Below are 54,964 nucleotides of genomic sequence, written 5' to 3'. Positions count from 1 at the left end.
TGTCGTGCTTGACGAGAAAGGTGCGTGTTTCCTTCGCGGTTCGGCGCACGAACTCGAATTCCTTCGCCGTCAGCGAGAAGCGTTCCATGTAGGACTCCTTGCTCGCCTTCGGGTTGGGGAAGAAAATGTTGGTCTTCGTTTGCTCGATCAGCGACGACGAGATGGAGGAATTGACGACGTCTTCCGCCGTCTGCGTGCCAAAGCCGACAACGCCGTTCCGGCGACGAATGGTCTTCAGCGTCTCGTTGATGAAGGCGGCGAAAACCTCGTCGTCCAACAGCTTCCAGCCTTCATCGAGGAAGAGCATGATCGGCGAGCCGTCGATGACGTCCTCAAGACGATGGAAGATGTAGAGCAACGCGGCCGAGCGCAGCTTTCGGTCACCCAGGATCCTGGTCATGTCGAACCCGACAACCGGCTTCGAAAAATCGACCAGATCGATCGGATTGTTGAAAAGCCAGCCCTTGTCCCTTGGGTCAAGCCAAGGCTGTATCCGCGCGGCCAGATCATTCATGCCAGGCATGAGCGAGCCCCGCAGCACTTCCGGCAGCAGGTCGAAGGTCCGCTGTTTGCGCGGGATCTTGTAGATCATGTCGACGGCGGCGTTGATGACGCGCATCTCCGCCACGTCCAGCGCACCGCCTTCCGGCGTTAGAATGTAGATGAGCAGATCTTCCAGAAAAGAACGGTTTTCTGCCGTGTCCTCGAGCTGCAGTGGCGCGAATCCGGTCGGCTGAGAAGGTTCCATCACCTCGTAGCGACCGCCGAGCGCCCGAACGAAAATTTCAGCGCCGCGCATATAGTCGAAATAAACACATCGGGGCCGCGGCATGATGCGCATGGCCTGCGCCATCAGGAACGACAGCACCACGGTCTTGCCCGAGCCCGTCGGGCCGAACACCGTGAAGTGCCCGACATCGTGAACGTGGAAATTGAAGTAGTAGGCCGTCTTGCTGGTCGTTTCGAGCAAAGCGATGGGCCGTTTCCAATGCAGCCGCTCACGTTGGCCCGACGGGAAATTGTGTGCTGAAAAAAGGCCGGCGAAATTGAGGGACGAGATCAACGCACGTCGCGCGATGTAGCTGAAATTTCCCGGCAATTGCGCCCAAAAGGCCAGTTCCGTGTTCAATGTCTCGCGAACCGGCACGATCGACATGCGCGAAAGCTCGGCCGTAATGTCGGATAGCGCACGGTTGAGCCCTGTCATGTCCGGTGCCAACGCCATGACGCTCATGTGATGTTGTCCGAAGACGACTTCGCCGCCGGCCAGCTTGTCGGCGCCGTCGTGGACGGACTCCTCGACCGTCGTGCCCGCCTCGTCTGAACCCTCAACCTGGTTCGCGATCGTGTTGATCCTGCGCATCGCCGTTACACGATCTTCGATCGCAAAACTCTGCGTCAGCACAAACTCATGTGGCAGGCGCAAGAGGCCGTCCAATGAGCCCGGAGCGGTGAACGGAGGGTATTCCTTGATCGACACCATGGCGCCGAGCTTACCTTCGTCCGGCCCGCGAAGTTCCAGCGCGGACTTGCCGAAAAACAGCTGTCGTGTCGCCAGCACATCGCCAAGGGACATGCGCGGCAAAGGCATTTCCACGTCGACGCCGCCGGCGAGGATCTTCGCCAAAAATTCCGCCGGCTCGGAAAAGAAGCTGTCGCGGCGGTTCACGACACCGAGAAGACGTCCCCCATAAGCGGTGAAGTCCTTGACGACCCCGTCGAGAACGTCATGCAGTTCGACTATTGCCTCTTCGCGGGTTTCTTCGCCTGCGGTACTGATGCGGAACGCATTGAGCGCCTTGTCCACCCAGCCGACACGGCCGACCATTGGGCGGCGTATGACCGTCAGATACGCCTCGTTGACGAAAAGATTTTTCGCCCCAAGCTCATCCATGTAGCGGGCGTCGAGCTCGGCCACGAAAGGATTGTCAAAGTCGCCTTCGATCTCCGGCGTCACATGGCGGCGGATGATCGTTGTGTAGACCGCAAAGCGAGAGGTCGAGAGATTGCGGAACGTCGTGTTGCGGTTGAACATGCGGCCGTTCAACTCGGCCTGGTCCATCGTCTGGAAGGGCAGGCCACTGAGCTGGATGACGCCGACCAGAAAGCCGCTCTTCGTCACGATCAGATTGTCATCGACATGGCGAAGGTAGGGGATGTGCATCGCCGCGGGCTTTTCGCGGCGGCGCTCACGGCCAAATTTCAGGTCGGCATCGAGGCTCATGGCGAATAGCTCCTCGCGCCCCAAAAAGTAAGGTTCGCCACCGCTCCGCGTTTGGAGACGCGCCGCTCGAAAATATGGAACATGTAGGGGTCGCGCTGGCACAGATATGCGCTGACCAGATGCACCACGCCGAACACGCCAAGGCCGAGCATGAAGCTGCTCGTGGCGATAAAGCCGATCACCGCCAGGATGCCGTTCAGAGCAAAAACCTCATAGCGCACCCCCCATTTCATTGGGGGACGTGTCAGTGGCAGGCTGACCGGCTCGACATAGACTTCCTCGTCATCCATGTCTCAGCTGCCTCCCGCGGTCGCACGAACCGCATCGACCAGCTGGGCAGCGCCGAAGATCAGAGCGATGCCAATGATGATGGAGAAAGCCATCATCCACGCGAGCCGGCCCGTCATGGCGAGGAAGCCGAGAAAACAGACCGCGATGATGGCGAATGAACGCGCTATGTTGCCCTGCAGAACTCCGACGAACCACTCCAGCACATTTTCGACTGGCGCCGCCGACTGGGCATACGCAGTGGCTGGCGCGAGAGCTATTCCGACCGCCGAGGCCAAGGCCAGTTTCAGGGCAAATCTGCCCGCTTTCCTGTATTCCACCCATGGCTCCTTTCAGTTGCCGAAATCCATGACATGACCATCCTGCCAAGCGTCCTCGCTTGCTGGCGAAGCGGCCGCGAGCGTCTCGGTTTTGGTCAGGGCGGACTTCTTCACCACGCCGCCGAACTTCCAGCGGTTCAGTATTTTCACGATGTATTCCGCCGTCTCCGGATTCACCGGAATGCCCTGCGCCTTGTAGACGCTGTTGGGCCCGGCGTTGTAAGCCGCCAGCATCAGCAGCGGATCCCGGAACTCGTCATAGAGTGACTTCAGATAGCGAAGGGCAGCCCGGACATTTGCCTGTGTATCGCAACGGTCGCTCACCCCAAGATCAGCCGCCGTGCCCGGCATCAATTGCATGATCCCCAGGGCCCCGGCCTTAGACGGACCCTGACTGGCGCCGAGATCGCTTTCGGCCCATGCAATCGCCTCGGCCAGATCGGTGTCGAACCCTTCCTCTTGCGCGATTGAATGCACAAGTCGGGAGACGTCAGCCCGATTTCCGGCTTTACACGCCCCCGGCCTATTCGCCTCGGCTGCGGTAACGGCTTCTGCCGGCGTTGCAAAGGCAACGGCTACGCGGTCTGATGCCATGTCCTGGCCGTGCGCTTGCAACGGCATCGTGGCGCCAAAGAGGGTGAGCAGAAGAGCGAATCGGGTGTTCATACTGTCGCCAAAATTTAACACTTTACTATGGCTACACGAAGCCCTAGTAAAGTGTCAACACTGTATGTAATCGCAAGGACGGATTTCGATGAAACAGACGGCCCTTTGCATGGTTTTGCTGCTTCAGGGCACCGCGGCTTATGCTGCCGGCGCCGACGCTCCGAGCGCCTTCGCGCAGCCGTCGGATCACTACCTGCTCCGGTTTGCGAAGCCGGGCGAGAAGGTGTTCGTCTATGAACGCTACGATGCAAAAGGCGCGCTCTTTCAGCGCGATGCGGCGGCCCTCATCTCGCCGGTTAAGGTGCCGTCCGCGACCGAGCGCGTCATCAACGGCGTGACGTATCGACTGCGCGGCCTTGCGGCCTGCCCCAAACCGAAGATTGCGTACAAGACGCAGCAATGGGACTGCACGAAGGCCGCGCAGGACTATGAAGAGGCAATCTACAACGATCGTGCATCTGTCGTGCTTTGCAAAACGCTTGTGCTGCAAAGCAAGAAGGGTGAACCCGACGCCGTGTCGTGTTTCTCTCTCGTGGGTGCGGGAAATGCAAACGACCCGTACAACGTCGCCTACGACGATGACGAAATGGTTTTTTTCGACATGGCGGCGATCGGGCGTAACAAGGACGGCAAGTCGCTGCGCCCCGATCTCGAGCATTCCGCCGACCTCGGTGGACAGTTCCAGGAATGAAGCAGGCGAGCTTCGCAGTGCTGGCCGCATTTGGTTTGTGCGCATCGGCACAGGCCCAGGATGCATCGGAGTCTGCCGTGCCAACGCCGTTCGCGGTATCGAAATCGGCTCAACTGCTGACTGGAGATACCTGGCGTGACGGAGATCACCTTTTCCGCCTCTATGGCGTCCAGTCATGTCTTCGAGGCACATCAGCCGAAGAGCCAAATGGGAACAAAATCGATTGCGGGAACACCTCGCTGGCGCACCTTGCTGCGCTGTTCGATAGCGCGGCGGTTACATGCCAGCCAATCGGCTACGCCCTGGACAAGGCGGTTTTTGTCGTGTGCGGTGCGCAGCTGAATGGCGACACAATCGACGTCGGCACGGCGCTCATAGCGATCGGATACGCGTTTGCCGCAACAACAGCAAACGGCAAAGCCGTCAATGAGAACTACCTGATCGCGGAAATCAACGCTAAGATGAAACGTGCGGGTTTGTGGGGCACAACGTTTGAGCATCCTGTGCAACTGCTGCTGAGCCAAGTATCGAAGAGACAACAATGAAGCATGACGATGAAGCGCACAGATATTACTATCCAGTGGAAGGTCGCACCGACGGCGCCATTGGCGATGCTATCGCTCTCATCGCGATCATCTTGGTGCCGGCAGGCCTCTATGCGGCCTGGAATACCGTGGCCTCATGGATTTCCGCGCTTTTCTCTTAGGACTGCAGTTTCGTGAAAGAATCGAGCAACGCGCGCAAATCGTCGACATCAATCTCGCACCAGCCATGGGCCGTCAGCCGTTGGAAGTAGGCAGCCTTCATTTTCATTTCTGCGATAGTGATTACCGGGGCAATCGCAGCACGCCTTCGCAGTGCGGCCTCCTCCGCCATGACCGCGTCCAGCCTCTGACCCACCAAGATCGCGTCCGTACCCTCGGCCTCCATCGCTCGCTTGCCGAGACGTTCAAGCTCTGCAATGCTCCGACGATGTTCCGCAATCAGTTTCGCGACGCCTTCAGCCGCTACCACCTGTCCGTTGCTACAGACCAATTGAATAGACATCGACCGGCTCCACGTAACTGACTTGGGGAGGCGAGAAAATAGGGATGGGTTCATCCCTCTGCTTCTCGGGCTCCCGAAGCCCTGGCTTCCCCTGCCTTTCGCTCATGCGAGCACACTCCGCCCTGCCATCAGACAAAACGTTTCAGATTCTATGCCGAAATTGCCTATCCCGAATTTGACCTTGGCGCCTTGACTGACCTCTCTCCCGGCCGGCTAAAATCGAGTTGACAAAACCGTTGATTGAGGACGAAGGCACGATAAAATACGAAGCCTAGCGAAATGGAACGAAACTAGAGCCCGTAAGTCATTGTTTTCGAACGGAAAGTTATTTCTCCCTCCGCCGAGAGACGGGAGTGATTTCAAAGAATTATTCAAACGACTGGCGGCGGCGGGTGCGGGTCGGCCGTTAGGCAAAGACGGGTTTCCTGCAGGCCCATGGACGCCCGAGCTTCTTGCAGAGGCGATTTCACAGATTGATTCCAATCAGGTTGGGGTCGATCTGCGAACGGTGCAGCTTTGGTTTCAGGAGAACGAGAAGGGGATTAGCACTACCAACATTCGTTGGCTGGCGAGGATTTTTGGATGCGATGATCCGATCGCAACTAGCGAATGGCAGATGGAGCTTAGTGCGGCGCAATCGCGCTTATCGGCCAAGAGACGAGAATGGAAGAGAGCCGGAAGCAGCGTTGCACAGGAGACTCCAGATACGGCACTGACTGGGACTTTCGATGACAAGACAGACTCGCCGGCAGAGCTGACACGGGATACTGACGCCAAGGGGCCCAGGCGGCGTTTTAGTTTGGCGAGGAAATCGGAGGCGTTTTTTAGTTACGGATCTCCCCTGAATTTACCGGCGTCAGTGTTTGCCGGCATGACCGCCCTCGGCTTTTTGTCGTACATCATTGGTATCCACAACGTCACCTACGAGCGAGCGGACGGGCTCGTTAAGCAGGTTGGATTTCTTTGGGCCGCAAATTGGACACTCGACTTTATGGTGTTCTTACCGCTGTTTTTCTTCTTCGTTATAGAGTTGCTGGTCTTCTGGAAAAGTGAGGGGCGCAGAAAGCTTGCAGTGCAGGGCGATCAGGTGGAAAGCGACGACGCCTGGTTGCACAACGTTGACGCTTCCTCGTACACCTATTGGTCGGTTTTTTTGATTTGCTTGCTGTTCGCGGGTCTTTTTCAATGGATCGGCGTGTCCCTGATCCCGTTGATGAAGGGCGGTGGCAACTATGCTGTGGATTGGGGAAAAATAGCTCTTGTGCGTCCTGAGGTCATATCTGTCCCAGAAACAATCGTTTTTACGGGGATCGCTTACCTATACATGTGCCTGGTGTTTTATCTTTTCTTCGCAGGTCTCATTTTGGTCTATACGGTTGTTCATGATCTTTGGAGAATTGGAGACAGATTGAAGAAGCTCTCGTATGTTGATCATCAGCAAGAGCTCAATGAAGCCGGCCTCACAGTGATGCGTGGGGTTTTTCGGTGTACTGTTTTGGGGGTTCTGGTCGCCATATGGATGAAGGTCCAAAGCTCTTATCTGGCGTCCAGTGGTGAGAATATTGTGGCGTGGTTGGTCGGCGATATGTCTTCGATGTTCCAAGGTCGCGATCATGTGAGCACCGGGTTCCGCTATCGTATGCCGACGCATTACAGCAGCCTTCTTATCGTTATTTCGACCTGTTTTGTATTTCTGTATGGCTCCATCCGATTAGGTGTCGGAGGTCGATTTGATGCGGCTTTGTGGAAGATGTCGGCGGTCGTGGCGTTACTTGTTGTCAGCTATTTGTTGATCGACGCGTTTGCCGGCTTTTCGACCCTGCTGGCCATTTCAGTGCTAGTCGCACTATACGGCCTGTTCGATCCAGGGTTGGGGCGATGGCGAGGGAGTAAGTTAGGAAACAATCAGAGTGTATCATAGTTGGCTTGATGGTTGGGACGAACGCCGGGCCCTTCGCGGTGAGGAAGGGAAGAAACCAACGGATTTCGTCCTTGACGCGGAACGCGCCTTTCCAGGTGCGAAGAAGATGACAAGTATCGAGGAATTCTGTGCCCTTGCGGACCAAGCCGTAATTGATCCAGCCTTTTTCGATGAGCCGAGTGTGAGTGATCAGGGTTTTGAAAGGCTAGATGGGTGGCTCAAATTTCCATCGGACATTTCTACTGATATCGAACAAAACAATGTCGTCTCAGCGAAAATCACAGAAAGCGGGGCGTTCGATCAGGCGATGGTGATTTTTCACCATTGGAATGCAAGCGCCCGGAATCGTCAGATTGCCAACTTTTTCTCGCAGCGTGGCATCACGGTTGTCGAGATTGCTATGCCTTATCACTTAGAACGCAGCCGTCCCGGCTCCGTGCACGCCGATTATATGCTTAGCCCTAATCTCGGTCGAACGATCCAATCTGTAAGGCAGGCAGTGTTGGATGGGCGAAAACTCATACGATGGTTGAAGAGCGAAGGCTATCGAGAGATTTCGGTTCTCGGTATGAGCTTAGGCTCGTGGGTTGCGGGGCTGGTCGCGGCGCACGACTCGGCTGTGTCAAAAGCCTCGCTGTTTCTGACGGCGGGGAGTCTAGCGGATATGGTTTGGACGGGTCGCGCGACACGACTGATACGTGATGGCATTGAGCCTGAGATTGAGCTGACCGATCTCAGAAGGGCCTGGGGTCCGCTTAACTTGGAGAATTACGCACTTTGTTTGGCACGGCCTGATCTCGATCTTCACGTTGTGTTGGCTAAGAGAGACAAAGTGGTGTTGCCAGAACTATCGGAGAGGTTCATGCGGAGGCTGAAGGATGCCGGTGCTAGGCCAAGTATTTTGGAGTTAAACTGTGGTCACTATTCGCTCGCCATGCCGCCTTACATTTTGTGGGCCGGTTTGAGCTTGAAGCGGTTTCTGTCGTGTGCTGACAAGTCGGCCCGGCGAGCATGAGTGTGGCGTTGGCCGGTCAGTTCACCAGAAAATTCTCTGTTAGGCGTGCCTGCGCGTCCGGCTGCAGCCAATAACACGTAGATCAGGTTGGTGGGACCTTATCCCAAAATAGGAACGTCCGTGGATCAAGCTTCAACGCCTTCGCGATCGCGGCAATCGTGTCCACGCTGATGTTGCCGCTCGCGCGCTCCAGTTTCATGAATGTCGCCTCCGCCACGCCGATCAGCTTCGCCATCTCATAGCGGAGCATATTGCGTCGTTGCCGCTCCATGTCGATGATGTGTGCAAGGCGCTTGCGGATAGCCGTTTCGTCCAGCTGATGCGCCCATTCGGGGAGTTTTTTCCCGCCGGAGAGCAGTTCTGCGACAGACACTTGCAGGCCGTTTGCCATGATCTGCAGCGTCGTCAATGTGACATTATTTTTCTGCCGAACGGTCTGGATGTAAGTTCTGTAAGCGAGCCCTTCGCCTTCAGGGGTGCGGAACAGCTCGGCCATGTGCATATGGGATAGGCCACGCTTGGCTCTCTCCCGCTCCAGCACGGTCGCAATGTTGACGCGCAAGGGGTTGTCGACCGCGCCCGCATCGTCTCGTTTCATAAATCGATGTAATCGCACAAACCTGCCTTCTTGATTTGTCCTTTTTCGCGCGAGCGATCCATAGTAAAGTGTCAAAATCGCAACGAGGAAAAGGCTATGACCATGCTGAAACATTTCTTGGTGAGTGCCGCCGCCGTCGCGGGCGCCGCGGCTCTCCCATCCCAATCACAGGCATCGGAATGGGGCTGTCAGGTGCTCCTCTGTCTGTCCGGTGATTGGCAGGGCACTCCTTCTTGCCACCCGCCAATCTACAAGTTGATTGCGGCGATGGAAGCCCCGGGTTTTAACTGGCCGACCTGTCCGCAAGCCAACTCCAGCGCCGCGAAATTTGAGAAGTATGAGGATTGTCCGCTTGGCTGGCAAGCAGTTGGTGCCAACTCCGACCGGCCCGGAATGGGGCAAGAACGGAACATCTGCCGCATCAGCTCCGACAGACTCACGTTACCCGTCGTTCTCATAGTGGACAGGAGAAGCGCCTTGAACACTACAAACCTCCACGCGAGCCGTGCATACTTGGAATAACTGAGAAATATTTACTTTTACTGATGAAAGTCGCATAATCTATCTTATGGAACTTCGATTTCGTTAAACTGAAGCACTACACAAATCTGAACGACCTGCCGTGATGTGGTGCGTGATGGCCCGCGGCCGGGCGCAATCCCGAAGCTGTACGCGAAAATCTCGTGGCGCCAACGATGCTGTCTATGGAATCGCGTCAAATCACCAGTACATACATCGGCTATTTGAGGTTCGCCTCAAGCTTTTCATCCCCAAAAGAATTGCCTCCCAGGTGCGGCTCGATAACCGAAGCTTGGCGATCCTATTCCACATCCGAGATACCTCCTCAGAACATGATCGATAATAGTGTTGCAGGCGCGCAACCGCAATTGCTTAACCGCGATCACCTCCGAGAGCGCTCCGAGGATTGCTCATCCCGACGACGTACGTGGCGAGGATCGACCCGCCTGCGCCAATTCGGACGAGCGTGTATCCGGCGCAATCCTGAACCGATCGTGAGCTGAAGCTGCTGGAGGGAGCCCTTCCAACTCGTCACTGACCCCAGACCGATCCTGGCAGCGCGTTGAGCGGGATTTTCAGATAATGCAGGCCATTTTCCTCGACCTGAGGCAGCTCTCCTCCGCGAATATTGACCTGGAGGGCATGCAACATGAGCCTTGGCATCGGCAATGCCCTGTCTCGCGCCTCTCGAAGCCTGATGAACGCACTCCGAGATTGTTACGGCCTTGCCGCCTATCTGGCCGAAGCGGGACATGACCCTATGCTTTGGTCGCCTTCCGGAGAACGCACCAAGGCGCTGGCCGCCGGTGGATTGCTGAAGGCTACCGGAGCTATCAAGGCAACGACTAAGGTGCGCATCGCCAAGGATTGCGAAGACGCCATTGCCGAGCCGACGTCGTCATAATCGCGTTGCCGGCTTGCGGGCACAAGATGGTGATGGACGCTGCCACTCCTTATCTAAGGGACGGAACGCCGGTTATCATCAGCTCGCACAGTTCCTTTGGGGCACTGTATCTCTCCAAGCGGCTTGCGGAGCAGAAGGTTAGCCTGCCGATCGTCGTCTGGGGTACCACGCTCGTGACCGGGCAACAGCGCGGGCCAGCCGAAATCGATGTTGCAACCGTTCGCCAGAAACTGGATGTCGCGACGCTGCCTTTCAGTGCTCAGGAGCAAGGGTTCGAGCTTTGCACGAGCTTGTTCGGCGATCGTTTCGTCAAGCGTGACGGTTTGCTTGCTATCGCGCTCAGCAACCTCAATCCGCAGAACCATCTCGGGATCGCTCTTCTTAATCTCACACGCATGGAGAAGGGAGAACAGTGGAGCCAGGCCGGAAACGTCACCCCGGCTGTCGGCCGCTTTATCGAGGCTCTGGACGCGGAACGATTGGCGATCGCCGCCCGTTTTGGAATTGCCGTGCGCACAGTTGAAGAGCATTTTTCATCTCGTTTCACGTCCCCATGGCCACCGTTTCGGAAATGAATCAGGAGATGGATCGCCAAGGCCGCGGCGGCTTCGGCCCGTCAACCATCGAAAGCCGCTATATTCTCGAGGACGTTCCGTTCGGGCTGCTGCCGACCGTTTTGTTGGGGAAGATCAGCGGAAATTCAGCGATTCTCCATGAATCTGGAATTGCCATATTCTCGGCGGCTTACGGTCGCGATCTTAAGGGAGATAATGATATTCTTCCCGCGCTGGGCTTCGAGGGAATGGCAAAAGCGGACCTCGAAAATCTTTGCCGTAAGGGATTTTAACAAGTTTCCACAGTGGACTGGGACATAGGCCAAGTGCCCGAAAAACCATCGGGGCTGCTTGCCGGCGAGCACGACATGCAGGTTCCTCGGCGAGCACCGGGAGATGTCTCTAGGAACTCAGCACGAGATCAAATGGTCCTGCCCGGTGGTGTGAGTGGGTCTGTAGCAGGGTCCGTCATCGAAACCCAGTGAGGCATGGTTCCATCAGTTGCCAGATGCCTGAACATTGCATCAACTGCGCAGGCGCTTCGCGCCTCCATCAAGCCACCAGATCAATACCGGCCATGCAGGGGCCGACAGTCCGGAACAACGAGTGCCGCAGCCCGTTCAGGATAAGTGGTTCGTCCACAACCAGCTACGCGAGATAGACATGTTCCAATTTCTAGCGTTGGCAGGGACCATCTTGGGTCTGACGATGTCGCCCGCGCAGGCCGCCAGTGATGCGGATCAGGCTGTCGAACAATTTCACCGTACCTGTCTGGCCGAGGGTCCCAATTTCGAGCGCATGATAGAGACCGCGCACGAACGCAGGTGGACACTTATTGCCGAAGCAGGGTTCGCCGAACTCGCGCCAGTCGCTAATCCAACCTCAGTGGAGGCATGGCTCGTGGCCGAGGCGGAGGAAGGATTGCCGGCAGGAACCATCATCGCCACCACCAAGGCAACAATGAGCGGCAAACCGGTGCAGACGTGTACGCTGGCATTTCCCGATATCGATCAAGAGGCATTTCGGAAGAGTTTCTTCACCCGTACGGATGCCGAGAAGATTGCCGAAGATCGCGATACGGAGGAGTTCTCGCGTCTCTACATCCTCGTTGCCGGCGGACGTAAGCAATTTGTCCGGCTGGTGGTCCTGCCTTCAACGCCACCGCGAAACCCGCGCGTCGTTGCCAGTTCGATCATGGCCGACTGACATGTCATTCCTCCCGCCCCCCGTGCTCCTCTGGAGGGCGAACATTGCGGAACGTCGCGAGCAGCAGGAGATCGTAAATAATTTTCAGCCCACCGGCGATGATCAGGGGCCAGCCGAAGCTGGAGACGGCAAGGAGAGCCCCTGCGAGGACTGGACTGGCAGCCGCTGCGAGGCTGCGCGGGACGGCGGTGACGCTCGCCGCGGCAGCCCGCTCTTCGGGCGTCACCACGGCCATGACGTACGATGTGCGAGTCGGCACGTCCATCTGCGACAGCGCGCTTCTAATCAGCAGAAGAGCGATAGCCGGAGCGACGCTCGGCATGAACGGGATGAGCACCAGACAGAGGCTCGACGGAAGGTGCGTAAACACCATCGTGTTTATGAGTCCGATCTGCTGGGAAATTCGCACAGCGACCAAATAGGACGCAGCCGAAAGGACACCCGTCCAGAAGAAGATTGCGCCGGTCGCGGCGAGCGACAGGCCGAACCGTTGAAAGAGCCAGAGGGCCAACAACGATTGGACGACGAAGCCGCCTGCGAAAGCGTCGAGGCTGAAGAGCGCTGCGAGTGACAGAAGGATGGAGCGAGACCTGCGCAATGGCTGTGCCGACACTTTGCCTGCATCAGGCGCGTCACTCGGCAGCCGCCGATAGAGGAGCACCGCCACCAACCCAAGTGAGGCATAAAATAGAAAAGCTGCCTGGAGGGCCTGCTTCATTTCCAGGCCGATGGCGTCGCGGAGAAAGTCGGGCGCTCCTGCGGCCAGCGCTCCGACGGCGCCGGCGAGAGAGCCGATGAGGCTGTAGCGCGCAAAGAGCGCCGTGCGGTCGCGGTCGGTGACGCTCTGCGCAAGCTGCGCATGTTCGAGCGGTAGAAACACGCTGACGTCCCCTGAAGATGGGTTCAGCGTGCCGACGAACGCGATGAGAAGCAGCGGCCAGAAATCGTGAACCACAGCGAAGACGATCCCCGTGGCTATCATCAGGACGGCCGCTGCGGTCAGCAGCGCGCGACGGGAGAAGCGATGCGCGACGATCCCAACAGCCAGGGTGAGAGCGGCTGAACCCGCGAGCGTCGCCGTCGACAGGGTTCCGATCTCGAAGGCGTCGAAGCCGAGCGTGGCCAAATAGGCGGGAAGCAGGATGCTGACCAGACCGTCACCGAACGCCCGGAGTCCCCTGGATGTCAGCAGGTTCGCGGCCGTCGGCCCGGCACCCGCAGGAAGGAGCCTGAACCGTTGCTTCGAAATAGCTTTGCGCAAGCCATGTGCCAGCCACTGTAACGTCAACGATGCCTCCACCTCCTCACCCCACGGGTCAGGGCGCTGGCTGCACGGGGTTAGATCGCTCCCGTCGCCATCCCGTAGAGCAGCCCGAGGATCGAACAGCCGGCGAGCACCGGGAGCATGCCGACCTTGAAGCGAAACACCGCTAGCAGCGCACCCAATGTCAGGACGAGCGACGGGATGTTGACGGAGCTGAATGCCGGCACATCGACCGTCATGCCGAACCCTTTGACCTCGCGCAGTGTTCCAAACAGAACGTGAAGCGCGAACCACACCGCCAGGTTCAGGATCACGCCCACCACGGCTGCCGTTATGGTCGCCAGCGCGGCGGACAAGGCCTTGTTGCTGCGCAGCGTTTCCACGAACGGCGCACCGACAAATATCCAGAGGAAGCAAGGTGTGAAGGTGACCCAGGTGGTGAGCAGGCCGCCCAACGTTCCAGCGAGCAGCGGATTAAGCGATCCCGGCGCTCGATACGCGCCCATGAAGCCGACGAACTGGGTCACCATGATCAAGGGGCCAGGCGTCGTCTCCGCCATGCCGAGGCCATCCAGCATCTCGCCTGGCTTCAGCCAGCCATAGGTATCGACAGCCTGCTGCGCCACGTAAGCGAGGACGGCGTAGGCGCCTCCGAAGGTCACGACCGCCATCTTCGAGAAAAAGACCGCGATATCGGCGAAGACATTGCCGGACCCGAACAGCACGAAAAGGCCGAGGACAGGTGCCAGCCATAGCACCAGAAACACACCTCCGATCTTCAACGACCAGCTGACCGGCGGGCGAGCATGGGCAGGAATGCCTTCGCCGAGCGCCGATTCCGCGTCGGCGACCTGCTTGCCGCCGACCTTGCCATGGCCGTTGCCCGCCATGAAAGGTGCCAGCCCGGCCCGCCCGCCGACATACCCGATCACTGCAGCCGTCAGGACAATGAGCGGGAACGGGACATGGAAGAGGAAAAGCCCAATGAAGGCGGCGGCAGCGAGCGCTACCATGACGTTGTTCTTGAGCGCCCGCTTGCCGACGCGGATAACCGCCTCGAGCACGATGGCGAGGACGGCGGCCTTCAGGCCGAAGAAAAGCGCCTGCACCGCGCCAACATTGCCGAAGATGGCATAGATCCAGCTCAGCGCCATGATGGCGATCACGCCCGGCAATACGAACAGCGTGCCGGCCACGAGCCCGCCTCGGGTTTTATGCAGGAGCCACCCGATGTAGACGGCGAGCTGCTGGGCCTCCGGTCCTGGCAACAGCATGCAGTAGTTCAGCGCATGCAGGAACCGCGTCTCGCCGATCCAGCGCTTCTCCTCAACGAGGATGCGATGCATTACCGCGATCTGGCCGGCCGGGCCACCAAAACTCAACGCCGCCACACGCGCCCAGACCCGCACTGCTTCGCCGAAGGGGATGCCATGCGAAGGGTCATCGCCGAGCGCATTCGGATGGACGGCACGAACGCTGGTCATTGGTTCCCCTTCACCCGCGTTTCGAACGGAAATATCGATAGAGGTTGTCGAACACCGAAGCGCCCTCGGCGATCCGTTGCTCGTCGCCCGCGTTCGCCATGGCGATACCGGCGATCAGGCTGGCGATGCCCGTGGTTTCCTCGCGACTGAACTTGCCGTCCTTGAGATCGATATCGTGGACGACTTCGGCGATGGCCTGCAGCGCCGGGTCGACTATGCCACTACGATTGAGCAGTACCTCGAAGCTGCAGCGGTCCCCTTCATGGGTGATTTCGCCTTCGAACATGTCGAAGCGCAATTCGCCCTCCTTTGGCACGTGTCCCTTGCCCGCCACGAAGCGGATCGTTGCATCGGCATCGATGAAGCGATGGATCAGCCAGCTGCAGGCGATGCGGTCGACATGCACGTCCCGGCGCGTGACCCAGGTCCGGCCCTTGAGCTCACCCAGCTCGGCCGCCTTCTTCGGTTCCTTGGTCATGGCCTTATCCTCTATAAGCTGAGCCTCGAGCTCGGCGATCAGTCCCTCGGCGGCGAGCCGCCCGCTGGCGCCGAAGAAGTCGATCGCCACGACTTCGGCAAGCCGCTTGCGCATTCGACCGAGTTGCGCGCGGGCGTCCGCGCGCCGATCCTCGGTCTTGTCGGAGTCGATAGCCGCCGTTAGATCGCGCGCTGCCTTGGCGATCTCTGCATAGTCGGTGTCCCGCGCGGCATCGAACAGCGCCCGAACCTGTGCGTCCGTCAGGCCGTCGATCAGACGCGCCTCACACACCATCGCCTCACCGCCACCGTCGATAATTTCCTTCAGGAGCCATTCGAAATCCTCCTGCGTTTCTGCATCGGCGGGCAGCGCATAGACTGTGCTTTTGACCGCAACTGCACCGATACCCTGCAGCCGCCGCCAGATCTTTACCCGGAAATAGGCTGGTTTGGTCGGCAGCTGATGGATCAAGAGCAGCCAGCGCTGCTCGGTCCCAAGTTCCCCTTCGCTCATCACCAGACCGTATCACTGAGGAAAGCAAATGCAACACTTGTATCATGTTTTATTCAGGCGTAGCGTTGGCGGTCTCGCAGACTGTCCCGCTGACGCCCGACAGGAGGTGCCGAAATGACAGGTTCGGGTCGGGCTAGCCAGTCGCTTTTACCTGCTGGTTTGGTTTGCCATTACCCACTACGCGGCGCTGCACTTAAGCACGGAGCAGCGCCTGTTCTCGCGCTTCTTCGCTTGGTTCGGCCTGGCTGGCTGCTTCATACTACTCTTTTTCATACCACTCCTGCACCTTATACTTGGAATGGTGACGCTCGCGGTGGCGTTCGGCACTCGATTCATTGTGCGGCGCCAACCGAAATTTGGTTCGGCTAGTGCTAGATGAAACGAGGAGGTCTAAGATGCTCAATACTCAAGCTATTGAATCCCTTACCGGACTGAAGGGACAGACCACCGGTGACGTGCTCAAGTTGTCGGTCCCGCGCAGTGAAGTGAGAGTGACCCTGGACGGCTTTGAGATCATTCCGTTTATGGGCCTCACATCCTGGGTCGGTTTTAAACAGGGGGCACATCATGCCACGTTGATGGGCGACATCGTCGTGCTCGAAGATGAAATCGAGGACGCGATGGCCGCAGCGATCCAGGCGGACCTGTACGTAACAGCCCTACACAATCATTTCGTCCGCGAGCAGCCGCGCGTGATGTTTATGCATGTCGAGGGTACGGCTGATGAAATTGCGTTGGCGACAGGAGCGCATAGGATTTTTGAAGCGATAAAGATCGTGCGCCAGAAGCATCCTGTCGAGCCCGCCATCAAGAAAGTGAATAGTAGCTTGGACGCGCCGCCGCTTGAGGCGATTGTCGAGCACAAGGGCGAGAGCAAGGACGGCGTGCTCAAGTTTGTCCTGGGGCGCCCATCCGTGCCCGTCGTCTGCACACGCTGTGGCGAGCTCAATATTGATGCGGCAATGGGCTACAACACATGGCTAGCCTTTCAGGGTACGGACGAGCGCGCCGCGGTCTGCGGCGACTTTGCGATGCTGGAAAATGAAGTCCGTTCGGTCATCCGTGAACTGCAAGCTGGAGCGATTGAAGTGATCGCGGTGCACAATCACATGTTCTTTGAAGACCCGCGGATCATCTTCTTGCACTACTGGGGCATCGGCAATGCTCAGGCGTTGGCACAGAGCTTGAGGCGGGCACTCAACACGCAGCAATAGCCGGTCGCAGTCGCCACAGGAGTCATGCGACCGCCGCGCGCTCGCGATATAATGGCAGCGGAAATGTGTCGAAAGCCAAGAACTTCGGCGCAGCGCGCTCGGGTTGGCGGCGCGACGGCGGTGGAAGGTCGGCCTGGGTGGCGGTTCCGTCGAAGTTGCCATATTCGTCGATGCTGGCAGGGCCGAACGGCACATCTCTTCGGGACAGCCGTTGGCATCGATCCAGTCGATGTCACGGCGGACCCCAAACATGGATGTGCGGCGGGGTGGGCCAAGATCGAAAACCTATCTCCGGATCAGCGGCCAAACGCCGAGCAGGATAACCGCCAGCGCTGCGCCGATGTCCAGAACATGTCCCGTCTTGGCCCGCAAGATTTCGGTGCGCGCCATCAGATCTTCACCCGGAAAGGCCGGCTTGCTCGGCAGCTGATGGGCTGATGGATTAGGAGCAGCCAGCGCTGTTCCATTCGGTTCGCCATCACTCATAAATGAACCGTATCACGGGGCAAAACGATGTGTAACACTTGTATCATTCTTCATCCAGGCGTAGCGTTGTTGGTCTCGCAGCAGGTAGGCCGCGCTGAGTGGCGCCAACCAAAAGGGAGACAAGGCCATGAAATGGGTTACCCGCGAACGTCCGGTGATCGATCGTATAGCATGTCCCTGGCTGATCGCCCGCTTCATCGACAAGGAGCCAGAATTCCTGTTCGTGCCGCCGGATCGGGTGATCCCGGTTGCCCAGGAGACGGGCGCTACACCCTATGACGTGCCCGGTGTCGAGTTCACGCATGTGGGTGACGGCTGCAGCTTCGATACCTTCGTCTCGAAATACGGCCTCGAGCGCGATCCGGCGATCGTGACGATCGCCTCGATCGTGCGCGGCGCCGACACCGATCGGCACGATTTGACGCCACAGTCGGCGGGACTGCTCGCGATCTCCATGGGGCTCAGGGATTTGACGCCCGACGACCAGGAAGTGCTGAAGCACGGCTTCGTCATCTACGACGCGCTTTATGCCTGGGCTTCGCGCCGCAAGGCGGAGACGCACAGCTGGCCACCTGCCATGAAGCCTACGGCGGCGGCCTGAAAGATGATTACCCTCGAAAGAAACAGCCCGGGAACTGCTACGGTTGGTCGGCGGCTGATGGCCGCCATCGCCTTTGGCTTCAGCCTGATTGCTGTGAATGCCGCGGACGCGGCGGACACGTTCCGGCACCTCAAGGGCAAGGAGATCAAGGCCAAGTTCGCCGGAATGGATTTCACGGACGACGTTCATTGGGCGGATGCGTTCGGCCGCGACGGACGGATCGTGCGCTACGACATGGGCAAGAAGAACGCCGGCAAGTGGCGCGTCGAGAAGGGGCAGCTCTGCATTTCCGTTGAACGCGAAGAGACCTGCTATCAGGTATGGATCTCAGATACCGCAGTACAGCTTCGTGACCCGGATGGGACGTTCTTCCTGGAGGGCGTGCTGCAGAAGCCCTCTGCACGCGACTAGCGTCTCGGAGTGAAAGTCATTGGGCATATTGGGGCAGATCACAAGGAGAAATCCCATGCGTGCAAAACTCATGACCGGTGCAATGCTGATGACGATGTCGGCGCTTCTCCAACCAGCATCAGCGGCACCCGATTGGCAAATAGTCGGGCAGGCACTCGGCAAATCCGGGGCGGAAACGCCTGGCGGCGTCTATAGAGTTGGCTTGCCACGAACCGACCTGAAGGTATCGCTCGACGGCATCTCCCTGAAGCCAGGCTTTGCGCTCGGAGGCTGGATCGCCTTCGATCCCATGGGGAAACAGGCCATGGTCATGGGCGACATCGTTCTGACGCAGGACGAGGTGAACCCGGTCATGAAGAAGCTTGAAGAAGGTGGGATCGAGATCACTGCGGTGCACAACCACCTGCTGCGCGCGGAGCCGATGACACTCTACATGCACATCTTCGGCCAGGGTGATCCCGTAGCACTCGCCACAGCGCTTCATGCCGGCTTGGCTCTGACGAAGACGCCGATGGCTGCATCCGCCGGTTCGCAGGCGGCGGCCACTTCGAAGATCGAGTTCGACACGGCGGGTGTCGACCAAGCTATTGGCTACAAAGGCAAGGCCAACGGCGCGGTCTACCAGTTCACGATCCCGCGCGCTGAGCCGGTCGAGGAAAACGGAATGGAAGTGCCGGCCGCCCTGGGCTCCGCCATAGCGATCAACTTCCAGTCGACCGGCGGCGGCAAAACGGCGATCACAGGTGACTTTGTGCTGACTGCAAAGGAGGTCAATCCGGTTATCAGGGCGTTGCAAGGCAACGGCATCGAGATCACCGCACTGCATAGCCACATGCTCGATGAGCAGCCGCGGCTCTTCTTCATGCATTTCTGGGCGAACGACGATGTGCAGAAGCTGGCGAAAGGACTGCGCGCAGCCCTCGACAAGGTCGCCGTCAAAAAGAGCTAGATTGGGCGTCCGCGCGCGTCCAACGGCAGAGTTCGGCCGGGCAATGCCCAATCGCACGCCGGGAGGGAATCAGCCGATGTTGATGCGAAGCCGGATGCCTGACAAGGCGCAAATCGCAACACCGCCAGCGAGCGGAGTCGCCCTTCGGGTCGACGCCTTGACAAAGCGCTACGGCCCGCAAACAGCGTTGGCGGACGTTGCCTTCACGGTCGAAGCCGGCGAAGTTCTCGGTCTCATCGGACCGAACGGAGCCGGCAAAACCACGTTGCTCGAAGCAGTTGCCGGCGTTCTTCCCGCCGACTCGGGGACGATTTTCTGGCACGGCGCCCCTCTGCCACCCGCATTGCGCCGGAGATCGATCTTCTACCTCCCCGACGGCCTCCGGCCCTGGCGCGACCAGTATGTCGAACGGTTGCTCGCGTTCTTCGCCGGTGTTTACCGGACATCGGACCTCGACGTCGCGGACACAGTTAGGGCGGTCGGACTTGCACCGGTGCTGAACAAGCGGGTGCTTGCATTGTCCAAAGGGTATGCCCGTCGACTGATGTTGGCGCTTGCCCTGATTACGCCGCATCCACTGCTGCTGATGGACGAGCCCTTCGACGGCTTCGACTTGCGACAGACCCGCGAGATCATGGACGTGCTGCGCAAGGTTGCGGCGCAGGGGCGCAGCCTCGTCCTCGCCATACACCAGCTGCTCGATGCCGACCGCATATGCGACCGTTTCGTCTTGCTCGCAGAAGGCCACGTGCGCGGCGTCGGGACCTTGGGCGACTTGCGGGAGCGTGCGGGGATCCTCTCCGGTGGGTTGGAGGAGGTTTTCCTTGCGCTCACCTGAGGCAGCGGTACCGCTCGACGCTCCCTTCGGCCCCTTGCTGGCCAAGGAGCTGCGGGAAATGGCGAGCGGCCGGCCGCTCTGGACAATGCTGCTGATGCTCTGCCCTCTCATCGGCTTCAGCTTCTTTCAGGCCGTGTCGCTCTACGGCGAAACGAGCGCTACTGCCCTCACCTCGCCTGGGCTCGCGAGCGCACTATCCCCGCTGGACGGCGTACTGGTTCCGACGTTCGGCGGCTTCTACGTCGCCGTTACGCTGCTGTTTCCCTTTGTTGCCATACGCGTGCTCGGCAACGAAAAGGAGTCCGGCGCCTTGCGGCTCCTGATCCAGCTGCCCTATCGACCGCCGACTTTGATTGGCGCCAAGCTGGTCGCCGTCCTCGCAGCTTGGCTCATTGCCAGTATCCCTGCGCTCTCTGCGCTCGCGATTTGGGAGTTCGTGGGCGGACACCTGTTCGTCGCCGAGACCCTGAATCTTGTTCTCGGACATCTCCTCTACGGCCTGCTGGTCGGCGCCATCGCGTTATTCGCAGCTGCGCTTACCGAGAGCGCGGCAACCGCGGCGATTGTCACACTCGGCTTCACACTCGGATCGTGGGTCATCGACTTCGCGGCGGCCAGCCAACCCGACCTCCTTGGCTGGTCGTCGCGGCTGTCGCTCACGCAAACGCTGCACACCTTTGAGCTCGGATTGTTGTCGCTCAGTCTGGTCGTCGGGGTGCTTGCGGCGATTCTTGGATTTGCCGCACTCGCTGCCATCTGGCTCCCCATGGGCGCTACCGTGCGCATCAAGCTTGTCCGTTCGCTCATCTGCCTCGTGGCGACCTGTCTTGTGATGGTCGCGGCTACCCAGATCAGATGGTCGGCCGATGCGACTGAGGACCGGCGGAACTCTTTCGAGCTTGCCGACCAACAGGCCCTGGCGCAACTCAGCGATCAGTTGACCGTCACCGTTCACCTGGCGCCCGAAGACCCCCGGTACGCCGATTTGCGAACAAGCGTCCTATCGAAGCTCGAGCGGGTCATTCCACGGATTGTCATCCGTTTTGCAGGCGACCAGCAGAGTGTTGTCGGCAGCGCAAGCGATGAGTCGTATGGCGAAGTCGAGTACAGCTATGGCGGCCGGTCGGCCGTCAGTCGATCGACCGGCACCGAGGAGGTACTGCCGCTCCTTTATGGGCTCGCAAATGTACCCCTGCCCGTGCCGGCGACCGGGGCCGGCGATTATCCCGGCTATCCGCTCGTCGCGGCTCCGTGGATCGCGCTTCCCTGGTTCGTCGGCGGCCTGCCGCTGCTCGTCTGGGTTGCTTGGTGGCGGAGCCGCCGCGCACCGGCCATCAAATACACTTCAAGCCAGAAGGAGATCAGCCGTGAACATCTTACATAGCCTCAAGACAGTTGCCTCGGCAGGTGTCGGCTTGGTGGCCTTGCTGCTGCCCGCTTCGGCGGGCTCGCCGGACATCGTCAATTTTTCGGACGAGGAAGTTGGCACAGATTCGAAGGCGATGCCCGGCGTGGTAGGCATTTGGCGGATCGAAATGGAAGGCGACAACAAGGTGTTGGCCGTCGACGGGCGCCAATGGAAGGAGGGACAGACTTCCGCTGGTCTCGCAGACAAGGCGCGGGCTCTCTATGGGGAGCGGTACGCCGAGTTCCTCGACCGCGTCCAGGCCTATGCATACTTCCCCTATGCTGTTCTTGAGGGCGTGCCGGATTTCCGCGATGGAGAGATCAGCGTCCGCTTCGAGGGCATTTCCGGCCGTATCGACCAGGGTGCCGGAATATTGTTCAACCTGAAGCCCAATGGCGACTATCTCACCATTCGCGCCAACCCTTTGGAGAACAATCTTGTCTTGTGGAAGTTCGAGAAAGGCAAACGCTCGTCGGTGACCTGGGTAAAGAACACGCCGACCCCAACCCATAAATGGCACGACCTCAAGGTGCGCATCGCCGGCGCCAAAGTTGAAGGCTATGTCGACGGCAAGCTCTACCTTCAGGACACGCTACCTGAGCCCGTGACCGGTCGTATTGGCTTGTGGTCGAAGGCCGACAGTCACGTGTATTTTGATGACTTCACCGTAACTCCGGCCGGTTAAGCGGTACGCTTTCAACCAGCTTTCAAAGCTATCGGCGGTACGGTGCGCCGGAGTCCGGTCTTCCGGGTGCCCGCGTTTGGCCCGGTACGGGTGGTTATTTCCATCGCAGACGAGACTCAAGAGGCGGGCCGGGTTTTTGCGAACCGATGCGTTCGGAACGATCGAAGGCCCGCTTCGTTCTGATCGGATGGACTGGATTAGACTAGGCCTCCTGGCGTTGGCGGGGTTCCTCACCTGGACACTGAACACCCTCTCGGCCGGAGGCGGAGGTCTATTGCTGATCCCCGCCGTGACTTTCATCACAGCGAGCGCGGCGGTTGCGCCGGTCATCACCTTGACCGAGCTCATCGGCAATCCCATCCGCGCCCTGGCGTTTCGGCGCAACATCGATTGGAGCCTGGTCCGTTGGTACCTGCCCGGCGCCATCGCCGGCGCCGCGGCGGGCTCCTGGCTGTTCGCTAACAGTCGGGCGGAATGGCTCCAGATACTCATAGGGATCTATCTGATCAGTGCAGTCTGGGAATTTCGCGGCGGTGCGCGCGAGCGGAGCTACCGAGCCCGCCGCTGGTGGTTCCTCCCGGCCGGCCTGATCGTCTCGCTATTGTCGGCGCTGATGGGCACGGTGGGACCCGTCCTGAATTCGCTCTATCTGAACTACGGTTCGGAGAAGGAGACGTTGGTCGCCACGAAATCGGTGAACTCGTTTGTGACCGATGTCGTCAAGATCGCGGTATTCACCGGACTCGGCGCGCTCGGTGGTCAGGCGGCTATATACGGCTTAGCCGCGGGTTTGGGCGCCGCGCTTGCCAATCTGCTGGCCAAGCCCTGGCTCGAACACCTGAGTGGACAACAGTTCCGCCGCCTAGTGGTCGCGCTCATGGCTGTGAGTGGAGCGCTGATGATCTGGAACCAGCACAGCTTCGTTGTGCAGGCCTGGCGCGCGGCCGCAGGAATGTCTTGACAATGTCGCTGTTGGCTGGAGCGTTGCGCCGTAGCTTGGTTTGCCGGTCGCGCGATACGCAGAAGCTGGCAAAAGGCCTGCGCGCAGCCCTCGAGAAGGTCGCCGTCAAAAAGAGCTAGCGCTTCCCGTCCGCGCGCATCATACAGGGCTCTTCGAACCAGCCGACCTAACCAGCTCAGCTTCGAGAAGCTTCGTGAGATTAGATCACGCTCAGGGTCACGGCGGCAAGAACCAGATAGCGGCCGACCTTGGCGACGGCGACAAGCAGCAGGAAGACCCTGAAAGGCTCGCGCAGGACGCCGAGACCACGGTCAGCTTCGCGAAACGTTCAGGCGCAGAAACGACATCTTTCAGATAACAGGGCGACCCGCGCTATCAGCCAGATGACAGGCTGCAACGCCGCCATGCGGCACCGATCGCAGCATCGGTTCCTCGACCCGGCAGACATCGATCGCCACCGGACAGCGCGTGTTGAACCGGCACCCCGGAGGCGGCGCGCTGGGACTTGGCGGATCGCCGGCGAGAATGATCCGGCGGCGCCCGGCTTCGATGCGAGGATCGGGAGAAGGAACAGCCGACAGCAGCGCCTGGCTGTAGGGATGGGCCGGCTCGCGAAACAGCGGGCGGGTCAGGCCGGCTTCCGAGATGCGGCCGAGATACATCACCGTCACGTTCGAGCAGACCTCGCGCACGATCGCCAGATCATGCGCGACAATGACAATGGTCAGGCCAAGCTGTTTCTGCAGCGACGTGAACAGGTTGACGATCTGCGCCCGGATCGAAACGTCGAGCGCGCTAAGTGGCTCATCGCAGACCAGTACGGACGGCTTCAGCGCGAGCGCGCGCGCAATCGAAACGCGCTGCCGCTGGCCACCGGAGAGCGACCTTGGCAAACGGTCGAGCACCGTCTCAGGCAGCGCAACCAGATCCAGAAGCTCGGCGATGCGGCGCCGGCGCTCGACTGATGAACCGAAGCGATGGATCTGCAGCGGCTCCTCCAGTGTCTGGTAGACGGACTGGCGGCGGCTCATCGACCCCAACGGATCCTGGAAGACGAACTGGACTTCGCGGCTGAACGACTTCCTGTCCGATTTCAGCCATTCGGTGCGATCCCTTCCCCCAATCAGGACAGTGCCTTCGCTCTCCTTCTGCAAACCGACGATGGTGCGCGCCAGCGTGGTCTTGCCGCAGCCGGACTCGCCGACGATGCCGTGGAACGCGCCGCGCGTGACCGTCAGGTTTATGCCATCGACCGCCCGCACCGCGCCGACACCCGAACGGTTGGCGAAATGCACCTTCAATCCCCTGACCTCGATCGCTGCGGCATCAGACATGGACGGCGATCCCCTCTCGTTTCAGCACGACCGGGCAAGCCACGCGGTGCGGGCTTGTCGACGCGGATATCGTCTGCAACGGCGGCCGGTGCTGCCGGCAACCGGCTTCGACCAATTCGCAGCGCTCGGCAAACCGGCAACCCGGTTCCAGCCGGATCTGATTTGGCGGCAGGCCCGGTATCTCGCGGGTCGCCGCGCGTTCGTCGGCGCGAAAATCCGGCACCGATGCGAGCAGCCCGCGCGTATAGGGATGGACCGGCCGGGTCAGCACATCCATCGCCGTCCCCTCCTCCGCCACCTGGCCGGCGTAAAGCACGATGACGCGGTCGGCGACGGAAGCGACCACGCCGATATCGTGCGTGATCAGCACGACCGCGATGCCATCCTCGCGCTGGATCTGACGGATGAGCTCCAGGATTTGCGCCTGGACCGTGGCGTCCAGCGCCGTGGTCGGCTCGTCTGCGATCAGCACGCGCGGCCGGGCCGCCAGCGCCAGCGCGATCATCGCGCGTTGCAGCATGCCGCCCGACATTTCGTGCGGATAGCGGTTGTAGCGATCCTCAGGGTCCGGAATGCCGGAGCGTGCCAGAAGCGAGACCGCTTCCTTGCGCGCGGCCTCATGCGACAGGCCGGCGAAGCGGCGCGCCTGGCGGGCCAGCTGCGGGCCGATTTTCAGCATCGGGTTCAACGCGCTCATCGGGTCCTGGAAAATCACGCCGAAATAGCGCCCGCGCAGGTCCGACAATTGCCGGGAACCGATGCTGAGCAGTTCGCTTCCGTCGGCTCGCGCCGACCCCTTCATGTCCACAGTCACGCCCTCGGGCAGCAGGCCGAGCGGACCGAGCGTCATGACGGTCTTTCCCGAACCGCTTTCGCCCACGACCGCGACCGTTTCTCCGGGACGGACGTTGAACGACACCCCGTCCACCGCCCGCACCGAAACGGTGGTGGCGTAAAGATCGATGACCAAATTTTCGATCGAATAGATCGGCTGAGCGTCGCTCATGCTGAAGTCGTTGCCGTTTCGACGGCGTTACGCTCGGCTTCTTCGAGAGCGCGCGCGTTACGGCGCCTGCGCAATGTCGCGCCGCGAACCGGCCGCGGCACCTTTTGCAATGCGAAGGCTTCGCCCAGAAGGTTGAAACTGACTACGACCAGCGTCAGCGCCAGACCGGGCAGCACGACGAGGCGCGGCACCTCCTCGATATAGCTCATGCCGTCGACCAGCATCTGACCCCATTCCGGCGTCGGCGGCGCAACGCCAAGGCCAAGAAAGCTGAGCGTGGCGATGGCCAGCACAAGCGCGCCAGCGTCGGCGCTTGCATAGACCACGACGAGAGCAAGCACATGCGGCAGGATATGGCGGACAAAGATCCACAGATGGCCGGCGCCCATCACGCGGGCCGCCTCGATATAGGGCTGCTGCAGCTCGGCGGTGACGACGGCGCGGCTCATGCGGGCATAGTTTGCCCACCATGCCAAGGTGAGCGCCGTGATCATCGACCAGTAGCCGGTGCCCAGAATGCCGATCAGCGCCAGCGCGATCACCAGGCTGGGAAGTGCCAGCGCAATGTCGATGATGCTGATCAGGACGAGTTCGACACGGCCGCCGACATAGCCGGCGAAGGAGCCGATCGTGACCCCGATCACCAGCGCGGCGACGAGCACGATGACCATCGCCACCAGGGAGATGCGTGCGCCGCCAACGATGCGGCTCAAGACGTCACGGCCGAGATAGTCGGTGCCCAGCCAATGGCTCCAGCTCACGCCCTCCAATGTCGCCGAATAGTCCTGCGCACTTGGATCGTAAGGCATGATCGCAGGAGCGAAGATGCCGATCAGCACAAAGCCGATTACGGGGAGCAGCACCAGCCACGGCCAGTCCTTGATGTCCCTCATTGCGGAAATGTTCATCGCCTCATGCTCCCCGCGCCCGGCGCATTCGCGGATCCGCGACGATGCAAATCATGTCGACGATGAAATTGATCATGACGAAGAAGACGACAAACAGCAGCAGCACCGACTGCATGCCGATGAAGTCGCGGAAGCGTATCGCCTCGATGAAAAAGGCACCGACGCCGCGCAATGCAAATACCGTCTCGACGACGATCGATCCGATGATCATCAGCGTGAATTGCGCGCCGAATGTCGTCAGGAACGGAATGGCGATGTTGGGCAGCGCCTCGCGCAGCAGCACCTGCGTTCTGGTGTAGCCCTTGGCGAAGCCCGTTGTCGCAAACGGCCGCGACATCGCTTCCTGGAGGTTGACCCGAACGACGCGGCTGAGAACGGAGGCCGGGAACAGTGCGATCGTCACCCACGGCAGAAGCCACGAGGTGAGGCCGCTGGTCCCGAAGGTGGGTACCCAGCCCAGCATCACCGAAAACACGATGACCAGCAGCGCCGCCACGAAGAAGTTCGGGGTCGACGCGCCGATCAGCGAAAATGCATGGAGGAACCTGTCCATCACGCCACCATTGCTGACGGCGCCGGCAATGCCGAGCGCGATCGAGAGAATGAAGGCGAGAATGCCGCCGCCGGCAAGCAGAGCCGCCGTCATCGGGATGCGGGCGGCAAACTCCGACGAGATCGGCTTTCCCGTTCGCAGCGAGATGCCGAAATCGCCGGCCAGCGCGCTGGAAAGCCAGCGTCCATAGCGGATCGGCAACGGGTCGTAGAGACCGAGCTCGTTGCCGATCTTGGCGATCATTTGCGCGTCAGCGCCAGGACCTGCCGCACGCTCGGCAATGAGCGCCGCAACATTGCCCGGAGCCGCCGCAACCAGGGCGAATGTCAGCGCGGATGCCGCCAGGATCAAAAGGCAGGCAAGCAGCACCCGTCGCAGGATCGTGCGTTTCATCGTCAGGCCTCACTCGGGCTCGAAGTCTTCAGGCCTTCAGCGTGATCGCCTTGAACGGCAAGTCGTAGTCAGTCGCCGGAAGCGAGAAGTTCTCTGCGCGCGGATTGTGAGCCCACAGCCGCTGGCTGACGACAAGCGGACAGATGGCGGTGTTGTCGTAGAGCCAGTCGTAGAGAGCCTGCATCTTCAGGTCGCGTTCGGCGCCGCTCGCCTCGAGCGCAGCCTTGACTACGCCGTCGAGCGCGTCCGAGACATAGATCTTGCCGTCAGGCCCGCTGTCCGCCGTCGAGACGAAGGCATTGCCAAGGGTCCCGTGAGGGTCATAGGGAGCGCCATAGGTGGTGAAGAAAGCGAGATCATAGTCGAAGGCCGGACGCCGTTCATGCATGGTGGCATTGTCCACCGAGGAGACCTGGACCTGGAAACCGACCTCGGACAACTGGCCCTGGATCATTTCGGCGATTCGCCGCGATCCCGGCAGGGACTCTTCGGAAACCAGAAAGTCGATGGTCAGAGGAGAGCCAGCCTTGGTCCAGGCGCCGCCGCTCTCTGCCCAGCCCCCGTCGGCAAGTATCTTCTTGGCCGCCGCCACGTCACGCACCGGCACGTCATGCCGCTTGCCCGACGACGGCACGTTCGCCGGGAACAGATCGGCGGCCGGGTCGGCAAAGCCCTCGAACAGGACCTTGGCGATCGCCGCCCGGTCGACCGATGCATAGACGGCATCGCGAACGGCCTTGTCGGCGATGATCTTCGACTTCGGCGAATAGCCGAGCAGCATCGTCGCGGTGCCCGGCTCGGCAACAACCTTCATGCCGTCGCTTTCCAGCGCACGGGCGCGGCGCGGCGACAGCGTCGCCACCCAGTCGCCACCGATGACATCGAGGTCGCCTGAGCGGAGGCCGTTGGCACGAGCGAGTTCATCGGGAACCACCTTCAATTCCATGCGGCTGAAAAGCGGCTTCTCGCCCCAGTATTTGTCGTTGCGAACGAGGCTGGTGCCGCTCGAATCGTATTTTTCGACGATCCATGGACCGGTTCCGATCGGCGCCGTCTGCTTGCCATCCTTGTCGACTGCCTTGGGCGACAGGAAACGAACTGGGCGGACGATGGTGAGTTCGAGGAGTGCGGCCGGCACCGGTCGCTTCAGCTTGACCGTCAGCTTGTTCGGCCCATCGGTGACGATGCTGTCGTACGCATCGGAGACGCCAATCCAGGAGAAGTCGCTCACCCCCATCCATCGCTTGAGGTTCCATTCGGCTGCAGTGGAATCGAACGGCGTGCCGTCGCTGAAGGTCACGCCTTCACGCAGATCGAAAGCGATCGAAAGCTGATCGTCGGCAATGGTCCATTTGGTGGCAAGTCCCGGCTCAAGCGCGCCGTTCTGGCCGTAGTGGATCAGCGCATCGAAGACGATGGTGTAGGTGCTCAGCGTTGAAACATTCTGCAGCAGGTCGAGATCGCCGGTCTCCGCGGCGATGGCAATCTTCAGCGTGTCGTTGGTTTCGGAAAAGGCGGTGCGTGGCAGCGCAGCGGCGAAGGCAAGGCCGGCGGTGGAAACAAGGAAATTGCGGCGGTCGAGAGTGATCATTTCAGTTCCCCATTTTTGATTGATTGGTAGCGATTGTACACATGCATTCCCATTTGTATAGACATATTCGGCGCCAATCCAAGTTGGCGCGCAGCGCTGCGCTTGGCAAAGGAAAGCGCCATCCTGCGTAATGTCGCGGTGCCGGCGCGGGTCTCGACAAGCGCTAAGTCCAGCTCAGCGTCATCGCCGTCAGCGCGAGGTAGCGGCCGACCTTCGCGATCGTGACGATCGCAAGGAAGCTCCAGAATGGTTCCCGCAGCGCCCCCGCCACGACCGTCAGCGGATCGCCGACGAGAGGCAGCCAGCTCAACAGCAGCGACCATCGTCCATAGCGCTGATACCATCGCGTCGCGCGCGTCAACGCGGAGGGCTTTACCGGGAACCATTTGCGGTTGCGAAAGCGATCGATCCCCCGGCCGAGCCACCAGTTGCCGATCGAGCCGAGCACATTGCCTGCGCCTGCGAAAGCGATGAGCAGAGCCGGAGCATGGCTTCCTGTCAGGAGCAGTCCCGCAAGGGCTGCTTCCGATTGCATCGGCAGAATGGTCGCCGCGCCAAACGCGGTCAGGAAAAGACCGCCATAGATGGCGAGCTCGCCAGGCATTTCGAGCTCTCAGCTTGCCTTGGGCCATTTCGGGTGCCGATCGTCGACGACGTAGCCATGCGAATGCTCATAGCCCGCTTCCGACCATACTGCGTCGCCGATGTGCCGGTCGTCCTCAGGCAGATCGACATGCGTATGTACAAGCACGTCGGGATCGTGTTTCGGCCAGAGCCAGATCGCGGCACGCAGGGCTGCGGCGCCAATGATGCCGAGCAGAATGAAGGTGAAGGGCAATCCCATCGCCGCACCGACGCGGCCGGCAATGGGATAGGTGATCAGCCAGCAGGCATGCGAAAGCGCGAATTGGGCAGCAAACAGAGCGGGCCGGTCGACGGCATCGGCAGAACGTCTGATCAATCGGCCCGAAGGCGTCTGCGCCAGCGAATAGCCGAGCCCCAGCACGAACCAGAGCGGCAGCAGCAGATAGTAGCTGCCGGCGAGCGGTCCCACCAGCACGCCCGCGACCAGGATCGCGGCGCCCGAGAGCATCGCAACCCGGTCCGGGACGTTCTCCAGCAGCCGCGGCAGGGCAAGGGCTGCAATCATCGATCCGCCGCCGAAGGCTGCGAGCGCCAGCGCCGTGTCGCTTTGCGAGAGGCCGAACTGCGCCTGCACCAGGACGACCGTGTTGACGATCACCATCGCGCTTGCCGCCGCGACGGCAACGTTAAGGGCCAGCAGCCCGCGCAATCGCGGCGTCGCCAGATAGATGCGGATTCCGCGCGTCGTGCGCTCATAGATGCCGCGCGGCTCCGAGGCTTGCGGGCTGGGGAGCACCACGGAGACGACCAGCGCCGCGGACGCCAGGAAGCCGACAACCGTACCGGCGAACAGGCCGTGGAAGCTGATGACGGAAAGCAGCGCCGCCGCCAGCATGGGACTGACGACGCTTTCCAGGTCGTAGGCCAGTCGCGACAGCGACAGGGCCCGCGTGTAGTCCTTCTCCTCGGGCAGCACGTCAGGGATCGAGGCCTGGAAGGCCGGAGTGAAGCCTGCCGACGCCGACTGCAGGACGAAGATGAGAAGATATACCTGCCAGACTTCGGTAACGAAGGGCAGGAACACCGCGACCACAGCCCGGATGAGGTCGAGCGAAACCAGCATGGTGCGGCGTGGCAGGCGCTCGGCGAACGCAGCGGCGACAGGCGCCACGCCGACATAGGCGATCATCTTGATGGCGAGCGCCGTGCCGAGCACCGCGCCGGCGTCGGCGCCGGCAAGATCATAGGCCAGCAGCCCGAGCGCCACGGTGGCAAGGCCGGTGCCGATCAGGGCGATGACCTGGGCCAGGAAGAGATGACGGTAAGTGCGATTGGCCAGGACCTGAAGCATATTTGTCTTCTTGCAGCGGATGACGGTTCGTCGAGAACTGGCGCGAACGGCCTGCCTGTCTCAGTGATGGTGACCTTCCGGCTCGACCATCTTGAACGGCAGCGCCTGCTCGCGACCATTCGCGGCCAGGATCAACCTCGCCTGGAACTCATGCGGCTCGGCCGGAGCAACCGTGCTCTCAAGCCGATGATGGTTGTCAGCGACGGGTTCGAGGCGAAGCGTCTCCGGCCCGCCGGGCCGGTCGATGATCACCGTTGCTGTCAAATCATCTGCGTGGCGATCGATGGTCAGCCGCATCCGCTCGCCGGCCGCTGTGTCGACGATTTCCAACCTCCCTTCAGCCAGATCGCAGGCGACCTTGAAGGGCTCCGGCGCATGATGGTGAGCATGAGAGGCTTCCGCCCGCTTGGCGGTCGAACTGGCCGAGCTTTCGAGGCGGACATTCGCCTCCGCCAACGCCGGCAAGTGGGCGAACAGCTCCTGCTTGAGGGCTTCGGTTACGCCCAGCACGTCCTTGGTCGTCGCCGTCTCCGGTACACTGACGGCGACGTCGGCATGCAGACGATGTCCGATCCAGCGCGCCTGCACGCTTTCAACGCGCCCGATGCCGGACACGTGTTCGGCGGCATGATGGATTTCATCGATGATGCCGGGCTCGACACCATCGAGCATGCGCGTCAACACGGCTTTCGAAGATTGCCAGACGATGGCGAAGATCGCCACGGTGATGAACAGTCCGATGATCGGATCGGCAAGCGGAAAGCCCAGCCAGACGCCAATAGCGCCAAGGACGACTGCCAGGCTGGTGAAGCCGTCGGTGCGAGCATGGTAGCCGTCAGCGATCAGCGCAGCGCTGTTGATCTCACGGCCGACGCGGATACGAAACACGGCGACCGCTTCGTTGCCTAGGAAGCCAATCAGACCGGCGATGGCGACCCAGCCGAGAAACGCGATGGGTCGCGGATTGATCAGGCGGTCGATCGCCTCGTAACCAGCGACGATGGCGCTGAAAAGAATGATGAGAACGATGACGATCCCGGCCAGATCCTCGACGCGGCCCAGACCGTAGGTGAACGTCTTGCTCGGTTTGCGGCGGACCAGCATGAAGGCGATCCACAGCGGGATGGCAGTGACCGCGTCGCCGACATTGTGGATGGTGTCGGCCAGCAGCGCCACGCTGCCGGAGAGGAACACGACCACGAGCTGAAGTGCTGCCGTAATGGCCAGAACGACGAATGACCATTTGATCGCCCAGATACCGCGCGTCGTCGTTGCGATTGTCGGATCGATCACGCCGTGCGTGTGGCCATGGCCAGCATCACCATGATCATGCCCGTGGCCGCCCATGCCTTGCGTCGTCGGGCCGAAGCCTGACCAGTCGCGTATTCTATCCATCATGGCGTTTCTCACAGGTACTTGGTGATATCCTTGAATTCGTCGATCGATCGGCGCTGCTCGCGCGCCAGCGGCCCGACGACGTCTTCAAGGCAATGGTTGAGATGATCCTGGATCAGGGCTTTCTTGGCTTGCGAAATGGCCTTCTCGACCGCATGAAGCTGCTGGGCGAGATCGAGGCAGGGCCGGCCTGCTTCGATCATGTCGATCACACCCTTAAGATGTCCGCCGGCCCGTTTCAGGCGTTTGACGATATCGGGATGGGTTTCGTGGATGTGAGGTTGCTCGCCCATGTTTCGATACTATCCTCCCGGAGTGGATAAGCAAGTCTCAAAGAGGCTTCGATTCTAATGTAGCAAAAACCATTCGTTAGGATTTTAGAGAATAATCGCCGTTCATGTCGAATCGCATCCGCAGCACAGTTTTTTGTCTGGTCATCGCTTTAGCGATGATGTTCGGCGTGCTCCGTCCTTTCGGCTATTCGACCTCACACGATCCGATCGCGCTTGCTGCCGCCGCGGTCGAACGTCACGGTAGAGCAGAAGCCCAGACCGAAGATCGTCGCCACACCCACGATGACGGCGTCGACGACGAGCAGGTCCCCGGCCATTTTCACGGGCACGATGCGGCAGACCATTCGCACGAGACAGCGAGCACGCCTGTCGGCTTCGCACCGAGCTTTCCGCAGGTCGAACGGGGCTGGCTGAATTATCCGCCGACTTTCGTCGATCCGGGCACGACATTCCGGCTTGAGCGACCGCCGAGGCCATTCCTCGCCGCATGATCGCGGCCGCTCACGCGGCCACCCTCAACGACGAAGATTGGAAATCTTATGCAAGGACCCTTCGACCGGGGCCGGTCACGCTCGTGTCGCGAACGTTGGCGGCCCGCCCTGCCGCTGCTTATCGCTCTGCTGACCCTGCCGCTGCTCGCCGGAGCAGCCTTAGCCCATGCCGTCGCCGCCGGCGACAAGGGCTACATCCAGGAAATCTCGGGCATCAACGTGCTACCCTTCATCTATCTCGGGGCCAAGCACATGGTGACGGGATACGACCACATCCTGTTCCTATTCGGCGTGATCTTCTTCCTCTACCGGATGAAGCACATCGGCATCTATGTCAGCCTGTTTGCGCTCGGCCACTCCACGACCATGCTGCTTGGCGTCTACTTCAACGTCGGCATCAACAGCTACATCATCGACGCGATCATCGGCCTGTCCGTGGTCTACAAGGCGCTCGACAATATGGGCGCTTTCCAGCGATGGCTCGGCTTCCAGCCGAACACCAAGATCGCGACGCTGGTCTTCGGCTTCTTCCACGGTTTCGGCCTGTCGACGAAGATCATCGAATACAACATCTCGTCGGACGGCCTGGTGCCCAACCTTTTGGCCTTCAATGTCGGTGTCGAGATCGGGCAGCTCTTGGCTCTTGGCGCCATCCTGATCGTGATGGGCTACTGGCGCCGGACACGAAGCTTCTGGCGTAACGCCTATACCGCAAACGTCATCATGATGACGGCAGGTTTCCTGCTGATCGGATATCAGCTCACCGGCCTGTTTTTCGCCGCATAAGGAACCGAAATCATGTACAATACCGACCTTCCCAGCCGCGCCGATTTGCCGACGTCAGCGCAGCTCAAGCGCTCCACCTTCATTGCCGCGCTGACGGCGTTCGCCCTGCTCATCACGGTCGTCATGCCGTCCGAGTATGCGATCGACCCGACCGGAGCAGGCAGATTGCTCGGCCTCACCAGAATGGGCGAAATCAAGACACAGCTGGCAGCCGAGGCGGCAGCGGACGAAATGGCCAGCGCGAAGGCACCAACCGAGCGGATGACGCAAATGGTCCCTCCGGCCGAGTTGATGGCGCGCATGGACCGAATTGAAAACCTCCTCGTCGCCCTGACCGCCGAACAGCCCGCGTCGCAGCCATCCCCAACTGGGGAGGCCGTATCCCAAGACAATGTGACAGTTGGAGAGATCGCTCCTGCCGAGGCTCCGGCCACTGCTACAGCGCCTGCCACCGAAGCAACCTCGGAAGCCCCGATCCAGCCAGATGGAAGGCAAGACGAGCTATCCTTCACGTTGGCGCCAGGCCAGGGTGCCGAAGTCAAGCTCGTGATGCGGCAGGGCGCCAAGGCAAACTTTTCCTGGACAGCTGACGGTGGCGTGGTGAACTTCGAGACGCACGGCGATGGCGGCGGTCAGTCCGTAAGCTACGAAAAGGGTCGCAGCGTTCCAGCTGACGAAGGTGCCATTGAAGCCGCCTTCGATGGAAATCACGGTTGGTTCTGGCGCAACCGCGGTGGCAGCGACGTGACCCTGACGATCCAGATTGAAGGCGACTACATCGACATCAAGCGTATGATCTAGCGCATACAGGGTCGCCCGGCGCCACTTCGAGCGTCGGGCGTCACCTATCCGTCTGTTTCACCGACGAGCGCAGATGCACGTCGAAGCTTTGCGCCGCGACGAAGACACGGCTGACCTCTTGATCCACCGCTCGATCTGGTTCACGGCATTTCAGCCCGACGTGATCTGCCAAACGGCTACGCCGGCAAGCGCCAAGCCGGCAGCGCCCTCAATGGCTCGGGAAATGGCATCGAACAGGCGTGGCCGGCTATCGAAAAAATGCACCAGACGTTCACGAAACAGGATCGACAGCACCGCAACGCAAGACAGCGTCAGCGCCACGCCGGCCATCATTGTGATTGCGAAAAGAATGCCGGCGACCGGAACGCCTCTGGATATCGCAAAGGTCATCACGAAAAGCGTCAGCGGGCATGGGATCAGGCCGGCCATGACGCCGACGGCCTCGCCCTCATGCTTGTGGTGATGGCCGTGCCTCAATGCGAGCCAGAGCATCCAAATGCCGATCAGCCCAAGCAGGCCCCGACTGACGTCTTCCAGCAGCGGGGCGCGGCCAACACTGCCCAGGGCAATCGATACCAATGGCAACGAGAGCGCCGCGATCAGCACGGCAATCGTTACATGCGTGAAGGAGAGTGTCAGCGACACCAGAAGCCCACGCCGGACGCTGGCATCCGATCCTGCCAGATAGGTGGCCAGGACGGCCTTGCTATGGCCCGGCGTCAGCGCATGGGCCGCACCGAACAGAATGCCCATCGGCAGAAAGGCCGTGAACGCCAGCCAACCGCCGCCGGCCGCAAGCAGTTTGATCTGCTCGGCCAGCGCCAGGTAGATCGTGCGTTGGAACTCGACCAGCGTCTGGAACATGGCCATCGAACCGGCTCCGGGTCAGCCGCACGTCAATTCGAGGCGCGTCGCGAAAATCTTGCCTAGATCGGTCCCCGTCGGGTCACTGAAGAACGCGTCTGTCAGGCTCTTCTGGTTCTGCGCGATGGCCGTGTCTGGATCTGGACGCACGACCGCGCGCGAGCAGCCTTCAGGCAGGCCAGCCACAGCAATCTTGTCGTCGTCGGTGAAATCGATCGCCGTGTAGAAGGTCGGGTCGTAGATGCCGATGCTGACTTTTCCAGCAAGAGCCAACGGGTCCTTCGGCTGCGTTTCGAACTGGACGACGAGTTGATCGTTTTCATAGCTGACGCTGAACTTCGGCGGTGGCGCCATCGTCACGTCGTTGCCGTTCAAGGTCACCATCTGAAAGTAGTTGTACTCGGCCAACGACGCATGGACGGTGAGAGCGACTTCATCGAGTTCCTTTGCATCAAGGACAAGGTCGGAATTCTTGTCGAATTCCATCAGCACGGTGCTGGAAAAGAGGTCGTCGAAACGCCAGAGATGCCGAAGCGACTTGACCGTCCTGTCTGGACCGACGGTCAGGTCCAGCGTCGCTTCGGCAAAGACATGCGGATGGGCGTTCGCTGCCGCGGTGGAAGCGAGCAACAGCGCCGCGCCGGATACCATGCCTGTCAGTTGCATTTTTCGCTCACATTTCGCTCGTCGATTCCGCATCAGGCAGGACACCTGCCATTGCAAGCAGGCCGAAATGGGACGGGCCAAAGCCCATACCAACCTTGATCGATCAGGGCTGTGTTGCTTCATCTAAGGAGACAGCTACCCAAGGTCGCCCTTCAGCCAATGTTTGAGCATGATCACCGCGATACCAGCAAGGATTGCCAGCACTATCATCCAGATGATCTTTTGCCGATCACTCAATTTCCTGCTCCTGATCGATTCAGAGCATTCCTATCGCGAGTTCCTTGCAAACGCAAAAAGCCCCGCGTCCCGTGCAGATAACACCAGCTGATCCGCCCTAGTCGTCGGCGATCGAGCTTGCAATGACCGTGTTCGATGTGATCCGGACCTCGGGAACGTCAAATGGACAAGCTGCTTGCGATTGCCGACTGTCAATATATAGAGTTTGGAAACTTGCATTCCGTTTCTGTCCTCGCCGATTGTTTCGGCATCCGTCCGGGCGAAGAAACGCTCCTCGAATGCCGCGCGGTCGACATCGAATAGCTTTATGGAGCAAGTTTGCACGGACTTGCCATTCAAGTGGCTTTTGTCACCGCGATCATGGTTTTGGCCGGGAGGTCGTCACCGGTCGCCTCCCAGCCCTGGAAGGCGCCTACGTCACCGACGGGGGCAAGTGCTGCGTCGCCGGACAACGGAGTCCATCCGCGTCTCCTGGCCGCAGGACGGTTCGTTCGAAGTCAGGTCCATGGGCAAGACAAATGCCGTGAAAAGCTTCCAACGCCAGATCGACATTATCGGCACGCACCAGCGGCGATCTCAGGCATATAGCAGCGAGCGCCGGGATAAAGAGGGGCTTCGACATCAGCACACCGCAGGGTCAAAAAATGGACCCTCTGGCACGTTAGTCAAGAGTGCCATTTAGCGGGCCCAGCGGCTGCGACGAGATCGACCTCCATCCGACTGTCGGCGGCTGCGCCGTCGCCCCGTAGTATCATTCGCCAGTTATTCTCCGACGCGGGTCCGCGTTGAAGACCCGCGGTAGCCGTCGAACTTGTGTGTCCATCCCTCGGCCCTCGGGAGGCTTCTCCACCAGGGTGGGGATCAAGGAGCGATGAACGCTGGCCGGCTGGTGCTGGCAGTTACTCGTTTACGCATGGAATCGTGTCTAGGTCGCAGGCATATATCCGCGCTCCACACGTCCCGACGTTGGTTGAGATCGGCAGCCAGACCGGCCAGCCACTCTGTGCGCCAAGCGGATAGAGGTGAGTGTCGATCGCGAATTGCAGAAACGTTGCCAGCGGATAATTGCAAAGTCAGCGCGTCACGCGTACGGATCCATAAGCCCCAGCGCGCTTACATCCATAAGCACCCCAAACCCGATGATCTGCTCCAGCGCAACGTTGCGAGACAATGTGCCCAAGCTTTTGGCCGGTTCGGACTTCATGCGGCTGACCAGGGCGTATCGATTGTAGACCGCCAAACCGACCATCGCGACGAATAGGCTGATCTTGAACAGGAGAATTCGACCGTAGCTGTTGCGCGGATCGGGGAACGAGCCGAGCATTAGCCAAGTGTTCATAGCGCCCGTAAAAAAAATGAGCGCAACCGCCACCATACCAAAGCGGGAGAAGCGCCACAGGACGGTTTCCACGCCTGCGACTTCGGATGGATGCCGCTGCGCTGCCGCGATTAGCAGTCCGAGGGGCAGGAGGCCACCTATCCACGCCCCGGCACTTGCAACATGGAGAGCTTGAGTCAGTGAGGCTAGAAGGCCCAACGCCGCCGCGTGGCCCTGCCAACCCTCACAGGTCAGTAGCAAGAAGGCCGGCCCGACGATCAATTCGGGCCGCCCCGAGAAGCTGATCACCAGGAGCAGGAGAACGAGCGAAAGGCGAACAAACCAAACGGTTCCGAAGTCGCTTTCCATGAGAACGCCGCGCAAGGTGTCAACCATACCCTCGCGTCCGGAGAGCCCGGCCGTAAAGCACAGCAGCCAAATTGCCGCGAAGATTGCGGCCGCAAGTGCGAGGGCAGGATTGATGTTACGGGGTAGAGGCGCAAGCGCGGGAGCCGCGGTTCTGTCTAGCGCATAGAAAGGGAAGAGGGCCGACCCGAATAGAATCATCACTGAGAGGAAGTAGACCCACCGGGCGAAGGCCAGAGTGCCATCAACGTCCATTTCTACGGTCTGACTTCAAATTTGAAATTGCCCTTCACCTTGTGCCCGTCTGCTGACAGCACGTGCCAATCAACTTGATAAACACCCGGCGCAAGGGACCTTGATACAGGTGCCACCATGTCCTTATCGCGCACCGCGATCTCCGTGGTGATCTTCGCACCATCCGGCCCCGAAAGATCGATGCCCGAGAATCGAGCCTCAATGGGTTCGCTAAAGCGCAGTCGAATCTCAGTGGGCGGAGCGGCAATGGTGCTATTGATCTCTGGAGTAGCCTCGACCAATCGAGCATGCGCAAGCGCCTGGCCGGATAATGGCACGCTCCACAGCGCAAGTGTGGCGATCATTCGGATAGTCCGGTTCAACGCGAACTCCTCCCGCGACGACGGTCATCAAAGACTATGCACTTCCTGACGAATATACGAATTTGTTGGTGTTGCAGGGCCGCGACTGTTCGAGCTGTCACGAAATTTTCCATTTGCCGGAAAAGTGATGGGAGATCAGGCCAACACGTTACCGACCGCCGAGACTCTCGATTGAAGGTCACGGACGCCGCAAGCGTTTGCAATTGTCAGGACAAGCGCGGGCCAAACAAGCGTTTGCGCCCGCGTGACTCCGTTTCAGCTACTTAACCGGGATCATGAGATGTGCGTATGGAGTGCCCGGCCACATCACATAGGGCTTGGATGTGTCAGGCTTGGGGTCCGTCGGATAGCCCTGCATCATGTCCATTGCGTTGACGATCATCACATGCGGGCCGGTCTCTATCCAATTGTTGCCTTCCTCGGGCTTCGTCGCATAGGGATCGGTGTTGCTGCCATCGGTACCGCCGGACAGCATGTACATGAAGCCGACCTTGCCCTTGGGCGGTTCCTTCTTTTCCATCCATGCCATCGCCCATTCCATCGCGTTGGCATCGCCGCACATTGGGTCCGGGCCGGGCGTGGACGGGCTGTCTGGCATGCACCAGAAGCCGTTCTTGCCCTCGCGCAGGGTGCGCATGGCGCCCTTTTCATCCGCGGCGTAGACCGCAGCGCCGCTTGCCACGGCAGGGGGTGCAGCAGATTCAGCGCTCTTGATCATCGCAGCGTCGTCGGCGGCTGCGCCTTGCATCGTAACCAAACTGCCTGCCGCCAAAAGGGCAGCGACCGTCAGAAGCCGTTTCATGGCCGTTCTCCGGTTTGAGTTGATCTTGTGCATGATGTCCGAACGCACGGCTTTCCAGAGCCGTTTGTCGGTGATCAAACAGTAGCAGATTACATGCCTCCGGACAATTTATGTTTTAGCGCGCCTTCTAATGTCTTTGCAGTGGGCGTGCTATTAAACGGGGGCCTTCAAATCGGTCACGAAACTCTTGAGGGTTCACTAACCAGATGGTGCTGTTCAGCGAGTGGCCAAATTTGCGCGGTTTCCCAGCAACCTTGCTTGCGTCGTCAAATCGCCACCTGCCCTAACGCTAGATTAGCCCGCGCATCGTCAGTTCAGCCTTCAGATAGGCATAATAGATCGGCGCGGCGACAAGACCCGGCATACCGAACCAGGCTTCCATGAAAACCATCGCCAGAAGAAGCTCCCAGGCACGCGCATTGATCCGCGAACCGATGATCTTGGCGTTTACGAAGTATTCGAGCTTGTGAATGATGATGAGAAAAGCAAGCGAGCCGAGCGCTGCAAGGAAGGAGATGCTGAGGCTGACAACCACGATCACCGTGTTGGAGATCAGATTGCCGATGACCGGCAGAAGGCCAGCGACGAAAGTCAGCGCTATCATTGTCCTGATGAATGGCAGATCGATGCCGAAGGACGGCAGAACAGCGACGAGATAGATCGCCGTCAGAAACGTATTCAACGCCGAAATCCGGATTTGCGAGAACACGATGTTGCGAAAGGCCTTGCTCAGAATGTTGACACGATCCGCGAGCGCGACCGCCAGTGGGCCGGGCTCGCGCGATGGCGCCGCCGAGCTCACCGCGATCAAGCCGCCGATCACCATGCCGACGACAATGTGGACCACCAGGACGCCAACATCCCGCCCAACGAGTTGAAGCTGGCCGGCATGTTCGCGGAGCCACCGGGCCGCGAAGACTTCCAGTTCCTCGATGTTTGATGGAAAATAGGCCATCGCCCAGGTCGGGAGATGGACGCGCGCGGTATCGATGATCTCGGCCATCTTCTTGAGGAGCGTCACGACGTTCTCCGAACCACCAGTCAATTGCGACATGCCGCTAAAGATAGCGGCGGCTATCAGGAGCGTGAAGATCAATGCCACCAAGGTCAGCGCAAGGCTTTTCGTCAGGCTGTTGGAAACGCCGATTCGATGGAGCATCGGTGCGGCGAAATGAACGATGTTGAACACGAGAAGGCCCGAAAGCAGTGCCGGAAGCAGTCCGAGTTCGAGAACGGCGACGAGCGCTATAAGCGCAAGCAGGCACGACGCGAGATAGAACCATGAGAAAGTCAGCACTTTTCACCTGCAGAAGCAGCCAAGTCCTCTCCGGGTTTCATCAGCTTTGATACCCGGTGATGCGCAAGCGAACACGCGTTCAACACGTGTGTAAGGCTAACCGCCTCGGAGGTCCCATGCTTGCGCGCCAAGTCGCCCGCTTTTGCCCCGTCTCATGCTCACGCAGGACCGCGATGATCAGCTCTTGCGTAAACCGCATTCTCTTCATCAGTCCGCCCTTCAATCGAGGCCGGACTTTAATCTCAGATGGAGGTTGCCCGTGGCAGGTCAGCCGCTCGAGAATGTTTATGCCGGTTGGCAAGAATGATCCTCTTCGTGGTGAACGCCGAAGTTCATTCCGCCGCGAAGACCATCAGATCCTCGAACGGGAACTCGACATGGTATTGGCCGGACGGAAGGGCGTCCCGGGAATAGGTCCGGATGGTCAGGTCATTGCTTTCGAAAATGACTTCATGCCGATCGCCAAGGAAAAGGCTCTCGACGCAGGTCATGTCGATACGTCCAGGGCCGTCCTCCCCGGACCAAGTCACCCGCTCAAGCCGAACGAGTGCGGTGACTTTGGCGCCGACGGTCAGCTCCTGCTGAGCACTGCCCACAAGATGGATGCCGTTCGCGACAATTTCCGCACGGTTGCCGTTGATGGCGGTGACCACGCCGTCAAGGCGATTGCTGGCACCCATGAACTCTGCTGCAAACAGGCTCTTCGGCTTGTTGTAGATTTGCTTGGGGGTTCCGTCCTGTTCGATCTGGCCGCCGTTGAGCAGCAGGATGCGGTCGGCGAGCGCCATCGCTTCCACCTGATCATGGGTGACGCACAGCGCCGATAGCCCGAGATTGGTGATGAGGCGGCGCAGCCAGATCCGCGCTTCTTCGCGTAGCTTGGCGTCTAGATTGGACAGCGGCTCATCGAGCAGAATCACGTTCGGCTCATAGACCAGCGCACGGGCCAGCGCCACGCGCTGCTGCTGTCCGCCGGAGAGCTGATGCGGATAGCGCTCGCCCAGTTTGCCGAGGCCGATGCTGTCCAAAGCCTTCTGGACGCGGCTCGCAACATCTGCCTGGGACACTTTGCGCAGCTTCAGGGGATAACCCACATTCTCGGACACCGTCCGATGCGGCCACAGCGCATAGGACTGGAATACTAGCCCGAGACCGCGCGTTTCCGGCGCCAGATTGATGTTCTGCCCGGCATCGAAAAGCGGCTTGTCACCGAGCAGTATCTTGCCGCTGTTGGGTGTCTCCAGACCTGCGACCGCTCGCAAGAGCGTCGTCTTGCCGGACCCGGAAGCGCCGAGCAAGGCGACGATCTGACCCGGTTCGACCGAGAAGGACACACCTTTCAGGATTTCAAGGTTGCCATAACTGAGGCGCAGACCGTCTATGATGATGTCAGTCATTGAGGCGGACTCCAAAGCGCATCGCGAGGGCAAGACCGGTCACGATGATGACGGTGTTGATGACGGCGAGAGCGGAAACCAGATCGATCGCGCCGGTGCCCCAAAGGGAAACCATGAGCGAGCCGATCACTTCGGTTCCCGGCCCGAGCAGATAGACGCCCGTCGAATATTCACGGGCGAAGATCAGGAAGATCAACAGCCAGGCCGAGAACATGCCGCCGCGGATGAGCGGCAGGGTGATGTCCCTGGCAACCTGGCCCTCGCTGGCACCAACTGACCGGCCGGCTTCCTCGAGCTCCTTGCCGATCTGCAGGAGCGTTCCGGAAATCAGCCGCATGCCATAGGCGAACCAGACAATGGTATAGGCGAGCCATACCGAGATCATCGTGGCGCGCAGGGGTGCGATCGGTTTGAAGAACAGAAATATCCACAGCATGGCGAGGCCAGCCACAATGCCCGGCATCGCCCGCGGTATCATGGCCACGTAGTCGACGACTTTGGTCAGGGGTGCGCTCGAGCGATGACCGGCGAGTGCCACGGCAGTATAGGCCGCGATCGAAGCCGCGCCGCCGACCACCGCGACGCCGACCGTGTTGAGAATGGCGCTGATGACATTCGGATAGTCAGCGAGATCGCGATAGTGATCCAACGTCAGCACCTGGAAGATATTCACCCCGACGCCCCAGCTTGTCACCAGTGAACGAATTGCGACGCCGCCCACCGGTATGATCACGGTGGCCGCGAACCAGGCCACCACAAGCGCGAAGGCCGGCCAGCGAAGAGCGCCCAGCCGGATGGGGTTGTGCCGACTGCCCTTGCCTTTGACAGACACATAGCGGCTGGCGTTGCGCAGCATGTAGCGCTGCAGCACCACCAGCGGCAGCGCGATCATGATGATCGCCACCACCACTACGGCCATCAACTGGTAGGAAGGAACACCGAGCTTGTTGGTGAGCTTGTAGAGATAGGTGGCGAGAACCAGCACGCCTTCCGGATCGCCAAGCACCAGCGGCAGGCCGAAAAGTTCGAAACCGAGGAAGAACACCAGAACCGCCGCATAGAGCACCACCGGCATCACCATGGGCAGCGACACACTGGCGGCGACGCGCCAAGGGCCAGCGCCGACGGTGCGTGCCGCCTCTTCGAGGTCGGCGCCAACGTTGCGGAGCGCCGCCGATGCATAGAGATAGACATGTGGGACATGGGTGAGCCCGGCAATGATCGCGATCGATGTCACCGAATAGACATTCCAGGGCACGTAGCCGATCATCGACTTGACCGCCAGCGAGACGAAGCCGACTGGTCCCAGTGTCATCACATAGCCGAAGGCCAGCACCACCGCCGACATGAAAACCGGGATCAGGATGATCGGCTCCAGCCAGCGCTTGCCCGGCACGTCGGTGCGCACGATGATGAACGCCAGCAGGATTCCCACCGGAACTGCGATCACCGTCATGCCCACCGCGAGCTTGAGCGAAGTCGTCAGCGCTAGCCAGAAATCCGCGTCCGCGAGGATGAAGCTGTAGGCGTTCAGCGACAGATGCGCGGTTTTCTGGAAGAAAGGCGCGGACAGAAAACTCTGATAAATGATCAGGGTGACCGGTGCCAGCACCACCAGGATGGCGAGGAGGTTGGTGCTGACACGAAAGACACGGAAGGGCATGATCGCCTCGAACAAAGCCGGGGGCCGTCCGCTAGCAAGAGCGCAAGCGCGCCGTTCCGATGATTCTTAATAGCAAGAAGGGTGAGAGAGCCGACTGTGGAGGCACTCCCGATCAAGCGATTACTCGCCCTTCATGGCCTTCTGCCACTCGTTGAGGAACGCCAGCCGTGTCGTCTCGTCGAGACCTTCGAGCAGCTCGTCGTCGAGCGCGATCGGGTGAACGTTTTCACCGGCGGCGGCCTTTATGGACGCCAGCGTGGTTGCCCCTTCAACCTCATCACGAACGGCATAGAGCTTGATGTCGTCGGCGATCAGCTTCTGCGCGCGCGCCGACAGCAGATAGTCTACGAATAGCTTCGCAGCATTGGGATCCTGGGCTTCCGCCGGAATGACGGTGGCGCGGGTGGTCACCAGGACATAGTCCTTCGGGATTATCACACCGAGGTTCTCGTCCTTGGCCTGCTTGGCGAGGCCATATGAGCCGAAGATGCCATAGGCGATGGAATGTTCGCCAGACGTGACCTTCTCGATCATCGAGCCGGCGGAGCTGTAGAGCTTGATATGGGCCTTGCCAAAAGCCTTGTTAAGCGCCCAGGAATCGGTCCAGTTCTTGGCGTCCTGGTTGTAGAAATAGAAGCCGACACCGGATTTTTCCGGATCGTAGGACGCGATCTTGCCATCATATTCTGCGGTCTTCCCGGTCATCAGCTTGAGAAGATCGGCGTGGGTTGCGGGAACATCGCCTTCAGGCACGAGACGCTTGTTGTAGACGAAAGTCACCGGGTCGGCGGTGGTACCATAGACCATGTCCTTGTAGGACGCCCAGGCCGGAAGGTGGGCCGCCTCCACGGATTTGTATTCCTGCGCATAGCCGTCTGAGGCAAGTTTGATCTGCAGATCCGGAGCCGAAGACCATGCGACATCTGCCGTGCCTTGGCCCGAAGCGGTTTCGGCAATGACGCGATTGTAGAGTTCGGTGGAATTGAGGTCGGAATATTCGACGGCGATGCCGGGGAATGCTGCTTCGAAGTCCTTGAGCAAGGGCTGGACCAGCGCCGCATCGGTCGTCGAATAGATGCTGAGGTGTCCTTCCGCGGTGGCGGCGGCCACCAGATCCTTGTAGTTGTCCGGATACCCGGCGGGGATCTCGGCAGCGGCGGCAAGCGTCGCGAAAGCGGCTGACAGCGAAAACGCGGCCATCATCGTCGCAAGACGATTTTTCATTAGGGTCTCCTCCAAGTTCGCCTAAATCGTACCTCCTCCAGGCACAAAAGGCGAGTATCATCCTGACCTGTCACCAACCTGTCACGGCGATGTCGAGGTTTGCTCAGCCGACTAGGCCCGATGGGTCGTGATCAGATTGTCGACGACAGCGGGATCGGCCACATCGACGTATTGCCGAATTGTTGAAATCTTGGAGCGGCATCCTACGCGTCACGGTCGCTGGCCCTGTGCATCGATCATGGACTTGCTCCAATCCTCGATGAAGCGGCGGCGCAACGCCTCGTCCTGTACGGCAAGTAACGCAGGGCCGATGCGTATGGCGCGCGCGATACCAGACTCCCCAAGTTTTTCCGGGCCGTCCGCTCCCTCAGGCAATTGCCCGTTCTCGGCAAAGAAGAAGGCGCTATCCCTGGCAACCTTCTGTCCCCGGGCTGACAGAAGGTAGTCGAGAAATCGTTTGGCAACGCCCATATTCGGCGCCGTCTTCGGAATGAGCGCGCCACGACTGAGTATCAGCGCATAGTCCCGCGGGACAACGACCCTCAAATCGGAATTGCCCCTGGCCGCGGCGTAGGCATATGACCCGATCATATTGTAGCCTATATATAGGCTCCCGTTTGCAACGTCCTGAAGGGTCTCCGCGGTGCAACAACGCACCACAGTTTCCGCTCGGCTCATGCTTTCCAGAAGCCGACCGTAGACCGCCGTCGTCTGCCGCGCATCACTGAACGCCAATAGGTAGCCGATGCCCGAAAGTCGGATGTCGAACGTTCCGACCCGTCCGCGATAAAAATCGATCCGCCGCCTGAGAAGATCGGCGAGTTCGATGTGGGTGCGCGGTACGTCGCCGGACGGCACGAGGCGGGCGTTATAGACGAAGACGGCCGGTTCGTAGGTAAAGCCGAATACCTCGTCGCGCCAGTTTGCCCAATTGGCGACATGCGCGGTTTCGGCCGACACGTGCGGCGCCGCGCAGCCGTCATTGGCGAGCTTCACGAGTTGGTCGACCGACGGAGACAACAAGATGTCGCCCAGCACCGCGTCCGTCCGACAGGCTTCACTGGCACTCCTTTGCAAGTCGTTGGTGACATATTCAACATACTCGACTGCCACGTTGGGGAAAACGGACTGAAAATCCCGGATCAGTGGTTCCATAGCCGCCAGATCGGTCGCGGCGTGGATCGACAGTCGGTCCTTCTCCGGCTGAGACGAAGGGAAAAATGCGCTGCTTCCTTCAGCAGCTCTTGCCGCGTGACCGATGCATAGGAGGACGGCAGCCATCAAACCGAATGTCGGCAATGTTCCCGTTATCATCCGGTCTTCTCCGTGGCGATGGGCAACGTCAAGGTGACGGTGAACCCTTGCGTGCCCTTCCCGCCATCCTTGCTTGTCTCGCGAAAGGTCAGCGCGCCACCGTGAGCCGCCGCAACCTCCGACGCGATGGCGAAACCAAGACCTGCGCTGCCGTCATGAGATTTGGACGTTTCGAAGCGCTGCGTGACCCGCTCCCACTCGCCCGGCGGAATGCCCGGTCCGTCATCTTCGACCTCGAGATGGGCACGCGTACCGTCGCTGCGTACTCTGACCTCAAGGCGCGACACCACTCCATGACGCAAGGCATTGTCGATGATATTGACGATCGCTTCGCGAAGGCTGACGGCGTCCGCAAGCACGACCGGCTCGTCGTCAGGCGCCTCGAAGGAGACGATGATGTCCGGATCGATAGTTATCGGAACCGCCGCACGGAAAGCGCGCCGTGCGACATCTGCCAGATCGTGCGGCTGAAGCTGCACGGAATCGGCACGATGGATGACCATGGCGTGGCTGAGCAACTGGTTGTCAGGCGCGCAAGTTCGCTGGCGCGCTGCTGTACGCGATCGAGATGCTGGCGGCTCGACTTGTCCAGCTTGGCTTGACTCAACAGATCGAGCTGCGCCGTTAGCGCTGTCAGCGGCGTTCTGATCTGGTGCGCCGCGTCGGCGATGAAGCGCTGCAGGAGTTTCACGCGCTCGTCGAGCCGACTCATGAAATAATTGATGGAAGTAACGAAGGGCCGCAATTCTCTCGGTACGACGACCGTTACCGGCGTCAGGTCTTGTGGATCGCGACGGCGGAGCGTCGCTCCGAGATGCTTGACCGGTTGCAGAGAATAGCGAATAGCAATCATCGCTCCAGCCAATGCCAATATGCTCATGATCGCCAGGAGGACGGTCGCCCTGAGAGTCAATTCACCCGCGAGCGCGCGGCGGGCTTCCGTGGTCTGCCCAACGATGACATGCGCCCAACCGGATACGGCTGGATCGGACAGTGCGCGCGCCACCACCGCAATCCGAACCGGTTCGCCGCGATAATGCGCCGATTCCAATACCGGGACATCGTGTATTGCGGCCAGATCAACTTCTGTTTGCAGATCGGCATAACCTGTCAGCGTCGCGCCGGAAGGGCCGATCACGCGATAGAAGATGCGATCGCGGCTGGCGAGGCCCAGAAGTTCAAAAGCTGATACCGGCAGGTTGATGATGAGCGAACCGGATTCAACCGTAAGGCTGTCTGCCATCTGGATGGCCGCACCAAGCAGAAGCCGGTCATAGGCGTCATCGGCGGCGGTACGTGCGTAGTACGATGCCGCACTCACCAGAAGAGCCGCACCCAGGCCCAGCACCAGCGAGATGCGGACCGCCAGGCGCGTGAAAAGGGAAGGCTCAGCCGGTATCATCGGAAGCCAGCTGATATCCCACGCCCCGCACGGTAACGATCTGCGCCTTGGCGCCTTCCAGCTTCTTGCGCAGCCGCCCGACATAAAGTTCGATCGCGTTCTGATTGGCCGGCTCGTCAAACCCGAAAAGCTGATCGATAAGTTCATCCTTGCTGAAGACGCGGCCTGGCCGCGACGCCAGTATCTCAAGCAACGTCATCTCGCGTCGTTTCAATTGCACCTCGCGCCTGCCTACTCGCACTGAGCGGCTGCCGCGGTCGAGCACGACATCGCCACACTGGACGATGTTGGTCGCCTCGCCGCTTTTCCGCCGGAGCAGAACACGGGCGCGCGCTTCCAATTCCCGGAAATCGAACGGTTTGACCAGATAGTCGTCGGCGCCGAGATCAAGCGCGCCAACGCGGTCCTCTATCTCGGAACGGGCCGTCAACATCAGAACCGGGGTCGTATTCCTTGCCTGCCGGAGCCGTCGAACGATTTCGAACCCGTCGAGGCTGGGCAGCATGACGTCGAGGATGACGAGATCGTAGCAGGTGAAATCGAGGATTTCTGCGGCAGCACGGCCGTCCGTCTCCCAATCGACTGCGTGGCCGATCGTTTCGAAGCGGCGGCTGATAGCCTCGCCAACGTCGCGCGTGTCTTCGACGAGGAGAATTCGCATGCCGGAGCATTTGCACGGAAGCAGCCCCCTATCAAGCGTCACCTCTTTGCGGAGAGGCGCTTGACATCATCTGCAGATCACGCGTTGGCTTCAGCCCTGTTACCGTCAGCAGTTCAAGCTGTCCAATCATTTGAGCTTTATCGACGGGCTGCGTGATGCCGTCTGCCTTCATGTTGATCTGCGCATCCACGCCAAGAACGGGGCGCGTCGGTACATGACCCGCGCTGCAAGCCACGGCTGGACCACGCATTTTGCCGCATTCAACGTATTCGACCGCACCGTGATCAGTCGCTAGTAGATGCACCACCATCGCCATCCGGGATTATGTTTCTGGCGATCTTGATGCTGATAGCGATTGCGCAATGCCATCATTTGCGCTTCAGAGACGTATCCAATTGCGTCATTAAGAGGATATCATGCCGACAGGCGATGGCAGTTTGAGCGACATTCTTGGAATCTTGTCGGTTCTCCTACTCGTGGCCGCAAACGGCTTCTTTGTCGCCGCCGAGTTTTCCCTGGTCGCCGTGCGCCGAAGCCGAGTTGCCGAACTCGCTGCGGCTGGGCGGCTGAACGCGGCAGCGCTTCAGCGGGCCGTCGACAATCTCGATGCCAATCTGGCGGCGACCCAGCTCGGCATCACCATTTCATCGCTGGCACTCGGCTGGATCGGCGAACCTGCTCTCGCGCATCTCGTCGAGCCTCTCTTGATCGGGCTGCTGGGGTCGTTGGCGACTGCGGGCTCACACACTGTCGCCGTCGCGATCGCTTTCATCATCATCACCGCGCTTCACATCGTGCTTGGCGAGCTCGCACCAAAGAGTCTGGCGCTCCAGCGCAGCGAAGACACTGCGCTCTGGGTCGTGCGTCCGCTCGGTCTGTTCCTCTTTCTGCTCAGGCCGGCGATTCTAATGCTGAATGGTCTCGGCAACCTCGTTCTGCGACTCTGCGGCCTGCGCCCGGGAACCGGTGAGGACTCATTGCACTCGCCAGACGAGCTGAAGCTTCTGATCTCGGCCAGTCAGGAAGGCGGCCTGTTGCAGCAGGCGCAGCGGGAGATGGTCGAGCGGGTCTTCAATATCGGCGAGCGCCGCATCAGTGACATCATGACGCCTCGGCCGGATATCGACTGGATCGACGTGAATGATGACCGAACCAAGATTCTTCGTACGATCCGCGATATCCGCCATGAGCAGCTCCTTGTTGGCAAGGGCGGTATCGATGAACCGCTCGGCATGGTTCTGAAGAAGGACATGCTCGACCAGGTTCTTGACGGGCAGGTTCTCGATCCGATGGCGATCATCCGTGAGCCGCTCGTCGTTCATGAATCAACGCCGATTTTCAAAGTGCTGGAGCAGTTCAGGAAGGCGCCCGTCCGCATAGCAATGGTCCTCGACGAGTACGGAAGTCTGGAAGGAATTGTTACCCAGACCGATTTGCTCGAAGCCATCGCCGGCGACCTGCCCAACATCGAAGGCGAAGAGCCGGATGTCGTCGAGGGTGAAGACGGCTCCCTTCTCGTGGATGGTATGATGTCGGCCCAGGACGCGTTCGATCGCCTTGGTTTTCGAGCACGGCCAACTGAAGGCGACTTCCATACGATCGCAGGATTTGCCCTGTTTCGACTAGGGCATCTGCCTGAGGTCGGGGAACATTTTGAGTATGGCGGCTGGCACTTCAAGATCGTGGACATGGATGGCCGGCGGATCGACAAACTGCTCGCACGAAGGAACTCTCCCACGGGGCGGCAAGAAACATCGGAGGTAGATGGGCTCAGAACATAGGCCAATGAATAGGCCGCCATGGCCTCGTCGAGGTCGCCGGTGCCCGCGAACCAACTGTATCCTGCGTGATCCAACCTGACTGATACTGATGCACCATCACCCGGTCGACGAAAGGCGAAAGCACTCGCACCACCCCCATGGCGTTGCCGGTCACCTCGACAACGACCTCGTCCGTCCTGTTCAAGCTGCGGCCAAATCCCTCCAGTCCGGAGCGGGTCATGTCGGCGTCCGTGATGGCGCAGCCGGCCATCTTCGCAGAAAACCACTTCCGCAAAGGTGCGGTGGATAGCCATTCCAATTACACGTCATTGGCCCCCTCTCTCCTTGAACAATCGGGAGCCGGCGGGCGACGCGACACCTACGGATCCGCGCTCTCGGCGCAACCGGGCAGGTCGCAGGGGCGGCCAGCTACTAACGCGAGCTCGCAGCTTATCGAATACACGGCCTGCCCGCACTTGGCGTGCTCCCGGCGCCGCTGTCCCGGATGGTCACACATACGCTGAAAATCTCGCATCTCCAGCGGGGGATCAGATGGCACCATCATGATCATACCGGTTACCGAGCGCCTCAACGGCGAGATCAAGCGGCGCACCGAGGTCATCGGCATCTTCCCAAATGATGACGCCATCGTCCGTCTGGTTGGCGCGATCCTGCTCGAGCAGAACGATGAATGGGCCGTGCAGCGGGCGAGATACATTACGCTGGAAACCATCAGCCAAATGAGCGATGATCCACTCATCAGCCTGCTGTGGCGCGCTGATCATTCCCGGCCCATGCCGGAAGCTGCGGCGACCAAGCCGTCAACTACACCACTCCCTGGGACACGATCCTGATGCGCTCACGCTTCAAGCCAAGACCGCAATCCAGATAGCGAGCCAATCATGAAATCCGAGACAGCAGCCACCGAAAGCGTTGAGCCGGCGCCTAACGCTGTTCCATCGGGTTGGCGAGTGTTGATGACACGCGAACGTTGGACCGAAGTCGCTCGCATTATATTTACCGGCCTGATGGCCTTTCTGTACTGGCAACAGCTGATTCCCATTCAAGCTTTGTGGGGGCGGTTGCCATCGCTTTGTATCCGCTTGTCAAGACCGGCGCCGTTGACCTCGTAAAAGAGCGCAAGATCGGTACCGAGATATTCGTCACCATCGCTACGGTGGTAGCGCTGATCGGAGGCGAGACCGTCGCCGGCGCGGTCCTCATGGTGATCATTCTGATCGCAGAGTTCATTGCCGATGTGAATATGGATCGTGCGCGAGCCTCGATCAAAGACCTGATCGGCTCGGTGCCCCAGGTGGCACTTGTGCGGGACCCAGGTGGCGAACGCATGGTCCCGATCGAAAATTTGCGCGCGGGCGATGTTGTCTTGGTGCGGGCCGGCGAGAAGATTCCGGTCGATGGCACCGTCGTCGGTGGAGCGGCTTCGGTCAACGAAGCATCGATCACTGGAGAGAGCATTCCCAAGGACAAGAGCGATGGCGCCGATGTCTTTGCCGGAACCATCGTCGAATCCGGCGCCCTCGACATCGAGACCGAGAAGGTTGGTGCCGACACCACCTTTGCCCGCATCATCAGTCTGGTCGAGAATGCCGAAGCGGAACAGGCACCCGTCCAGAAACTGGCGGATAAGGTCGCGTCATGGCTGATCCCGGTCGTGCTGATCTTCCTCGTTGCGGTTTATCTTTATACCCGCGACGTTCGGATGATCGTCACTCTGCTGATTTTCACATCGCCTGCCGAACTCGGATTGGCGACTCCTCTGGTGATTATCGCAGCCATTGCGCGAGCCGCACGCAGTGGAATTCTGGTCAAGGGGGGCGTCTATCTGGAGTCTTTGGCCAAGGTCGACGTCCTGGTGTTCGACAAGACAGGCACCCTGACGGCGAACAAGCCCGAGGTTGTCGGCGTGGAGATGCAGGACGGCACGCTTTCGGAAGCTGATCTGCTCAGCCTTGCCGCCGCCGCCGATCGGCGGTCCGCTCACCCCTTGGCGAAAGCGGTCGTCAACTATGCCGCCCGGATGAAAATCGATGTCCCGGAACCGGAGCAGTACGAGCAGTTGCAGGCGCGCGGTGTGAAGGCGACGGTCTCCGGACGCACCGTGCTGGTCGGGAATGCATCGTTGCTGCGCGAGGCCGGCGTGCCGCTTTCCGATGCGATCGAAAAGGGCGGACAGACGCCGGTTCACGTCGCGGTCGATGGGAAATTCGCGGGCGTGATTCTGATTGCCGACACATTGCGACCAGGTGCGCGCGAAGCGCTGGCAAAGCTCCGTGCGACCGGGGTCAAGCGCATGGTGATGGTGACGGGTGACAATGAGGCCACAGCGCGGACCATCGCCAAGGAACTCGGCGTGGATGAAGTGCGTGCCAATCTGATGCCGCAGGACAAGGTCGCCGCCATCGCCGAACTGCAAAAGCAGGGCCATCGCGTGGCGATGGTCGGCGACGGGATCAACGACGCGCCGGCGCTGGCACGCGCCGATGTCGGCATTGCGATGGGCGGCGGCGGCACGCAGGCGGCACTGGAAGCCGCCGACATTGCATTGATGAAGGATGATCTGGCAAAAATTGTCAGCGCGCGCGCAATTGCTCGACGTGCTTACCGGACAATTCAGGAAAATATTTTTGTCGGTGTCGGTGTTGTGCACGTTTTGGGCATTACCGCAGCGCTGATGGGCTGGATCGGTCCTATCCAGGCAGCGATTTTGCACTTGGGGCCAGATGTCCTGGTGTTCCTGAATTCGGCAAAACTGCTGCGCGTTCGAATCCAAGATGTTTAGCGCATCTCTTTGGAGCCTAAGGCGCTTGCAGTTCTTTGGACGACAAACGCGTCCAATTCGCATCGTCCACGAAACCGGGCAACCGCAACCAGAGTACGCTTACTGCTGTGGCGCTGGTGGCGGTGTGCCCCCAAACCACCCAGCCGCATACCCGATCACAAACAGCACCACGATCACGGCTGCCACACCGTACCAGAGGCGCCTGTCCGTGAAATTCATCGTTACCTCCAAATATCGCGCTGCGCCTGACGACCCAGCGATTTCTTCGATCCTTTGGTCGTCGTTTTCGTGACGAGCGACTCATCTGATCCCCTGACAGAGTAGGCCAAGTATGGCTTCCAGAGAAGCGCGTAGGCCTGTCTGCGGTGCCAAAGCCGCCGGCTGCAAGCGGCTCGCGGAGGAGCGAGCATCTGGAGGACGCTGGGATCGACCCGAGCTCCATCGGCTTCTTGGCGAGCTCGAAGAAGGCGATATCGTGGTTGTCCGGAAACTAGACCGACTGATGCGGTCACTCAAGGACCTGCTCCTTATCCTTGAGAAGATCGAGGCCGCCGGCGCCGGGTTCTGCTCACTGACCGAGGCAATCGGCACGACCACGACGGCAGGCCGCATGATGATGCGGATGCTCGGTTCCTTCGCCGAATTCGAGCGAGCCATCGTACGGGAACGCACCATGGCGGGGCTTCTAGCGGCCAGGAGCGCGGGCGAAAAGGTGGTCGTCGCCCAAAACTCACGTCCGATCAGCGCTCCGAAATCACCGGCATGCTGAATGATGGTCCACCCGCCGCCGAGATTGCTCGCATCTTCCGAGTTCATAGGGCCACTGTGAGACGTATCGGCGCTCAGACGAAAATGAATGTTCGCTGATTGTGGGTCCAATTGGCCGCTTTCGCAGCGACGTACGCACCGGCCCTCCTCGGACGCGTACCCCCGGCCTGCAGTTATTGGTATTGTACCAGCTGCCTACGTGGTTGGTTCGGCGGAACACATCCTGGAGCAAAAGAATTCGAACCGAACTAGCCAAAGCGGTCATTCGATTCGTCCGATCGGATGACTGCTACTGGCGCACGTGGTCGGTTGGTGCGTTCAGACATCGGATTGCCTGATGAGGCTCGGGAAGGTCCGGCCGGGGTGGTAGCGCGCGAAGGTCAGTATTGGAGAAGCGCCGGGAATGGTGGCTCCTGGCGCCGCTGTGGCGAAAGACGCGTGCATCGACACCACTATCCGCTGACGCAGCGCTTGCTCCGGTCGATGACGTGGACGCCTTTCAGGGATGGGAGACAACCGACGGCGGGTTTCCGCCGGGAACGTGACCGCGGTGACCAAAGCCATCTTGAACGGCAAGGCCGGTGCAGACCTGCTCCATCAGGCTGCTCGACGTCGACCGCGTGACATTCGAGCAGCGTGGACACAAGCTGGCAAGGCAAGGGGTTAGGGGCCGCGCTGTTGCAAGACGCCGTTCTGCGCACGCGTTACGCCGCGACGATCCTCGGGATTCGCGGCCTTCTTGTTCATGCCATATCGGACGAAGCGAAAGCCTTCTACGAGCACTACGGCTTTGCGGCTTTCCCGAAAATCCGATGACCCTTGTGCTCTCGCTAAGGCGCGTTGAAAGAGCGGGCCGAAACGTCTTGTTGTGCACAAGTTGGTAATCGCCTCGTAATCAAGCAGCCGGAAACAGCTTCCAGCGCCGCGGCCTGAAAGCCACCCGACTTTTCTGCGCCGCCGGATGATCGACGGGCAATTCGATCTCGACCCGCTGACGTTCGCCGCCGATTTCGAGCTCGACCCGCCTGGTGCCGGCGACGCGGCGGCTGGCGGCGACCGTGCCGGCGATGCAG

Annotated in this window: 57 protein-coding genes and 5 pseudogenes (1 of these 62 cut by a window edge); 26 read left to right on the top strand and 36 right to left on the bottom strand. The window is 60.1% G+C overall.

From position 1 onward, the window contains the following. The 4 genes in view from NKI47_RS27710 to NKI47_RS27695 are tightly spaced (at most 12 nt apart) and all read right to left on the bottom strand, a layout consistent with a single transcriptional unit that may run on beyond the window. Positions 1-2,224: the 5' portion of a VirB4 family type IV secretion/conjugal transfer ATPase gene (locus tag NKI47_RS27710; protein WP_352594314.1), read on the bottom strand. 179 nt of this gene lie to the left of the window's left edge; 2,224 of the gene's 2,403 nt are visible here — the first part of the coding sequence; its start codon is at positions 2,222-2,224; its stop codon lies off the left edge, out of view. Then, a complete protein-coding gene (locus NKI47_RS27705; RefSeq protein WP_023720449.1) occupies positions 2,221-2,514 on the bottom strand; it encodes a VirB3 family type IV secretion system protein in 294 nt (97 codons plus the stop codon). Before NKI47_RS27705 ends, NKI47_RS27710 begins: the two co-directional genes overlap by 4 nt. Positions 2,515-2,517: 3 nt before the next feature. Further along, positions 2,518-2,832 carry a TrbC/VirB2 family type IV secretion system protein gene (locus NKI47_RS27700; protein ID WP_023749602.1) on the bottom strand — a complete coding sequence of 105 codons (315 nt, stop codon included), beginning with the start codon at positions 2,830-2,832 and terminating at the stop codon, positions 2,518-2,520. A 12-nt stretch (positions 2,833-2,844) separates the two neighbouring features. Continuing rightward, a complete protein-coding gene (locus NKI47_RS27695; protein WP_352594313.1) occupies positions 2,845-3,498 on the bottom strand; it encodes a lytic transglycosylase domain-containing protein in 654 nt (217 codons plus the stop codon). Positions 3,499-3,586: 88 nt separating this feature from the next. On the opposite strand from NKI47_RS27695, the gene NKI47_RS27690 reads away from it, so the two are divergent. The 3 genes from NKI47_RS27690 to NKI47_RS27680 are packed head-to-tail and all read left to right on the top strand — an operon-like array spanning position 3,587 to position 4,895. Beyond that, positions 3,587-4,189, top strand: a complete 603-nt coding sequence (locus NKI47_RS27690) for a hypothetical protein (RefSeq protein ID WP_352594312.1) — start codon at positions 3,587-3,589, stop codon at positions 4,187-4,189. Further along, positions 4,186-4,734, top strand: coding sequence for a thermonuclease family protein (locus NKI47_RS27685; RefSeq protein ID WP_352594311.1), 549 nt, complete (start codon positions 4,186-4,188; stop codon positions 4,732-4,734). Before NKI47_RS27690 ends, NKI47_RS27685 begins: the two co-directional genes overlap by 4 nt. Beyond that, positions 4,731-4,895 (top strand): hypothetical protein, encoded by a 165-nt coding sequence (locus NKI47_RS27680; protein ID WP_224615604.1) that lies wholly within the window; start codon positions 4,731-4,733, stop codon positions 4,893-4,895. Before NKI47_RS27685 ends, NKI47_RS27680 begins: the two co-directional genes overlap by 4 nt. On the opposite strand, the gene NKI47_RS27675 is transcribed toward NKI47_RS27680, so the two are convergent. After that, positions 4,892-5,236 (bottom strand): hypothetical protein, encoded by a 345-nt coding sequence (locus tag NKI47_RS27675; RefSeq protein WP_352594310.1) that lies wholly within the window; start codon positions 5,234-5,236, stop codon positions 4,892-4,894. The two genes, NKI47_RS27680 and NKI47_RS27675, sit on opposite strands and share 4 nt — an antisense overlap. A 307-nt stretch (positions 5,237-5,543) precedes the next feature. Between NKI47_RS27675 and NKI47_RS27670 the strand changes: the two genes are divergently transcribed. Both NKI47_RS27670 and NKI47_RS27665 read left to right on the top strand, forming a co-directional pair. Continuing rightward, positions 5,544-7,157 (top strand): RcgA family putative transporter, encoded by a 1,614-nt coding sequence (locus NKI47_RS27670; protein WP_352594309.1) that lies wholly within the window; start codon positions 5,544-5,546, stop codon positions 7,155-7,157. Then, positions 7,147-8,172 carry an RcgR family putative quorum lactone hydrolase gene (locus NKI47_RS27665; protein ID WP_352594308.1) on the top strand — a complete coding sequence of 342 codons (1,026 nt, stop codon included), beginning with the start codon at positions 7,147-7,149 and terminating at the stop codon, positions 8,170-8,172. The genes NKI47_RS27670 and NKI47_RS27665 overlap by 11 nt, the downstream gene beginning before the upstream one ends. Before the next feature lie 82 nt (positions 8,173-8,254). Here the strand turns inward: NKI47_RS27665 and NKI47_RS27660 are convergent, their stop codons facing one another. Then, positions 8,255-8,770, bottom strand: a complete 516-nt coding sequence (locus tag NKI47_RS27660) for a helix-turn-helix domain-containing protein (RefSeq protein ID WP_352594307.1) — start codon at positions 8,768-8,770, stop codon at positions 8,255-8,257. A gap of 96 nt (positions 8,771-8,866) precedes the next feature. Between NKI47_RS27660 and NKI47_RS27655 the strand changes: the two genes are divergently transcribed. Continuing rightward, the gene (locus NKI47_RS27655) at positions 8,867-9,292 is read left to right on the top strand and encodes a hypothetical protein (RefSeq protein ID WP_352594306.1); all 426 of its coding nucleotides are present in this window, start codon (positions 8,867-8,869) and stop codon (positions 9,290-9,292) included. Between the two features lie 528 nt (positions 9,293-9,820). On the opposite strand, the pseudogene NKI47_RS27650 reads toward NKI47_RS27655, so the two are convergent. After that, positions 9,821-9,991 (bottom strand): annotated as a pseudogene (locus tag NKI47_RS27650) (MBL fold metallo-hydrolase); the annotation flags it as partial. Here NKI47_RS27650 and NKI47_RS27645 point away from each other — a divergent pair. Then, positions 9,987-11,040 (top strand): annotated as a pseudogene (locus tag NKI47_RS27645) (NAD/NADP octopine/nopaline dehydrogenase family protein). The pseudogenes NKI47_RS27650 and NKI47_RS27645 sit on opposite strands and share 5 nt — an antisense overlap. 313 nt (positions 11,041-11,353) lie before the next feature. Beyond that, on the top strand, positions 11,354-11,953 hold the full coding sequence (locus NKI47_RS27640) for a hypothetical protein (protein ID WP_352594305.1): 600 nt from the start codon (positions 11,354-11,356) through the stop codon (positions 11,951-11,953). 4 nt (positions 11,954-11,957) lie between these two features. Here NKI47_RS27640 and NKI47_RS27635 read toward each other — a convergent pair whose 3' ends face one another. From NKI47_RS27635 to NKI47_RS27625, 3 genes are all read right to left on the bottom strand, one after another. Beyond that, positions 11,958-13,202 (bottom strand): MFS transporter, encoded by a 1,245-nt coding sequence (locus NKI47_RS27635; protein ID WP_502898086.1) that lies wholly within the window; start codon positions 13,200-13,202, stop codon positions 11,958-11,960. 89 nt (positions 13,203-13,291) lie between these two features. Beyond that, positions 13,292-14,701: a chromate efflux transporter gene (chrA, locus tag NKI47_RS27630; protein ID WP_352594304.1), complete on the bottom strand. Its 1,410-nt coding sequence runs from the start codon at positions 14,699-14,701 to the stop codon at positions 13,292-13,294. Between the two features lie 10 nt (positions 14,702-14,711). After that, positions 14,712-15,692 carry a chromate resistance protein ChrB domain-containing protein gene (locus NKI47_RS27625; RefSeq protein ID WP_352594303.1) on the bottom strand — a complete coding sequence of 327 codons (981 nt, stop codon included), beginning with the start codon at positions 15,690-15,692 and terminating at the stop codon, positions 14,712-14,714. A 395-nt stretch (positions 15,693-16,087) separates the two neighbouring features. On the opposite strand from NKI47_RS27625, the gene NKI47_RS27620 reads away from it, so the two are divergent. From NKI47_RS27620 to NKI47_RS27585, 8 genes are all read left to right on the top strand, one after another. Continuing rightward, positions 16,088-16,906: a DUF1259 domain-containing protein gene (locus NKI47_RS27620; protein WP_352495710.1), complete on the top strand. Its 819-nt coding sequence runs from the start codon at positions 16,088-16,090 to the stop codon at positions 16,904-16,906. Between the two features lie 613 nt (positions 16,907-17,519). After that, a complete protein-coding gene (locus NKI47_RS27615; protein ID WP_352495709.1) occupies positions 17,520-17,993 on the top strand; it encodes a chromate resistance protein ChrB domain-containing protein in 474 nt (157 codons plus the stop codon). 57 nt (positions 17,994-18,050) lie between these two features. Continuing rightward, positions 18,051-18,404 (top strand): hypothetical protein, encoded by a 354-nt coding sequence (locus tag NKI47_RS27610; RefSeq protein ID WP_352495708.1) that lies wholly within the window; start codon positions 18,051-18,053, stop codon positions 18,402-18,404. Positions 18,405-18,459: 55 nt separating this feature from the next. Then, the gene (locus tag NKI47_RS27605; protein WP_352594302.1) at positions 18,460-19,353 is read left to right on the top strand and encodes a DUF1259 domain-containing protein; all 894 of its coding nucleotides are present in this window, start codon (positions 18,460-18,462) and stop codon (positions 19,351-19,353) included. A gap of 94 nt (positions 19,354-19,447) precedes the next feature. Next, on the top strand, positions 19,448-20,191 hold the full coding sequence (locus NKI47_RS27600) for an ABC transporter ATP-binding protein (RefSeq protein ID WP_352495706.1): 744 nt from the start codon (positions 19,448-19,450) through the stop codon (positions 20,189-20,191). After that, on the top strand, positions 20,178-21,575 hold the full coding sequence (locus NKI47_RS27595) for an ABC transporter permease (RefSeq protein WP_352594301.1): 1,398 nt from the start codon (positions 20,178-20,180) through the stop codon (positions 21,573-21,575). Before NKI47_RS27600 ends, NKI47_RS27595 begins: the two co-directional genes overlap by 14 nt. Continuing rightward, the gene (locus NKI47_RS27590) at positions 21,559-22,284 is read left to right on the top strand and encodes a hypothetical protein (protein WP_352594300.1); all 726 of its coding nucleotides are present in this window, start codon (positions 21,559-21,561) and stop codon (positions 22,282-22,284) included. The genes NKI47_RS27595 and NKI47_RS27590 overlap by 17 nt, the downstream gene beginning before the upstream one ends. Before the next feature lie 187 nt (positions 22,285-22,471). Next, a complete protein-coding gene (locus tag NKI47_RS27585; protein ID WP_352594330.1) occupies positions 22,472-23,245 on the top strand; it encodes a sulfite exporter TauE/SafE family protein in 774 nt (257 codons plus the stop codon). Between the two features lie 199 nt (positions 23,246-23,444). Here the strand turns inward: NKI47_RS27585 and NKI47_RS27580 are convergent. From NKI47_RS27580 to NKI47_RS27535, 10 genes and pseudogenes are all read right to left on the bottom strand, one after another. Further along, positions 23,445-23,546 (bottom strand): annotated as a pseudogene (locus NKI47_RS27580) (YqaA family protein); the annotation flags it as partial. Between the two features lie 49 nt (positions 23,547-23,595). Further along, positions 23,596-24,579 carry an oligopeptide/dipeptide ABC transporter ATP-binding protein gene (locus NKI47_RS27575; RefSeq protein ID WP_352594299.1) on the bottom strand — a complete coding sequence of 328 codons (984 nt, stop codon included), beginning with the start codon at positions 24,577-24,579 and terminating at the stop codon, positions 23,596-23,598. Continuing rightward, on the bottom strand, positions 24,572-25,585 hold the full coding sequence (locus tag NKI47_RS27570) for an ABC transporter ATP-binding protein (RefSeq protein ID WP_352594298.1): 1,014 nt from the start codon (positions 25,583-25,585) through the stop codon (positions 24,572-24,574). Before NKI47_RS27570 ends, NKI47_RS27575 begins: the two co-directional genes overlap by 8 nt. Beyond that, positions 25,582-26,493, bottom strand: a complete 912-nt coding sequence (locus tag NKI47_RS27565; RefSeq protein ID WP_352594297.1) for an ABC transporter permease — start codon at positions 26,491-26,493, stop codon at positions 25,582-25,584. Before NKI47_RS27565 ends, NKI47_RS27570 begins: the two co-directional genes overlap by 4 nt. A gap of 4 nt (positions 26,494-26,497) precedes the next feature. After that, on the bottom strand, positions 26,498-27,439 hold the full coding sequence (locus NKI47_RS27560) for an ABC transporter permease (RefSeq protein WP_352594296.1): 942 nt from the start codon (positions 27,437-27,439) through the stop codon (positions 26,498-26,500). 28 nt (positions 27,440-27,467) lie between these two features. Next, positions 27,468-29,030 carry an ABC transporter substrate-binding protein gene (locus NKI47_RS27555; RefSeq protein ID WP_352594295.1) on the bottom strand — a complete coding sequence of 521 codons (1,563 nt, stop codon included), beginning with the start codon at positions 29,028-29,030 and terminating at the stop codon, positions 27,468-27,470. Positions 29,031-29,193: 163 nt separating this feature from the next. After that, positions 29,194-29,634: a YqaA family protein gene (locus NKI47_RS27550; protein WP_352594294.1), complete on the bottom strand. Its 441-nt coding sequence runs from the start codon at positions 29,632-29,634 to the stop codon at positions 29,194-29,196. 9 nt (positions 29,635-29,643) lie between these two features. Then, positions 29,644-30,966 carry an MFS transporter gene (locus tag NKI47_RS27545; RefSeq protein ID WP_352594293.1) on the bottom strand — a complete coding sequence of 441 codons (1,323 nt, stop codon included), beginning with the start codon at positions 30,964-30,966 and terminating at the stop codon, positions 29,644-29,646. Between the two features lie 60 nt (positions 30,967-31,026). Next, positions 31,027-32,364 carry a cation diffusion facilitator family transporter gene (locus tag NKI47_RS27540; RefSeq protein WP_352594292.1) on the bottom strand — a complete coding sequence of 446 codons (1,338 nt, stop codon included), beginning with the start codon at positions 32,362-32,364 and terminating at the stop codon, positions 31,027-31,029. Positions 32,365-32,372: 8 nt separating this feature from the next. Next, positions 32,373-32,654, bottom strand: coding sequence for a metal-sensing transcriptional repressor (locus tag NKI47_RS27535; protein WP_352594291.1), 282 nt, complete (start codon positions 32,652-32,654; stop codon positions 32,373-32,375). Positions 32,655-32,758: 104 nt separating this feature from the next. Here NKI47_RS27535 and NKI47_RS27530 point away from each other — a divergent pair, with 104 nt between their 5' ends. The 3 genes from NKI47_RS27530 to NKI47_RS27520 are packed head-to-tail and all read left to right on the top strand — an operon-like array spanning position 32,759 to position 34,732. After that, a complete protein-coding gene (locus NKI47_RS27530) occupies positions 32,759-33,145 on the top strand; it encodes a hypothetical protein (protein ID WP_352594290.1) in 387 nt (128 codons plus the stop codon). Positions 33,146-33,193: 48 nt separating this feature from the next. Further along, positions 33,194-33,931: a HupE/UreJ family protein gene (locus NKI47_RS27525; protein ID WP_352594289.1), complete on the top strand. Its 738-nt coding sequence runs from the start codon at positions 33,194-33,196 to the stop codon at positions 33,929-33,931. Between the two features lie 12 nt (positions 33,932-33,943). Continuing rightward, positions 33,944-34,732 (top strand): hypothetical protein, encoded by a 789-nt coding sequence (locus NKI47_RS27520; RefSeq protein ID WP_352594288.1) that lies wholly within the window; start codon positions 33,944-33,946, stop codon positions 34,730-34,732. A 150-nt stretch (positions 34,733-34,882) separates the two neighbouring features. On the opposite strand, the gene NKI47_RS27515 is transcribed toward NKI47_RS27520, so the two are convergent. Beyond that, positions 34,883-35,596 carry a HoxN/HupN/NixA family nickel/cobalt transporter gene (locus tag NKI47_RS27515; RefSeq protein WP_352594329.1) on the bottom strand — a complete coding sequence of 238 codons (714 nt, stop codon included), beginning with the start codon at positions 35,594-35,596 and terminating at the stop codon, positions 34,883-34,885. A 21-nt stretch (positions 35,597-35,617) separates the two neighbouring features. Then, positions 35,618-36,262 carry a DUF1007 family protein gene (locus NKI47_RS27510; protein ID WP_502898085.1) on the bottom strand — a complete coding sequence of 215 codons (645 nt, stop codon included), beginning with the start codon at positions 36,260-36,262 and terminating at the stop codon, positions 35,618-35,620. A gap of 399 nt (positions 36,263-36,661) precedes the next feature. Between NKI47_RS27510 and NKI47_RS27505 the strand changes: the two genes are divergently transcribed. Further along, a complete protein-coding gene (locus tag NKI47_RS27505; protein ID WP_352594287.1) occupies positions 36,662-36,802 on the top strand; it encodes a hypothetical protein in 141 nt (46 codons plus the stop codon). A 778-nt stretch (positions 36,803-37,580) separates the two neighbouring features. Here the strand turns inward: NKI47_RS27505 and copD are convergent. The 12 genes from copD to NKI47_RS27445 all read right to left on the bottom strand — a co-directional run bounded on the left by copD (position 37,581) and on the right by NKI47_RS27445 (position 48,876). Continuing rightward, positions 37,581-38,438, bottom strand: coding sequence for a copper homeostasis membrane protein CopD (copD, locus tag NKI47_RS27500; RefSeq protein WP_352594286.1), 858 nt, complete (start codon positions 38,436-38,438; stop codon positions 37,581-37,583). A gap of 2 nt (positions 38,439-38,440) precedes the next feature. After that, positions 38,441-38,782, bottom strand: a complete 342-nt coding sequence (gene copC / locus NKI47_RS27495; RefSeq protein WP_352594285.1) for a copper homeostasis periplasmic binding protein CopC — start codon at positions 38,780-38,782, stop codon at positions 38,441-38,443. Positions 38,783-39,059: 277 nt separating this feature from the next. Beyond that, entirely contained in the window at positions 39,060-39,680 is a 621-nt protein-coding gene (locus NKI47_RS27490) for a hypothetical protein (RefSeq protein ID WP_352594284.1), read from the bottom strand. 211 nt (positions 39,681-39,891) lie between these two features. Continuing rightward, positions 39,892-40,899, bottom strand: coding sequence for an AI-2E family transporter (locus NKI47_RS27485; RefSeq protein ID WP_352594283.1), 1,008 nt, complete (start codon positions 40,897-40,899; stop codon positions 39,892-39,894). A gap of 332 nt (positions 40,900-41,231) precedes the next feature. After that, a complete protein-coding gene (locus NKI47_RS27480; protein ID WP_352594282.1) occupies positions 41,232-42,296 on the bottom strand; it encodes an ABC transporter ATP-binding protein in 1,065 nt (354 codons plus the stop codon). After that, positions 42,289-43,959, bottom strand: coding sequence for an ABC transporter permease (locus tag NKI47_RS27475; protein ID WP_352594281.1), 1,671 nt, complete (start codon positions 43,957-43,959; stop codon positions 42,289-42,291). The genes NKI47_RS27480 and NKI47_RS27475 overlap by 8 nt, the downstream gene beginning before the upstream one ends. A 120-nt stretch (positions 43,960-44,079) precedes the next feature. Further along, complete coding sequence (locus tag NKI47_RS27470; RefSeq protein WP_352594280.1) at positions 44,080-45,183, bottom strand: ABC transporter substrate-binding protein; 1,104 nt, start codon at positions 45,181-45,183, stop codon at positions 44,080-44,082. A gap of 210 nt (positions 45,184-45,393) precedes the next feature. Continuing rightward, complete coding sequence (locus NKI47_RS27465) at positions 45,394-46,497, bottom strand: ABC transporter substrate-binding protein (protein WP_352452015.1); 1,104 nt, start codon at positions 46,495-46,497, stop codon at positions 45,394-45,396. Continuing rightward, the gene (locus NKI47_RS27460; protein ID WP_352594279.1) at positions 46,494-46,976 is read right to left on the bottom strand and encodes a sensor histidine kinase; all 483 of its coding nucleotides are present in this window, start codon (positions 46,974-46,976) and stop codon (positions 46,494-46,496) included. The genes NKI47_RS27465 and NKI47_RS27460 overlap by 4 nt, the downstream gene beginning before the upstream one ends. After that, positions 46,910-47,899: a sensor histidine kinase gene (locus tag NKI47_RS27455; protein ID WP_352594278.1), complete on the bottom strand. Its 990-nt coding sequence runs from the start codon at positions 47,897-47,899 to the stop codon at positions 46,910-46,912. The genes NKI47_RS27460 and NKI47_RS27455 overlap by 67 nt, the downstream gene beginning before the upstream one ends. Further along, the gene (locus NKI47_RS27450) at positions 47,886-48,560 is read right to left on the bottom strand and encodes a response regulator transcription factor (protein WP_023722098.1); all 675 of its coding nucleotides are present in this window, start codon (positions 48,558-48,560) and stop codon (positions 47,886-47,888) included. Before NKI47_RS27450 ends, NKI47_RS27455 begins: the two co-directional genes overlap by 14 nt. Positions 48,561-48,591: 31 nt before the next feature. After that, positions 48,592-48,876, bottom strand: coding sequence for a hypothetical protein (locus NKI47_RS27445; protein ID WP_352594277.1), 285 nt, complete (start codon positions 48,874-48,876; stop codon positions 48,592-48,594). Positions 48,877-48,976: 100 nt separating this feature from the next. Between NKI47_RS27445 and NKI47_RS27440 the strand changes: the two genes are divergently transcribed. Then, positions 48,977-50,341, top strand: a complete 1,365-nt coding sequence (locus NKI47_RS27440) for a hemolysin family protein (RefSeq protein ID WP_352594276.1) — start codon at positions 48,977-48,979, stop codon at positions 50,339-50,341. Here NKI47_RS27440 and NKI47_RS27435 read toward each other — a convergent pair. Beyond that, positions 50,331-50,561: a hypothetical protein gene (locus NKI47_RS27435; protein WP_352594275.1), complete on the bottom strand. Its 231-nt coding sequence runs from the start codon at positions 50,559-50,561 to the stop codon at positions 50,331-50,333. The two genes, NKI47_RS27440 and NKI47_RS27435, sit on opposite strands and share 11 nt — an antisense overlap. A gap of 340 nt (positions 50,562-50,901) precedes the next feature. On the opposite strand from NKI47_RS27435, the pseudogene NKI47_RS27430 reads away from it, so the two are divergent. The 5 genes and pseudogenes from NKI47_RS27430 to NKI47_RS27415 form a co-directional block, all read left to right on the top strand. After that, a pseudogene (locus NKI47_RS27430) lies at positions 50,902-51,174 on the top strand (transposase); the annotation flags it as partial. 137 nt (positions 51,175-51,311) lie between these two features. Next, positions 51,312-53,123 (top strand): heavy metal translocating P-type ATPase, encoded by a 1,812-nt coding sequence (locus tag NKI47_RS27425; RefSeq protein ID WP_352594274.1) that lies wholly within the window; start codon positions 51,312-51,314, stop codon positions 53,121-53,123. 331 nt (positions 53,124-53,454) lie between these two features. Then, positions 53,455-53,892 (top strand): recombinase family protein, encoded by a 438-nt coding sequence (locus NKI47_RS27420; RefSeq protein ID WP_502898084.1) that lies wholly within the window; start codon positions 53,455-53,457, stop codon positions 53,890-53,892. Beyond that, positions 53,886-53,990: a hypothetical protein gene (locus NKI47_RS35230; protein WP_352693738.1), complete on the top strand. Its 105-nt coding sequence runs from the start codon at positions 53,886-53,888 to the stop codon at positions 53,988-53,990. Before NKI47_RS27420 ends, NKI47_RS35230 begins: the two co-directional genes overlap by 7 nt. 534 nt (positions 53,991-54,524) lie before the next feature. Then, positions 54,525-54,775: pseudogene (locus tag NKI47_RS27415) on the top strand (GNAT family N-acetyltransferase); the annotation flags it as partial. An 11-nt stretch (positions 54,776-54,786) separates the two neighbouring features. Here the strand turns inward: NKI47_RS27415 and NKI47_RS27410 are convergent. After that, a partial coding sequence (locus tag NKI47_RS27410) for a TOBE-like domain-containing protein (RefSeq protein ID WP_352594327.1) occupies positions 54,787-54,964 on the bottom strand: 178 nt, incomplete at its 5' end.

Origin of the sequence: Mesorhizobium sp. M0633 (assembly GCF_040320645.1) — a bacterium.
Classification (GTDB): Bacteria; Pseudomonadota; Alphaproteobacteria; order Rhizobiales; family Rhizobiaceae; genus Mesorhizobium.
Note: the sequence above shows the minus strand (reverse complement) of the source record. Positions and strands in the feature narration are given on the sequence as shown.

What these genes read in the sequence shown, in the direction of transcription:
- NKI47_RS27705 (WP_023720449.1), bottom strand. Translation starts at nt 2,514, where the DNA reads ATGGATGACGAGGAAGTCTATGTCGAGCCGGTCAGCCTGCCACTGACA.
- NKI47_RS27695 (WP_352594313.1), bottom strand. Translation starts at nt 3,498, where the DNA reads ATGAACACCCGATTCGCTCTTCTGCTCACCCTCTTTGGCGCCACGATG.
- NKI47_RS27690 (WP_352594312.1), top strand. Translation starts at nt 3,587, where the DNA reads ATGAAACAGACGGCCCTTTGCATGGTTTTGCTGCTTCAGGGCACCGCG.
- NKI47_RS27685 (WP_352594311.1), top strand. Translation starts at nt 4,186, where the DNA reads ATGAAGCAGGCGAGCTTCGCAGTGCTGGCCGCATTTGGTTTGTGCGCA.
- NKI47_RS27680 (WP_224615604.1), top strand. Translation starts at nt 4,731, where the DNA reads ATGAAGCATGACGATGAAGCGCACAGATATTACTATCCAGTGGAAGGT.
- NKI47_RS27675 (WP_352594310.1), bottom strand. Translation starts at nt 5,236, where the DNA reads ATGTCTATTCAATTGGTCTGTAGCAACGGACAGGTGGTAGCGGCTGAA.
- NKI47_RS27660 (WP_352594307.1), bottom strand. Translation starts at nt 8,770, where the DNA reads ATGAAACGAGACGATGCGGGCGCGGTCGACAACCCCTTGCGCGTCAAC.
- NKI47_RS27655 (WP_352594306.1), top strand. Translation starts at nt 8,867, where the DNA reads ATGACCATGCTGAAACATTTCTTGGTGAGTGCCGCCGCCGTCGCGGGC.
- chrA (WP_352594304.1), bottom strand. Translation starts at nt 14,701, where the DNA reads ATGACCAGCGTTCGTGCCGTCCATCCGAATGCGCTCGGCGATGACCCT.
- NKI47_RS27625 (WP_352594303.1), bottom strand. Translation starts at nt 15,692, where the DNA reads ATGAGCGAAGGGGAACTTGGGACCGAGCAGCGCTGGCTGCTCTTGATC.
- NKI47_RS27620 (WP_352495710.1), top strand. Translation starts at nt 16,088, where the DNA reads ATGCTCAATACTCAAGCTATTGAATCCCTTACCGGACTGAAGGGACAG.
- NKI47_RS27615 (WP_352495709.1), top strand. Translation starts at nt 17,520, where the DNA reads ATGAAATGGGTTACCCGCGAACGTCCGGTGATCGATCGTATAGCATGT.
- NKI47_RS27610 (WP_352495708.1), top strand. Translation starts at nt 18,051, where the DNA reads ATGGCCGCCATCGCCTTTGGCTTCAGCCTGATTGCTGTGAATGCCGCG.
- NKI47_RS27605 (WP_352594302.1), top strand. Translation starts at nt 18,460, where the DNA reads ATGCGTGCAAAACTCATGACCGGTGCAATGCTGATGACGATGTCGGCG.
- NKI47_RS27600 (WP_352495706.1), top strand. Translation starts at nt 19,448, where the DNA reads ATGCCTGACAAGGCGCAAATCGCAACACCGCCAGCGAGCGGAGTCGCC.
- NKI47_RS27585 (WP_352594330.1), top strand. Translation starts at nt 22,472, where the DNA reads ATGGACTGGATTAGACTAGGCCTCCTGGCGTTGGCGGGGTTCCTCACC.
- NKI47_RS27575 (WP_352594299.1), bottom strand. Translation starts at nt 24,579, where the DNA reads ATGTCTGATGCCGCAGCGATCGAGGTCAGGGGATTGAAGGTGCATTTC.
- NKI47_RS27570 (WP_352594298.1), bottom strand. Translation starts at nt 25,585, where the DNA reads ATGAGCGACGCTCAGCCGATCTATTCGATCGAAAATTTGGTCATCGAT.
- NKI47_RS27565 (WP_352594297.1), bottom strand. Translation starts at nt 26,493, where the DNA reads ATGAACATTTCCGCAATGAGGGACATCAAGGACTGGCCGTGGCTGGTG.
- NKI47_RS27560 (WP_352594296.1), bottom strand. Translation starts at nt 27,439, where the DNA reads ATGAAACGCACGATCCTGCGACGGGTGCTGCTTGCCTGCCTTTTGATC.
- NKI47_RS27555 (WP_352594295.1), bottom strand. Translation starts at nt 29,030, where the DNA reads ATGATCACTCTCGACCGCCGCAATTTCCTTGTTTCCACCGCCGGCCTT.
- NKI47_RS27550 (WP_352594294.1), bottom strand. Translation starts at nt 29,634, where the DNA reads ATGCCTGGCGAGCTCGCCATCTATGGCGGTCTTTTCCTGACCGCGTTT.
- NKI47_RS27545 (WP_352594293.1), bottom strand. Translation starts at nt 30,966, where the DNA reads ATGCTTCAGGTCCTGGCCAATCGCACTTACCGTCATCTCTTCCTGGCC.
- NKI47_RS27540 (WP_352594292.1), bottom strand. Translation starts at nt 32,364, where the DNA reads ATGATGGATAGAATACGCGACTGGTCAGGCTTCGGCCCGACGACGCAA.
- NKI47_RS27535 (WP_352594291.1), bottom strand. Translation starts at nt 32,654, where the DNA reads ATGGGCGAGCAACCTCACATCCACGAAACCCATCCCGATATCGTCAAA.
- NKI47_RS27530 (WP_352594290.1), top strand. Translation starts at nt 32,759, where the DNA reads ATGTCGAATCGCATCCGCAGCACAGTTTTTTGTCTGGTCATCGCTTTA.
- NKI47_RS27525 (WP_352594289.1), top strand. Translation starts at nt 33,194, where the DNA reads ATGCAAGGACCCTTCGACCGGGGCCGGTCACGCTCGTGTCGCGAACGT.
- NKI47_RS27520 (WP_352594288.1), top strand. Translation starts at nt 33,944, where the DNA reads ATGTACAATACCGACCTTCCCAGCCGCGCCGATTTGCCGACGTCAGCG.
- NKI47_RS27515 (WP_352594329.1), bottom strand. Translation starts at nt 35,596, where the DNA reads ATGTTCCAGACGCTGGTCGAGTTCCAACGCACGATCTACCTGGCGCTG.
- NKI47_RS27510 (WP_502898085.1), bottom strand. Translation starts at nt 36,262, where the DNA reads ATGCAACTGACAGGCATGGTATCCGGCGCGGCGCTGTTGCTCGCTTCC.
- NKI47_RS27505 (WP_352594287.1), top strand. Translation starts at nt 36,662, where the DNA reads ATGGACAAGCTGCTTGCGATTGCCGACTGTCAATATATAGAGTTTGGA.
- copD (WP_352594286.1), bottom strand. Translation starts at nt 38,438, where the DNA reads ATGGACGTTGATGGCACTCTGGCCTTCGCCCGGTGGGTCTACTTCCTC.
- copC (WP_352594285.1), bottom strand. Translation starts at nt 38,782, where the DNA reads ATGATCGCCACACTTGCGCTGTGGAGCGTGCCATTATCCGGCCAGGCG.
- NKI47_RS27480 (WP_352594282.1), bottom strand. Translation starts at nt 42,296, where the DNA reads ATGACTGACATCATCATAGACGGTCTGCGCCTCAGTTATGGCAACCTT.
- NKI47_RS27475 (WP_352594281.1), bottom strand. Translation starts at nt 43,959, where the DNA reads ATGCCCTTCCGTGTCTTTCGTGTCAGCACCAACCTCCTCGCCATCCTG.
- NKI47_RS27470 (WP_352594280.1), bottom strand. Translation starts at nt 45,183, where the DNA reads ATGAAAAATCGTCTTGCGACGATGATGGCCGCGTTTTCGCTGTCAGCC.
- NKI47_RS27465 (WP_352452015.1), bottom strand. Translation starts at nt 46,497, where the DNA reads ATGATAACGGGAACATTGCCGACATTCGGTTTGATGGCTGCCGTCCTC.
- NKI47_RS27455 (WP_352594278.1), bottom strand. Translation starts at nt 47,899, where the DNA reads ATGATACCGGCTGAGCCTTCCCTTTTCACGCGCCTGGCGGTCCGCATC.
- NKI47_RS27450 (WP_023722098.1), bottom strand. Translation starts at nt 48,560, where the DNA reads ATGCGAATTCTCCTCGTCGAAGACACGCGCGACGTTGGCGAGGCTATC.
- NKI47_RS27445 (WP_352594277.1), bottom strand. Translation starts at nt 48,876, where the DNA reads ATGGCGATGGTGGTGCATCTACTAGCGACTGATCACGGTGCGGTCGAA.
- NKI47_RS27440 (WP_352594276.1), top strand. Translation starts at nt 48,977, where the DNA reads ATGCCGACAGGCGATGGCAGTTTGAGCGACATTCTTGGAATCTTGTCG.
- NKI47_RS27435 (WP_352594275.1), bottom strand. Translation starts at nt 50,561, where the DNA reads ATGACCCGCTCCGGACTGGAGGGATTTGGCCGCAGCTTGAACAGGACG.
- NKI47_RS27420 (WP_502898084.1), top strand. Translation starts at nt 53,455, where the DNA reads ATGGCTTCCAGAGAAGCGCGTAGGCCTGTCTGCGGTGCCAAAGCCGCC.
- NKI47_RS35230 (WP_352693738.1), top strand. Translation starts at nt 53,886, where the DNA reads ATGCTGAATGATGGTCCACCCGCCGCCGAGATTGCTCGCATCTTCCGA.